Origin of the sequence: Nitrospina sp. P1_D6 (assembly GCF_052156615.1) — a bacterium.
Classification (GTDB): Bacteria; Nitrospinota; Nitrospinia; order Nitrospinales; family Nitrospinaceae; genus Nitrospina.
This window is the reverse complement of the sequence record NZ_JBQKUN010000006.1, coordinates 114207-171385: the sequence shown is the minus strand read 5'-3', so window position 1 is coordinate 171385 and position 57179 is coordinate 114207. Positions and strand designations below refer to the sequence as shown.

Genomic DNA, 57179 nt, shown 5'->3' with positions numbered 1-57179 from the left:
GATGTGCACCACCTCGTGCATGCCGTTGACGTCCCCTACGGCGAATATGTTGTGTTTGCTGGTGCGCATGGTAGCGTCCACGGCGATGCCCCAGTCTCCCATCTTCACGCCTGCCGCTTCGAGGTTCAACCCGGCCACATTGGGCGTTCGGCCCAGCGCGTTTAAAATGGTGGAAGCCGACACGGTGGTTTCTTTCCCCTCATGCAGAAAGTGGGCACAACGTTTTCCACCCTGTACGCTGATATTCAGATCGCGCGTGCCGGTGTACACCGTCATGCCTTCTTCCCGAAAGCGCGCTTCCACCGGGCGTGCCATATCCTCATCCTGCGACGAAAGAATATGACCGCTTCGCTGCACCAGGGTCACCTGGGTTCCGATGCGCTGGAAAAACTGGGCGAGTTCCACGCCGACGAATCCCGCACCCAGCACGATCATCGAATCCGGTTGCTCGCGTAGTTCGAGTACGTCGTCGCTCGTCAGGAACCCGGCCTCATTCAAACCGGGTACGGGAATGTCGGCGATAACGGATCCGGTGGCGATGATGAAAGAACGTGCACTGTAGCGTTTCCCCCCGGCTTCAACGGAGCTATACGAGATAAACCGTGCGGGTTGTTCGATCAGCGTGAACCGCGGACTCTTCAACTGCTTGATGCGGTAACGGGTGAAGTCGTCGATCAGTTTCGTTTTGCGGTCGATGATGGCGGTGAGACTGGCGCGCGGGCTGTCGGCGGCGAGGCCGAACTCCCCGGCCCGGAGCATCAGCGCCATCACGTCCGAGGAACGCAGGATGGTTTTGGTCGGCATGCAACCGCGCAGGATGCAGAGTCCGCCCAGGGGTCCCGGATCGAAGATGGCGACCTTGGCTCCGGCGCGTTCGGCGGCGCTTGCCGCGGCGTATCCCGCGGAGCCGCCGCCGATCACGATGATGTCAAAGTCCATGACGGATGCGAATCGGTTTGGAAGAGTCGGAAAGGGACGTCACTCGAAGTCTTCCGGCGACATCTTGAACTCGTGGTAGCATTCACGCAGGAGGTCCTCCGCCGTTTCCGTCATCACCGTGTCGCCCTGTTCCTTGAACAGGTCCTTGGCGATGCGCAGGTGGTGGATGGCCTCGCGTCCGCGTTTGACCGAGTAATGCACGGTCGCCAGGTTGCTGTGGGCGCGTGCGAAGTTGGGATTGATCTTGAGCGCCTCTTCATAATGCTTGACCGATTCGTCGATCATGCCCAGCAGGTTGAGGATGAGGCCCAGGCTGTAATGCGCCATCACATCGTCCGGCTTCAGCTCCACGGCTTTCTGAAAGCATTCCATTGCCTTCACGTTCTTGGGGATCTTGCCGTAGCGGATACCCTTGTTGAACCAGGCTTTGAAGTGGGCCGGGTCCTGTTCGGTACATTTATCGTACGCTTCAATCGCGCCATCGTTGTCCCCGGCACGACCGCGCTCAAGGCCAATTTGAAACCATTGCTCCGCAGACCGCGGAGTTTCACTTTCCGTCGTCATTCGAATTCCCTTATTAGTGGATCGGGATTGCAGGATTGCAAGTCGTTGATATTCTGAGGACCCTATGCTAACTTATTACCCAACCAATTTTCAACACCCGTACCCGCAATTCCCCCACGGGGTTTCCGGTCGTTTCTTTTCAAATCATTACGCCCTTATTTTATCCGATAAACCGTAAGAATAGAGGAAGTTAGGAAAAACATGAGTATTGAACCCGGTTCCGAAGAAGAACGTCTGTTGCTGGGTCGCTGGATCCGCAAAGGACAGGACCTGATCGTCGCCTCCTCCGCCTTGGGGGACTCCTACCTGGACCCCAACGTGAAGCGCGCGGACGATGTCCAATCTCTTTCAGAAGAATATGTGCAATTTGACCACGATGTGGCTGAGAAACTGCCGCACCTCAAAGGCCGGTTCCGCTGGGACCTGGAAAAATACTTCCGCGACCATTTCGGTCCCTATCTGCCCAAGGAATAACCGAATCCATGTCCGACGTCAAAATCTCCGGGCTGGACGACACCCCGGCCGAAAACGAAGGCCGCATCATCCAGTTCAACCATCCATTCACGGAATACCCATATACCCTTGCCCTTTTCCAGAGTGCAGGCCGCTTTTTTGTCATCACCGATGCCTGCAAAATGTGCGGATCGAGCCTGGGACGGGGCTCCCTGAAAGGCATGTACGCTGCTTGCGCGAGAGAAGGTCACCCCTGGCACATCAAAACCGGGTTGTGCAAGTTCGACCGCACACAATCCCAGCCCACCTACCGCGTGCAGGTACGGGACGACGGACTCTACATCGAAATCTGAAACCGAAATCGTTGAGGCGTAAAGAGCGGGTTAACTGCGCCGCCAGGCGTGGAATTTCTGCACCCACTTGAGAAGACCCTGAGGGGCGTGCGCCTGTTTCCAGACACCGGCGGCGAACTTGTTGGCCTCTGCCATGGTGGGGTAGATGTGAATGGTGCCAAGGATTTTGTTGAGGCCGAGGCCGTGCTTCATGGCCAGCACGTATTCGGCGATGAGGTCCCCCGCGTGGAAGCCGACGATCGTCACGCCTAAAATCCTGTCTTTACCGGGCACGGTCAGCACCTTCACGAAACCGTGGTCCTCGCTGTCGGCGATGGCGCGGTCGAGATCGTCGATTCCGTAGGTCGTCACTTCATACGGGATGTTTTTCTCCTTCGCTTCCATTTCGTTCAAGCCGACCCGGGCCACTTCCGGATCGGTGAACGTGCACCACGGGATGACGCGGTAATCGACCTTGAATTTTTTGAACGGGCTGAACAATGCGTTGACCGCGCAGTACCACGCCTGGTGCGCCGCAGTGTGGGTGAACTGGTAAGGTCCCGCCACATCGCCGCAGGCATAGATGTTCTTGTGCGCGGGAGTGCGCAGGTAGTCGTCCACTTCCACCGTGCCGCGCGGACCGAGTTTCACACCGATCTCCTCCAGCCCGAATCCTTTCGCATTTGCGGCCCGCCCCACGGCGACGAGGACACGGTCGAACTCGATGTCTTCCGTACCGTTCCGGGTTTCAACCCGCATGAACGTGCGCCCGCCTTCTTTGACCACTTCCTTGCACCGGGTATTGACCCGCACATCGATGCCTTCCGCCATGAACTTTTCGCGAACAATTCGGCTGACTTCCTCGTCCTCCCGACTCAGGATGTCCGGCAGCATTTCCACCTGCGTCACCCGGCTGCCGACGCGGGCGAAGGCCTGCGCCAGCTCCGAACCGATGGGCCCGCCGCCCGCGACCAGCAGGCGTTTCGGCAATTCACGCAGATTCCACAGGGTGTCGGAGGTGAGCGGTTCCACCTGGTCGAGGCCGGGGATGGGCGGCACGGCCGGGCGCGCCCCGGTGGCGATGATGATGTTCTTTGTCGTCAGGATCTTGCCGTTCACTTCCACTTCGTGGGGGGACCGGATTCGTGCTTCTCCGGTAAAGCAGTCGACTCCCAGACGCGTGTAACGTTCGATGCTGTCGTGCGGCTCGATTTTGCTGATGACCGCCTGCACGCGCTCCATGATGTCGGCGAAATCGAAATCCGCGGTGGCGGACTTCAAACCGAATTTTTCATGACGCTGGATATACGAAAGGATCTTTCCGCTTCGAATGAGCGCCTTGCTCGGCACACAACCGGTGTTCAAACAGTCGCCACCCATCTTGTGTTTTTCGATGAGTGCCACTTTTGCTTTCAGCACCGATCCGATATACGCCGAAACCAGGCCCGCGGAGCCGCCGCCAATCACAATGAGGTTGTAGTCTTTTTTCGCCATGCAAGTTACCCGATTCATTAAAACATAATTTTCAGTGATTCGCAGGTTATGTCGCAGGAATGACGGAATCCCTTACATGAATGGATGGGGACGGGGTATTCAACGATTGGTGGCGGGGGGCACCGTACGGTGCTGGCTGGTGACGTCCGGGTTGCGTCCCAATGCCCTGATGGTAAGTACTTTTTGCTGAATGGGTGCCTGAACGAGTCCGTAAAACTCCTGGATGTTTCGGGTGACCCGGCTTCTTTCTTCCTGCGATTCATTTCCGAAATGGTGATCGACATAGAGCATGATGGATCGATTCAGGGTCCGGTCATCGATGCCGAGTTCCTGGCGGATGTCATCATCCCACAGGGCTTTCTTCCAGTTTTCCGCTCTGGAGATGGTGGGCTGCAAATTGCCTCCGGCGTCCCTCAGGTTGCGGCCGTTGCGGAAGTCGGCGAACTTGAGGTTGGCTCCGGTGAATTCGACCGAATCGAGGTCTGAATTCTGAAAACGGGAGCCGGTCAGGTTGGCCCGGTAAAACAGCGTTCCGGAAAGATCGGCACCGCTGAAATCGGTATCCAGGGCGGTGCTCTCCGTAAGATCCGCCAGATTGAGGAGAGCATAGGCCATGCTGGTGTTTTCAAATGTGACACCGTAAAAATTGTTTCCGGAAAGATCCGTCCCTTCCAGTATGGCGTGGCTGAAGTCCACATTTTCAAAATCGGTTTCCGCAAAACTGGAATGGCTGAGGTCGGCCCCTTTGAACTGCACATCGGTGAGATAGGCATTTTGAAATACAGTCTGGGCGAGATGTGCATCGTTGAAATGGATATTCTTCATTTCCGTTCGAACAAACTGGGTCGAATCCATCCGGGCTTTTTGGAAAATCGAGTCGCTGATCATGGATTCGGAAAAATCGGCACGAAGCAGGGAGGCGTTGGAAAAGATGGAGCCTTCGATTTTTGAAATATTGAACCGCGTCCCTTCCAGATCCGCGGAGCTGAAGTTGACCTGGTTCAACTGTGCCTTGGTGAAATCCGCATTCTTCAACAAGGTGCGATGAGAAACGCCTGATTGGGATGCGAGCTTTTCCGATTGGTTGCTGGTGGTGTCCGGTTGTTTGGGTGCGCCCTTTTCATTTTCAGCGTCCGGGGAAGAAGAGGAGGGTGCTGTGAGACCGTATTGAAGGCCGGATGCCACCTCTCCGCGGGCTTTCGATTTGCGGGAGTCGCTGCGGAACAGGTTGATAAAGGAAAAACCCCCGTGTTCGATTTCCGCCGGAACTGTGAATGGAGAGAAATCGCTTCCCGTCAATTTCGCTTCCTGAAACACGGAGTCGTTGAGATTGGCTCCGCGAAAGCGGGTTCCGGTGAGATCGCATTTGCGAAAACTGGATTGGGACAGGTTGGCTCCGGAAAATTGGGCGTTGGTTAGAAACGCATTGTTGAACAGGGCGTGCTTCACGTTCTGGTTGCGTGTGAAATCGGAATGCTCCAGGTGCGCAAAATCGGCGTTCATCCGGTCCAGCATGAAATTCCGGAAATTGGTGTTTTTCAGGTCGCTTTTTACCAGCTTGATGGGACCGACAAACGTGAGATTCCCGGGAACCGCCGAAACAATGAACACCGCAACCAGGACCATCAGCGGAAAAGGTTGACGGCGGAGCGATCCCCCTTGCACCTGCGTGGCGCAATGAAACAGCCACACCAGGGCCAGGCACACTCCCAGCGCCACCAGCGACCACAAGGTCACGTGCTCCGAAGCGCGGATCGACCAGATGAAGGAAAGGAAAACCAGGGGTGTCAGGAAATAAAAAACGAAAAACGTGATGGCTTTGGCGAACCAGTTGTCGAGGTTGAAAACAAATGGCAGTTTGCGCGAGGCTTCCAGCTCACAACGTTGGAGCTCGTGAATGAAGATGTGCAGGTAAAAGGTGAGGACGATCAGGATGATCGGGCCCACAATGAAAAACGTGCTGAAGTTGACGACGATGCCGCCGGAGAACGGGATCTGGATCTGGCCGGTTTCCTTGAACACGATGTTGTCCGACTGGCCGAGCGTGAGGAAACAGAACAGCGCGTAGGACATGAGTGCCAGCGCCACCGAACGGATGTTGCGCGAGATTTCGTCGTGCCGCGCCTTGATGGCCTCGAATGTGTCCTCCAGCCCCTTCGGAACTTCAGCCGGAACAGGGTCTGAATGGCTTTCGGAATCGTTTTGCGAAATCTTCGGGGAGGACATGGCGATCGCCTCATATCTTTGGCTTACCGATATCGGATTCTAGCAGATTCCGGCCGGGAATGGGAAATAGTTGGGTCTTTGCGAGAGCGTTTCTACCGGGAGAGGGCTGGAGGCATTTATGGTTTGAAAAACTGTTTGCGCAGGAACCGGCGGGCGGGGACCTCGAACCCCCGGTATACCAGCCATGCGATGCCCACGGTTCCACCGACGTACAACAGGAAGGTGGCAGGGGAGGTGAAATCGATCGCCACTTTTTGAGCAGCGAAGAAGAACAGAAGCTGAACCGGAAAATGCAACAGGTACACGGCGTATGAGATATCGCCCAGAAACGCAAGTTTGCGAAACACGGCCTCGGCTCGTTTCGAATTGTCCACCAGTCCCAGGAACAGCACGGTCACCGGAAACCCCAGGACCACCGTCCAGAAAAACCAGTTGCCGAGGGAAGCCGCCCACGGTCCGGGATGGTAGGTGAGGAAATAAACGATCCCCCAGAATGCCAGCATGCCGGCGGCCGAAAGAGCCAGCGCGGCGGGGATGCGCGGGCCGTTCTCCCGCGTGATGCGGTTGTAAACTTTGTACGCCAATCCCCCCATGAAAAACGACACCAGTCCCTCGCCGATGGTTGCTTTCAATAAAATCCAGTCGTAATAGTTGGCGTACAGGAACCAGCCGAGCGCCGCCAGCAACACCGCCGCCAGCGCGTTGCGCCGCCCGAAGGCAAACACCACGCCGAAGAACGCGATGTAGAGAAACATCTCCACGGAAATCGACCACGCCGGACCGTTGAAAGACAGTCCTTCTTCCAGCCCCCATTGCGAGACCATGAACAGGTTCAGCACGAAGTGCCGCACGTCGTTGAACTGGTACACGAAGGTGGTGTTGTGGGTGGAATGGATGAAGTACTGTGCGATGGCGACGAACAACAGTGTGGCGAGATGGAGGGGATACAGCCGAGTCCACCGCAGGTAAAGAAATTTTCGGAACCCGATTTCGCGTTTCTGGATGCTCTCCGCATACTTCCAGAAAAAGATGAACCCGGAAAGGCAGAAGAACAGGTCGACCATCACAAAGCCGGAATTGTAAAAGAACAAGAGAGGAGCATTGAAAGGACGTTCGGTTTCGAGCGACGGTGCGAACGGCGTGAAATGACGGTAATGCCACACCACCACGCCCAGGGCGGCGAGGCCGCGTAATACATCCAATGCCCAGAAACGGGCGACGGCGGGTTCCATCGCGGCAGGCGGGCGGGCCGGGGATGGGGCCACAGGGACTGGGGTCTCGGATGCGGTCGGCACGCGTCGGCAATCCTTTCGTTGATGGAAAACGGCGTTTCCATCCAGTGTAAGGGCCGGGGTGCCGCTTGTCATGTTTAATGAGGCGAATGAAAGGATGCCTGCTGTTCGGCCGCGAAAATCAGTAATCGAAAATCTCGCCGCCGGGGATGCGCCGCGGCTGTTTGCCGAACTCGAGCGGGTGATCCGTGCCGGGCAGGATGGTGCCGTCGGGGGAGTAGGGACCGATCTTGCTCCACGTGCCGTAGGTCACGCGGTCCACGTACTCCATGCGCAGGATGGCCTTGGGGTTCTTGTAGCCGTACTTGAACGGGCAGATAACGCGCAGGGGAAAACCGTGCTCGTCGGTGAGCGGCGCGTCGTTCATGTGCGTGACCATCAACGTGCGTGCGTGGCGCAGGGCGTCGAGGGAAAGGTATTCTTTATATTCGTCGGCGCAGTGGAAGAGCACGCCGACCGCCTCCGGTTTCGGTGGTGCGAGCTTCTCGATCCCGGAAAACGGGAAGCCTGTCCACACGGCGCGCGCCGACCAGCACTCGACGCACTTGAGGCGCGAGTCCATGGATTGGGCGGGGAAGGTTTTGAGGTCGTCGAAGCACAGGGTGGTCGGTCGTTCCGTCAGGCCGTCGATGTTGAGCGACCATGTGGCCGGGTCGATGCGGCGCATCGGCTGCCAGTAGTTGATGTAGAAATCGCGGTAGCGTCCGGCGCGCGTCTTGCCGACGAAGTTGGTGCCGTCGAAATAGTTGGGTTCGCTGGCGAGGGTTTTGGTTGGACGCAGCGCCGCCGCTGCCAGGGTGGCGAGGCCGCCTGTGATCCGAAAAAAACGTCTGCGTGTCAGTCGGCCGAGCGCGCGCATCGGAATCCTAAAAAGATGAACCGCGAGTCCGCCGGCAGGCGGTTGCGGTCGAAGGTTTTACTGTATTCGAAATCGAGGTGCAGGTTCCACAAACCGCCGCGCGTTTCGCGCAGAGCGCCGTCGCCCGCATCCGTCCATTCCCACACCGATCCCGCCATGTCGCGCACGCCGTAAGGCGAGACGTCCCGGCGGTTCGATCCCGCGGACTTTTTGACCACGCCGGAGTAGAACGGGTGCGGTTTGCGCCGCCCCAGCGTGTTGCCCCACGGGTAGATACGGCCGTCGGTGCCGCGCGCCGCCTTTTCCCATTCGTCGCCCGTCGGCAGGCGCGCCTTACGTTTATTGCAGTAGGCTTTCGCCTCGTGGAAAGTAACGTGCGTCACCGGATGCCCCGCCGCCCCCTCGCGGTATTCGTGCGTCGCCACCACCTCCGCATACTCCGCATTCGTCACCTCATGCTTGTCGATGAAGAAGGTCTCGACCATCACCGTGCGCGGACCATCATCATCGGTATCATCAACAGCACCCCGCACAAACTCCCCGGCGGGAATTTCGATCAGGGGGGAGGCGAATGTGGAGCGAGCGAGTGCTAATATAAGGAATTGAAAGCAGAAGAGAGCGAGTGCGGGAATTTTATTCCCACTCAATCGTACCGGGGGGTTTGGAGCTGATGTCGTAGACAACACGGTTGACGCCCTGGACTTCGTTGATAATCCTGTTTGATATTTTACCAAGAAGTTCGTAAGGCAGGTGAACCCAGTCGGCGGTCATGCCGTCGGTGCTGGTCACGGCCCGCAGGGCCACCACGTTCTCGTACGTGCGGGCGTCGCCCATCACGCCCACCGTCTTCACCGGCAACAGCACGCCGAACGACTGCCAGATTTCGTTGTACAGCCCCGCGCCCTTGATCTCTTCCAGGATGATCTTGTCCGCTTCCTGCACCATGCGGATGCGGTCGCGCGTGATCTCGTCGATGATGCGGATGGCGAGACCCGGTCCGGGGAACGGCTGGCGGTTGATGATCTCGTCGGGAAGACCCAGTTCGCGCCCGAGTTTGCGCACTTCGTCCTTGAACAGTTCGCGCAGCGGTTCGACCAGTTCCATCTTCATGTTCTCCGGCAGGCCGCCCACGTTGTGGTGCGACTTGATCACCGCCGATGGGCCGCCCTTGAACGACACCGACTCGATGACGTCCGGGTACAGCGTGCCCTGTGCGAGGTAGGTGAAGTCGCCCGCCTTCTGCGCCTCCTCCTCGAACACCTCGATGAACGTGTTGCCGATGATCTTGCGTTTCTGTTCCGGATCGGTGACGCCCTTCAGCTTGTCGAGAAACGTTTTCGACGCGTCCACCACGTACAGGTTCATCTTGAAATGCTCGCGGAACGTGTCCACCACGCGCGCGCGTTCGTTCATGCGCAGCAGTCCGTTGTCGATGAAGATGCAGATCAGCCGTTCCCCCACGGCCTTGTGCAGCAACGCCGCCACGACCGACGAGTCCACGCCGCCGCTCAGCGCGCACAACACTTTTCCGCCCTGCACCTGTTGGTTGATTTTTTCGATGGCGTAATCGGCGAACGATTCGACTTTCCAGATGGGATCGCACCCGCAAATCTTGTACAGGAAGTTTTCGAAAATCTTTTTGCCTTCCTGCGTGTGTACGACTTCCGGATGAAACTGCAGTCCGTAGATTTTGCGGACGGGGTCTTCCATCGCCGCCACCGGCGAGTTGCTGGTAAACGCGGTGACCTTGAATCCGTTGGGCAGGCGGGTGATCCGGTCGCCGTGACTCATCCACGCGATGGAGTTGTTGTTGACGTTGCTGAACAGGTGCGAAAAGGTTTTGAGAACCAGCTCAGCACGGCCGAACTCGCGTTCCTTCGCCGGGTTCACCTCGCCGTCGTTAAGGTAGGTGATCAACTGCATGCCGTAGCAGATGCCGAGCACGGGAATTTTGAAATCGAACAGGACGGGATCGAGCACCGGCGCGTCTTCCGCCAGCACGCTGCCGGGTCCGCCGGAGAGGATGATGCCCTTCGGCTTGAACTCGCGGATTTTCTGGATGCCGATGGTGCACGGATGGATTTCGCAGTACACCTGGCATTCGCGCACCTTGCGCGCGATGTTCTGCGTGTATTGCGACCCGAAATCGAGGATCAGGATCCGCTGGGAATGAATGTCTTCGCCGATGGTCATTGCGTGTGTTCGGTGATGGGTTGATGAAAGCGCGGCCGCGTCAGCCGGTGATGGCGCGGCGTCCGCGGGGCGTTCATTCGATGTGGTAGTTGGGCGATTCCTTGGTGACGATGACGTCGTGCACATGGCTTTCCTTCAGGCCCGCCATGGTGATCTTGATGAACTGCGAATCGTTGCGCAGCGCGTCGATGGTCTTGCATCCGCAGTACCCCATGCCGGCGCGCAGGCCGCCCATCAGCTGGTGCACGCTGTACGCCAGCAGGCCGCGATACGGGATGCGCGCTTCCACGCCCTCTGGCACCAGCTTGCTTTCGTTGAGGCCCAGTTCCTGGAAGTAGCGGTCGCTCGATCCCTTCTGCATGGCGCCGATCGACCCCATCCCGCGGTATTCCTTGTAGCTTCGTCCCTGGTACAGGATTTTTTCGCCGGGGCTTTCCTCCGTACCGGCGAACAGGGAACCGATCATCACCGAGTGCGCGCCCGCGGCGATGGCCTTGGTGATGTCACCGGAATGACGGATGCCGCCGTCGGAGATGATGGGGATGTTCTTCTTCGCCGCGACCGCCGAGCACTTGCGCACGGCGGTGATCTGCGGCACACCGACGCCGGTGACCACGCGCGTGGTGCAGATGGAGCCCGGCCCGATGCCGACCTTCACCGCGTCCACCCCGGCCTTGATGAGCGCCTCCGTGCCTTCCACCGTCGCCACGTTGCCGCCGATGACCTGCAAATTGGGGAACGACTTTTTGATCTCGCGGATGGTGCGGAGCACTTTTTCCGAATGACCGTGGGCGCTGTCGATGGTGAGCACATCCAGTCCCACCTTCACCATGTCGGCGATGTGGTCCATGTAATCGGTGGACGCGCCCAGTGCCGCGCCGACCAGCAGCCGGCCTTTTCTGTCCTTCGCCGCGTTGGGGAACTCGGTGACCTTCAAAATGTCCTTGAGCGTGAGCAGGCCCTTGAGGTTGCCCTTCTTGTCCACGACGGGCAGCTTTTCGATGCGGTTGTCGTGCAGGAGTTTTTTCGATTTGTCGAGGGGTGTCTTCTCCTGGATGGTGACCAGGTTGTCCTTCGTCATCAACTCCGAGATGGCCTTGTCCGTCTTGGTTTCGAAGCGGATGTCGCGGTTGGTCAGCATGCCGACCAGCTTTTTGTTTTTGACGATGGGGATGCCGGTGATGCGGAACTTTTCCATCACCTCAAGCGCCTCGTGCAGTTTCTGCTCCGGCTCCATGGTGATGGGGTCCGGGATGATGTAGCTGACCGAACGCTTGACCTTATCCACCATCTTGCGTTGCAACTCCGGCGGCAGGTTGCGGTGGATGATGCCGATGCCGCCCTCCTGCGCCAGCGCGATGGCGAGGTCGGCCTCCGTCACCGTGTCCATCGGCGCGCTCACCAGCGGGCAGTTGAGGGTGATGGTCTGCGTCAACTGCGTCTTCAGGCTCACCTCGGAAGGCATCACCTTCGAGTAAGCGGGCAGGAGCAGGACGTCGTCAAAAGTGAGATAGGTTTCGATGTCTTTCTGTTTTCTGGCCATGAAATCGGGGGGAGAGTGTGGTTGCCGAACAGTCCAAAACGGGCGGCACGATGCCGGGCGCCGTGTGTAAAGAGGTTATCTTAGCACGGCCCGAATCGGGTTTTCACAGGAAAAATGGAATGCTTTGAGAAGCGGGCGGTCAACCCGGCCATGCCTGTGATTTTGTGCCGGGTTCGGATTGCCTGTGTTACTCTGGGCGCATGTTGAAACGATTCACATTTTTTGTGGTTTGGGTTGTGGCGTTGCTGGTGGCCGGGGCCGTGGCAGCCGCGCCCATCGTGGAGCGCGACGACTGGTCCGGCACCTACTTCAACGGCCAGAAACTGGGCTTCAACCGCGCCGTGGTCGAGGTGGAAGACGACGAGATCCGCGTCCACACGCAGATGTTCCTGCGGCTGGAGGCCGGCGGCATCGAGCAGGTGACCTCGGTGTCGCAGGACACGCGCCTCACCCCGGACCTCAAGCTCAAAACCTTCAGCCTGCTGCAGGAAATCATGGGGAGCCGCCAGCGCATCGAGGCGCGGGTGGAGGACGGCAAACTCCTCTATCACATCACCACGCAGGGCTACAGCAAGGACAAGGAAATGGACCTGCCCGCCGATGCCGTGCCCGCGTCCACCGCGTGGCTGAACCTCGTCCATGCCGGGCTGGAAGTGGGCAGAAAGGGCACGATGACGCTGTTGATCGAGCCGTTCCAGATGACCGCCCCCCTCAAATACGAAGTGCTGCGGCAGGAGACCATCGACCACCGCGGCAAGCCGGTGGAGACCTACGTCATCAAGCAGGAGTACTCCGGCATCAAGACGTTCACCTGGGCCACGGTGGACGGCACGGTCCTGCGCGAGCGCACGGTGCAGGGGTTTGAGTCGGTCAAGGAACCCGCCTCGGTGGCGCGCGAACTGCCGCCGGAGGCCATGTCGGTGAGCAACTTCATCACGTTGAGCCTGGTCAAGGCCAACAGGCCTATCGAAAAGCCGCGCACGGTGAAAGCGCTCAAGCTGACGCTCCGCAACCTCACCGGACCCGACTCCCTGCCCAGCGACCACCGGCAGAAGGTGCTGAACACCGCCCCGATGAAAGGCGGCGACTACCAGGCGACCCTGTCGATCGAGCAGGAGGCCCCGGCTCCGGCGAAACCGGTGTCGTTTCCCTTCAATGATGAGGCAACGCGGCCTTACCTCGAAGACACATCGCAAATCCAGTCCGAGCACCCCATGATCCGCGCCCTGGCCCGTGAACTGAAAGGGCAGAGTACCGATCCCTGGCGCGTGGCGCTGGCTATCAATAAATGGGTGTATTCCAACCTTGAGAAGGTGCTGGTGGACGCGTTCACCGCCGTGGACGCACTCCACTCACGGCGCGGCGAATGCCAGTCCCACACCAACCTCTACACCGCCCTGGCCCGTGCCGCGGGCATCCCGACCCGCGTCGTGAACGGCATCGTGTACTCGGAGGACTTCCAGGGCTTCGTCTATCACGCCTGGCCGGAGGTGTATGTCGGCGAGTGGCGGGCGCTCGACCCGACCCTCGGGCAGGAAGGGGTGGACGCGACGCACATCAAGCTGTCCGAGGGCAACACCGACGGTTCCTTGAAGCTGATGGAGTTCGTCGGCCGCCTCGACATCGACGTTCTCGAAAATTAGCCCCTGTGGAGAACCCGGCCTCTTCCGGAACCCCGCTATGGGAGGCGGGTTGCCGACCCCATGCAGCCGGTTTCCCAATATTCATGCTGTGATTTAGCCTTTCAATTCCGCAAACCCAAGCCCCGCCTGCGTGAGGTCCCGGTACAGGACGCAAAGGCGCGGTTTTCCGCGTTGGTAATGGCCTCAACCCGGATGGGTAAAGCCTCCCTATCTATCAGATTTTAAAAACCTTGTTTCGCTAAATCCTGATTTCTTGGGCAGTTCGGAAAACTCCGACAAGGGCATTCCAATTTTCCGTTGACATCACAATATATAGTGCTAAGTTATAGCCTCCACTACTAAATATAGTGGAAACTGGGTCAAAGCCATTGAAACTTGGTCCATTGGAATTACATTGAGAATTGGGGAAGACAGTCACCCACCTACATTGAGTCTGGAGAGAAGCTTATGGATATCCCCCGCATATTTACCAAGAGCCGCAAGGACCCGTACGAAGGCCTGAATTTTGTCGAGCGGTCTTCTAAAATCACCAACGCAAATGGGTCAGTAGTCTCTGAAATAACGGGGGTTATGGTTCCGGACTCGTGGTCGCAGGTGGCCGCGGACATCATTGCGCAGAAATACTTCCGCAAGGCGGGCATTCCGGCCGTCACCAAAAAACGCTACGAGCACGACGTCCCCGAATGGCTGTGCCCGTCGGAACCCGACCTCGAAGCCCTCGAAAACCTGCCCGAAGACGAGCGTTTCGGGCGCGAGACCGATGCGCGGCAGGTGTTCAACCGTCTGGCGGGATGCTGGACCTACTGGGGCTGGAAGAGCGGTTACTTCAGCAACGAGGAAGCGGCGCTCAATTATTACGACGAGATGTGCTGCATGCTGGCGCGGCAGAGCGGCGCGCCGAACTCGCCGCAGTGGTTCAACACCGGCCTCAACTGGGCCTACGGCATCGAAGGCCCGCCGCAGGGGCATTACTTTTTCAACGAAAAGACCGGCCAGACCGAAAAATCGCAGAGCGCCTACGAGCGCCCGCAGCCGCACGCCTGCTTTATCCTCTCCATAAATGACGACCTGGTGAACGAGGGCGGCATCATGGACCTGTGGCAGCAGGAAGCGCGGTTGTTCAAGTACGGTTCCGGCACCGGCACCAACTTCTCCAAACTGCGGAGCGGCGGTGAGTCGCTTTCCGGCGGCGGCCAGTCCTCCGGCCTGATGAGCTTTCTGAAGATCGGCGACCGCGCCGCGGGCGCGATCAAGTCCGGCGGCACCACGCGCCGCGCAGCGAAGATGGTGACACTCGACGTCGATCATCCGGACATCGAGGAATACATCCAGTGGAAGGTGAAGGAAGAGCGCAAGGTGGCGGCGCTGGCGGCGGGGAGCAAGCTGTGCCGCAAGCACCTGAAGGCCGTACTCGATGCCTGCTGGGACTGGGACCACGCCAGCACCCGCTTCGACGTCAAACAGAACAAGAAACTGAAAAAAGCCGTGCGCGATGCGCTGGCGGTGTTCGTCCCGCAGAACTACATCTACCGTGTCATCCAGCTCGCCGAGCAGGGCGTCCAAGACGTCGAGTTCGAGGAGTACGACACCAACTGGACGTCGGAGGCCTACCAGACCGTCTCCGGCCAGAACTCGAACAACTCGGTGCGCCTGACCAACGAATTCCTGCACGCGGTGGAATGCGACGGTGACTGGAACCTGGTGGCCCGCACGACGGGCAAGGTGGTCAAGACGGTGAAAGCGCGCGATATCTGGCGGCTGGTCAACGAATCGACGTGGGCGTCCGCCGACCCCGGCGTGCAGTTCGACACCACCATCAACGAATGGCACACCTGCCCGCAGGGCGGCCGCATCAACGCCTCCAATCCGTGCTCGGAATACATGTTCCTCGACGACACGGCGTGCAACCTGGCGTCGATCAACCTGATGAAGTTCCACGACGCGGAGACGGGCCAGTTCGATGTCGAGAAATTCATTGCCGCCTGCCGGCTGTGGACGCTGACGCTGGAGATTTCCGTGACCATGGCGCAGTTCCCGAACAAGGCGATCGCGCAGAAAAGTTACGAGTACCGCACGCTGGGTCTCGGGTACGCCAACCTCGGCACGCTGCTCATGGTGTCCGGCATTCCGTACGACTCCAAGCAGGCGCAGGCCATCACCGGCGCCATCACCGCCATCATGACGGGCACCAGCTACGCCATGTCGGCGGAGATCGCGGGAGAGGTCGGGCCGTTCCCGCAATACAAGGAGAATGCCGAAGACATGCTGCGCGTCATGCGCAACCACCAGCGTGCCGCGCACAACGCAGACGCGCGCGAGTACGAAGGCCTCACCGTGTACCCGCAGGGGATCGATCCCATGAACTGCCCGGTGTACCTGCACGAGGCGGCGCTCGATGCGTGGAAGCAGGCGCTGGAGCTGGGCCAGAAGCACGGGTACCGCAACGCCCAGACCACCTGCATCGCGCCTACCGGCACCATCGGGCTGGTCATGGACTGCGACACGACGGGCATCGAACCCGACTACGCGCTGGTCAAGTACAAGAAGCTTGCCGGTGGCGGGTATTTCAAGATCATCAACCGCGCGGTGCCCCTGGCGCTCAAGAACCTCGGTTATCCGCAGGAACAGATCCAGGCCATCGTCGACCACTGCGTCGGTGCGGCCAGTTTGAAAGGCGCCCCGTACATCAACTACGAAGCGTTGAAAGCGAAGGGCTTCACCGACCACGTGCTGGGTGCGGTGGAAAAAGAACTGCCGCGCGTGTTCGATATCACCTTCGCCTTCAACAAGTACGTGCTGGGCGAGAACTTCTGCACGGAAGTGCTGGGCATCGACGGCGATCAACTGGACGCGCCCGACTTCAACCTGCTCAAACACATCGGCTTCACCGACGAGCAGATCACGAAGGCGAACGACCACATCTGCGGCACCATGACCATCGAAGGCGCTCCGCATCTCAAAGAAGAACACTATCCGGTGTTCGACTGCGCCAACCAGTGCGGCAAGTACGGCAAACGCTACATCCGCCACGAAGCGCACATCCGCAAGATGGCGGCGGCGCAGCCGTTCATCTCCGGCGCGATCTCCAAGACCATCAACATGCCCAACAACTCCACCATCGAAGACGTGGACAAGGCGCACATGCTGTCGTGGAAACTGATGGTGAAGGGCACCGCCGTGTACCGCGACGGATCGAAACTGAGCCAGCCGCTCAACAGCGTCGTCGCCGCGGAGTTCAACCTCGAAGACTTGGAAGATGAAACCGAACGCGACACCCTGAAGGTGGCGGAGAAACTGACGCGCGTCTTCGTCGATCAGCAGAAAAAACGCATGCCGCTTCCCTTCCGCAGAAAAGGCTACACGCAGAAGGCGGTGGTCGGCGGACACAAGGTGTACCTGCGCACCGGCGAGTACGAGGACGGTTCGCTGGGCGAAATCTTCATCGACATGCACAAGGAAGGCGCTGCCTACCGGAGCCTGATGAACTGCTTCGCCATCTCCATTTCACTCGGTCTCCAGCACGGTGTGCCGCTGGAAGAGTTCGTCGATGCCTTCGTGTTCACGCGGTTCGAGCCGAACGGCATGGTGACCGGCAACGACACCATCACCATGGCGACGTCCACCATCGACTACATCTTCCGCGAACTGGCGATCAGTTACCTCGACCGCTACGACCTGGCGCACGTGACCCCGGAAGACCTGCGTTCCGATGCTTTGCAGAAAGAAACGGAAGTCTCTCCGGAGGCGGAAGGTGAGGAAGGGGAAACGAAACCGGCCGCCGAATCGAAAGTCCCCCGCACGGAAGAGCCAGGTGAGGCAGGAGACACGCCCCTCACTCACGGTAACGGCGGGAACGGAGGCAACGGCCACAGCACACCGCAAAAAACCGGAACCACGACAAAGGAACTGGGTACGGTGGTGCTCCAACTTAGCAAGGAAGCAAAAAACTCTGCCGCCATCGCCAAGATGAAAGGGTATGAGGGCGATCCCTGCGGTGAATGCGGTCAGTTGACCCTGGTCCGAAACGGGACCTGTCTGAAATGTATTTCCTGCGGTGCCACTTCGGGGTGTTCCTAATCCTCGCCCGCCAAAACGCCCCGGGTCACCGTATTGCGTAAGGCCGGAGTTCTCATCCACCCTGCCAGGATGAGGGCTCCGGCCTTTCTTTTTTATTCTGGAAACTATTTAGTGGATCAATTCGCCGATTTGGCGCAACGGAAGCCGAAGGTGGAGTTGACGGTGGTGCCATCGACGGGATTGCGGATGGAGATGGCGCCGAGCAGGGGCTGACTGCTCCAGCTTCCACCTTTCAACAGAAACGATTGCGACGGTGCGGATGAAGGCCGGGTCGGGTCCGGTTCTTCCGGATTCGATACCGGTTTGGGGATGCCGGTGGGATTCGGCACGGGCGTCGCCACCCATTCCCACACGTTGCCCGCCATGTCCAAAGCCCCCGTGGGGCTTGCTCCCAATGGAAACGATCCGGCCGGGGCCACGCCGAGAAACCCGTCTATTTCACCCAGCAGGTTGGCACGTTTGGGACCGGATTTGCCCTCCCACGGCACGAGTCGTTGGGTTTGCCCGCGTGCCGCCGCTTCCCATTCCTCTTCCGTCGGGAGACGTTTTCCCGCCCACATGCAGTAATTGCGTGCGCTCGTCCAGTCGATGCCCATCGCCGGGCACTCCGGGCAATCATCGCCGCCCGTGTGCACGGTCTCGTCGTACTGGGGTTTGAAGAGCTTGAACTGTTTCACCTTCACTTCTGTCAGGTCCATGTAAAAACCGGGGAGCAATTTTTTTGCGAGGCCGCGCGAGTTGTCGGTGAGGCGGTGCTGCCCTGGGGGATCGAGAGGCACCAGGTACTCCCCCGCAGGGACATGCACCATGATAGATCCGTCCTTGCGGTTGATACGGGTTGGAGGAAGCAGTTTCGTTTCCAAAACCGGTGCGGGTTTCAATTCCTTCACGCTTTTCTTTATCGGTTCGAGTTGCGGCTTGGGAGGTTGGGTGTTTGCCTTGGTGGTTGTCGGGGCGACAGGTTTGGAGTTGCCGTTTGCGGGCAGAACCGGTGTGTTGTTTTTCTTTTTGGTATGCGGGTTGTGCGCCGGTTGCAGGTCTGCGGAGGCACAGCCGCCCATCAGGAACACGATCAGGACTCTGGATATAAGGGACTTCAACGTTTTGCCTGCTCGTCTTTCATGAATTGGTCGTACCGCTTTTTGAGCCGTTTGTAGGTGGTGAATTCCTTTTGCGCCTTGTCTAGGTCTCCCATCTGTTCATAGGTGTATCCCAGGCTGTAGTGCGCGTCCATGTGTGCCGGATCGTAGCGCAGTGCGAGTTGAAAGGATTCTTTGGCTTCCTCGTACCGGCCCTGAAAATTGTATACACCCCCCAGACCATAATGCGCTTCGGCGTTTTTTGGATTTTTTTCGAGTGCCTGTTTGAAGGACAACTCCGCACGTCCGAAGTCCTGGGCCTCAATGTGGTTGAGGCCTTCCTTCACGTATTCATTGCTTTTTTTGTCCGTGCATTGGGGTAGAATCGCAAGCAGAAGGAGCAATGCCAAAAGCTGGCAGATCCGGGTCACGGTACGCATCGTGCTCTCCTTTTGAAAGAGAGGATAAGAAGAATCCGGCCCCTGCGTCCGCACCGGTTTCTCAACCGAAAGGTTCGATTTAATCATAACATTGTCCGATGGGAACCGCCATACCCGCCGGGTCCAAACGGCCCGGTTTCAGGCGGTTTGCGAGAGGGTGCGGGGCGGAGGAAACACGATGGCGGACTGGGTGACAGGGCTGGGCGTGGGCGGCGCGGCGCTCCTGCTTGTTCTGCTGGCCGTGCTGACGTTGAAAGGGTATGGCGTGGTCCGCGTCGGGTGGTTGAACCTGTCGCGCCTGAAACGTTTGCGCGAGCGTTTGGAAGCCAGTACGGATACGGCGGAAAAGGCGGCGTTGGAAGCGGTGGTGACTCGCTGTGACACGCTTCGCGCGCGCTGGGTGCTGGATGAATCCGAGTTGAAGGTGTGGGACCATACCCGTGCGCTGCTGGAGTCGGTCGCCGCGCCGTTTCATCCCAAATCGCATCACCCCTTGCGCGAAGCGCGGCTTGGCAGACTGCTGGACGCGTTTCTGGAAATCCGGGATCAGGCGGAAGCGCTTTCCCGCCAGCGGGGAGTGCGTCCTTTAACCCGGTTCCGTCTGCACCACCTGCGCTCCTTCCTTCGTGTGTGGAAACAGAAAACCCGGTGGGATGAATCCAAGGTGGGCCGCGCCGCCCGCCGTTTCAGGTTTTTTTCGATCACCCGCTGGGCGGTCATGGCGGCACGGCTTCTCGACCTCACGTTCTGGTCGATGAAGATGGCGTTTTATTTCGTGTACGACATTGCTTTCCGCGTCCTGCTTCTGCGCTGGTACCTGTCGGTGGGCGAGCTCGCCGTCCAGGTGTACCGCGATCGCGACCCCGACGCGACGGCGCCGGATGAAGACGCGCTGAAGGATCTGGACGACCTGCCGGAACCCGAACCGGTGGCGGAAAGCGTCCTGCCTCCGGATGTGAAGGAACTGGTGCGCGCCTCGCGCAAACAGATTTTATTTCACACGCGGCCCCTCAAGTGGAGCGAGACCCGCGCCGTGTATCAGCAAATGGCAGCGGACATTGCGCGGCACCATCACCCGCACTCCGACGATCCCCTTTTGGAAGCCCGCCCGTACGATCTGCTGCTGGCCCTGGCCCGGTTCGCCGAGCAGGTGGCCGCCTTGCGGGAACAGCCGGTGCTGAGCAAACTCCTGGACCTTCGCCTGTCGCACATGCTGAGAATGAAAGACACCACCGACTGGATTCTGGAAAGCCAGATCTTCAATCTTCTGCGTAAATACAAGGTGGGCACGGCGGTGAAATATTCGACCCTCATCTATAAGGCGTTCCGGCGCGGGCACCCGGGCATCCTGTTCCGTGATTTTGCTTTCACGATTGCGCAGGAAGGGTTGAAACGGTGGCTCATGGTCTATCTGCACGGCAAGCTGGCTGTGCAGGCGCATTGGATTTACCGCACCCCCTCCGGGGCCGTACCCGAAACCTCCTCCTCATCCGCCAGGGAACCGGCTCACGCCACATCCAGCCGGTAAGCCGCGCGCACCCCAGCCGAATACACATCCGCCCAGTGCGACGCCTTCTTCTGCTCCGGCGTCCACAACTCTTTCCAGTGACACGGCCTTTCGATGTAGGCCGACCAGTCCATTGCCGTCGCTTTCAGGTTCAATGACTGGAACCACGTTTCGAGAAGCGGAATGCTGGGAAAGGTGGTGAGGCTCAGGTTGCGGTCCTTGTGCAGAAACGATTCGGGCAACGTGTAATCCTTTTTCTCCGCCTGGGTGAGCGTGGTGAACAGGATGGGGAGATTCAGCACTTCATCGGTCACATGAGGGTGGATACTCAACGCATCCTTGCCCTGCAGAGCCGCATACGCGGCGGTGAAGGTGTCAAGCAGGATCGTGCGACGCGCGGCGCGTTTCATCAGGGTGAGCAGACGGTACGGCTCCGCCGTGTAGTAGAGCATGCCGAAACAGAAAATCGTATCGTACGCATCTACGCCGCAGGTCTCCAGCAGGTCGAAGGCATCCCGCACTTCAAACCGGAATCGTTCCGTGGGCACCTCGTGACGGGCAAACAGGGTCTCCGCGCGGCGGATCGTGTCTGCTTCAGTATCCACGCCGTGCACGGAGGCCGCATCCATCTGGAGCGCCGCATACGAAAACGTGCCGATGTGCGAAGCGAGGTCGAGCACTCGCGCACCTGTCACGTTAACCCGGTTCCGGTTCAAAAGGACATCCACACGCCCGTTGAGACAGGCGTGGTGGTAGGGAATGGCCCAGCGGGTGGCGCGGGTGTCGGTGGTCAGGAATTCGGAGTCGGGTGCGAAGAGCTGGAAGGATGCGGCCACGGCTGAAAATTCAAAAAGGGTTGAGGGCAACGGCCTTTCATCATAGTCGTAACGGCGAAATTTGCAAGCCGGACGGGTGCTGGGGAGGAATGCCGTTTCAGGATCTGTCCGTATTCAAAAAAACGCGTAAGGTAGCACCCCTGTCCTGCGACGAAAAAACCGATTGCCCCGTATATATAAATATATGAATATACAGATATACTGGCAGGAGGCGGGTCATTCAATCTGAAGGGCGAGCCAAAAGGGAGGTCTCATTGATTTTTCGTGTGCTTGCGGGTGCGCTGGCGATCCTGTTCATGAATGCGGTCCCTTCACCGGCGCAGGACAACACACTCATCCGTGTCGGGGGGTCGACCACGGTGCTGCCTGTCCTCACGGTTGCCGCCGAGCGTTTTCAACGGCTGCATGAGGGTGTTCGCATCACCGTCAACGCCGGCGGCAGTGGCGTCGGAATCCATGGCGTCGGGACCGGACGGCTGGACATCGGCCTCGCCTCACGCCAGGTGTCGCCGGAAGAAACCGCGCATTATGGCGACGCGGGTTTGCAGGTGCATGTGGTGGGACGCGACGCTGTGGCCTGCGTTATCTCGTCGGAAGTTTACCAGGCCGGGGTGACATCGCTCAGCCGCGATGAGATCCGCGCCATTTACCAGGGTCGCATCACCAACTGGAAAGAGGTTGGGGGACCCGACCGCCGCATCATCGTTATTGACAAGGAACCGCATCGCGGTACGCGGCATGTGTTCATGCGGTTCGTGTTCGGCGACGAAAAGGCGCGGGCTCCGGGGGCGCGGCTGGTGACCGGATCGAATAACGAAGAGCAGGCCAAGATCGCGCAGAGCGATGCCGCGATCGGCATGTTGTCCCTGGCGTGGATCAATGCTGACGTTTCCGGTGTGGGCATTCGCACCGAAGGCCGGGTTATCGAACCCACGCTGGAAAATGTAAGAAACGGGTCGTTTCCCATCGCGCGCAACCTGAACCTGGTCACTGCCGGGCGGCCCCGGGGTGAGGTGAAAACGTTCATCGATTACCTGCTGGGGCCGGAGGGACAGGCCATCGTGCAGGAATCCGGCTACATTCCGGTCAACGGCCCTGTGCCCGTCAACTGATTATCCATCCGCAGGAGGTCCTCTGCATGCAACTCCGCACCCCGTCCATCGTCGTTTCTTCATACCGGGGCCCGGCGTTCTGGGTGACCGGGGCGATGGCGCTAATGGCGGTGTTGGTGGTGGCGGTGTTGTTCTCCTTCCTTTTATGGGAAAGCCTTCCCATTTTTTCGCAACAGGGCGTTTCTTTCCTGACCGGTACCGAATGGTTTCCCGGTGAGGTGTATGGTGCACTGCCGATGATCACCGGCACTTTGTGGGTGACGGCGATCGCTTTGGCGTTCACGTTGCCCGTGGCTCTGGGTGCGGCGGTGTTCACGTCTGAATTCCTGCCGTCTCGCGCGCGCCTCATGGTGAAGGCGGTGATGGAGCTGCTCGCCGGGGTGCCGGGCATCGTGTATGGCCTGATGGGCGTCACGCTGGTTGCGGTCTGGGTGGGTGATGTCTTCGGATTGATCGACGGCAACACGCTGTTCACGGCGGGACTGTTGCTGGCGGTGATGATCCTGCCGACGGTGATGACGCTTTCCGAAGACGCCCTGCAGGCGGTGCCGGGTGAGGTGCGTGACACGGCACTGGGCCTGGGCCTCACGCGGTGGGAGACGGTTCTGCGTGCGGTCCTGCCGCAGGCTGTACCCGGCATCGCGGGTGCGGTGTTCCTCGGCATGGGGCGCGCCATGGGCGAAACCATCGCGGTGATGCTGGTGATCGGCGGACTCGACCGCATCCCCGACCCCTTGTTCGACGTGTTTCTTCCGGGCCAGAGCATCCCGTCCAAGATCGGCCGCGAAGCGGCGGAGTCGTTGGGATTCGGTCTGCAATGGCACGCACTCATCGGACTGGGCTTGATCCTGTTCGTCATGGTCATGATGCTGTCGTGGCTTGGAAACCGGCTTCTCAAAAGGGTGAAAGCATGAACCGGCGCGCATTTGAAAAGCTGGGCATCGCCTTCTCCGGTGCGCTTGCTGTTTTCGGCTGTCTCATTCTTGGATTCATTCTGGTGACGGTGTGGATGCGCGGCGCTCCGGTTCTGGATTTGGATTTTCTCACGGAACCGGCGTCCGGGTTTGGCCAGGCCGGTGGCGTGCGGTATCAGATTCTGGGTACGGTGCTGTTGATGACAGGCGCGGCCCTGGTGTGCCTGCCGGTGGCGTTGGGGTCGGTGTTGTTCACAACAGAGTTCGTGCGCTCCCCGCGTTTAAAGAAAAATTTTCGTTCGCTCATCTTTTCGCTGAACGCCATGCCGACGGTGTTGTTTGGCCTCATGGGTTATATCGTGTTCGGGGTTTTATTGGACACGGGGGTGTCGTGGCTCACAGGCACGTTGATCCTCGCCATCATGATCCTGCCCACACTGCATATCAGCCTGCTCGAGACGGTCGAGTCGATTCCCACGCACTATCGCGAGGCGGGACTGGCGTTGGGGTTGACGCCGGGGCAATTGATCCGGTCCGTCATTCTTCCGCACAGCGTGTCCGGGTTGGTTACGGGGACCCTGTTGGGTCTTGCCCGCGCGGCGGGCGAAACGGCGGCAATCATGTTCACCGCGACGGTGTTCTCCGGTGTCACCGTACCGCGCTCGTTCACCGAACCTGTCACCACCCTGCAGACACACATTCTGGTGCTGGCGCAGGAGGCGCTCGACCCCCAAGCCGTGTCTCAGGCATGGAGTGCGGCGTTTGTCCTGTTAATGGGGGTGATGGGGCTGATCGCACTTGCGTTGTTCTGGCGTACGCGAATTCAAATGGAGGCCCAACGATGAGCGATGAACCGGTGCTGTCGCTGGAAGCGGTCACTCTGCGCTACGGGGACCGGGTGGTGCTCGAAAACGTGTACGGGGCGTTCCCACGGAATTCGGTCTGTGCCCTGACCGGTGCTTCGGGCAGCGGCAAATCCACGCTGCTTCGCGCGTTTTGCCGAATGAACGACGCGTTGCCCGGTTTTGTCGTGGAAGGAACCGTCTCGGTCCTGGGACAGGATATTTACAACGATCCCGTGGATGAGTACGCCTTGCGCCGCCGTGTGGGCCTGATTTTCCAGAAACCTTGTATGTTCCCAAAAAGTATTTACCACAACGTGGTGTTTGGGCTGCGTCACCATCTTCCGGAAAAAAAGATCGAGTTTCCCGAGCGAGCCGAGCAGGCGCTCAAAAAAGCATTTCTCTGGAATGAAGTGAAGGATCGATTGGACGATCCGGCACCGACGTTGTCGCAGGGACAACAGCAACGCCTCGCCATCGCGCGAACCCTGGCGGTCGACCCGGAAATACTTTTGATGGACGAGCCCACCTCGGCGCTCGATCCGAAATCCGCCCGGGCCATTGAGGAATTGATCCTGTCCCTCAAGTCACGGCACACGATCGTGTGGGTGACTCACCAGGTAGAGCAGGCCCGGCGCACCGCCGACTGCATTCTGCGCGTGGAAAACGGGACGCTCCGGGTGGACAACGGGCAACCTCTTTAACCCGCCAAATATCCCCTGAATTTACGCTTTGACCCGGCTTTTTCGCGTTGTGCTTTTAAAGCTCTGCACTTCCTTTTATAATCGGGGAGATTGACAATCTGACCGGAATCTTACGTCCATCATGAAAAAGCCGCGCACTGAACGCAAATCCAGTTTCTCCCTTACGTCGGGAGACGAAGCCCTTTCCACACTGGGCGAGGAATTGCTCAAGAAGTACCCCGACATGCTGGAAAAAGTCGAACGGTTTCACCGGACCGACAAGGCCGTGCGGCGCAAGGCGGAACCGGTAATGGAGCTGTTTCCTTACGACTGGCAGGACCCGGAGTATTTTCTGGACGGGGTGATGCACTGTGTGCGCGGCAACTACCTGGGGGCGCTCGGCGTGTTCTCCGATGTAATGGAAAAAGAGCCGGAGGCCTACCCCGTCTATCACATGCTGGGTTACGTGTGTGGAAGCATGGGCAAGCACAAACTGGAAGCGGATTACTACCGCAAGGCGCTCAAGCTGAAACCCGATGCCGTGCAGGTTTATTACGATCTGGCTATTGCCTGCTGGTTGATGGGGAAGGACCAGAAAGCCTATTCCGCCATGAAGGACAGCGTTCAGCGAGTGCAGGATTTCAACGTGGCCGATCACTGGCTGACCTACGCCTCGGACAACCTGGGGCGGTACATCGATCCCGATACGCTGGCTGAGAAAGAAGAAGGCGAGAAAGTGCGATGCCTGGCACAGGCATATTACATGCTGGGGCACGCATTCATCGAATACGAACTGAACGCCGCGGCGCGCACGGCGTTCAAGAATGCGGTGCGCATTCAGCCGAAGTTCGCGGACGCCTATTACGAACTGGGTGCGCTGCATATCAAAAAACTGCGCAACAAGGAACGGCGCAAAAAGTACCTGGAGGAAGCCGAACACCTTTATGTTCAAAAAGGCGATTTGTTGCGTGCGTCGATGGCGCAGCAGTTGAACCAGTCGCGCGAAGAAGCGCCGGAAGAAGACTCCGCAGAGGAATGGATGAAAGAAGGCCTTCGGTTGCAAACGCTGGGACTCTACCAGCGGGCCATCGACGCATACAAGATGGCCATCGCGTTCGAACCGAACTTTCTCGACGCCTATTACAATATGGGCGTTGCCTACGGCAGCCTGGAAGAACAGGGGATGGACACGCTGGTCAGCGCCATTGGCGCGTTCAAGCAGTCGATCCGCCTCAAGCCCGATTTCATCCATGCGCACATCGCCCTGGCTGCCGCCTACCTGCGGCGGGGGGAATACCACGATGTGATCTATGTGCTGGAGAAGGCAAGAGAAGTCGATCCGGACAATTACAACGTGTACTATTACCTGGGTACGGCGTATCGCTTTGAGGACCAGCTGGAAACCGCGCTCGACATGTTCGAGCGGGCCGCACGGTTGGCGCCGGATTCCCTGCAGGTCCGGTTTTCTCTGGGACTCGCCTGCATGGACTGCGGAAACCATGATGCGGCGCGCGACGCGTTCGTCGAAGTCCTGCGCATCAAGCCGGATTTTCCCGACGCACATTATCTTCTGGGATACCTTTACCGCGAAGTATTTCACGTGGAAGAACCGGCGGTGGCGCATCTGAAAAAAGCCGAAAAGTTGTACCTCAAGTTGAAGGACCACGATCGCGTGGCGAAGATCCGTCAACTGCTTGTTGCCGCCCCCGAATGACTCTGCTTTTATGAAAACTTCCCAGACCCCTATGTTGCAATCAGCAAGACAACCCATAATCCCCTGGTTGATGATCCTGCTCGCGGTTGTCCTTACCGGGATTCCGGTTTCGGTGAGTGGGAAGGAATCGCCCTCTCAGCCAATGTCTGCATACGAGATGGCGGAGAAGGCGGTGATCGACACGCTGTATTACCGTTTTGATCCGTGGTTCGACCGGTTCGCACACCGCATCCGCGAACTGGAATCGGAACCGCAAAGCATTCCCCATCAACTGGAACTCATGAAGTTGTATTTTTATTCCGCCGCTCTGCATGCAGAGCTCACGCACACCCTGTCCTTCACCGAAAGTTACCAGATAGAATCCATCCGGAAATCCTTTCAATCCAATTCGCAGAAGACCATCGATATCGCCAACAAACTACTGGAACGCGAAAACCTGAAGCAGTCAGACCGAGCCGATGCGTTTTTCTTTCTCGGGGTGGCGGAAGGGTACGTGGCCCTTCTCGAGTATGGTGAAGGACACATCCTTTCGGCCCTGATCGACGGCCTGCGCGCCGACAATCATCTTGAAGACGCCCTCAGCCTCGATCCGCATCACGCCGACGCGCATGTGGGGCTAGGCGTATACCGCTACGGCAACACGCGGCTGGGGGGATTGGGCAACTTCATTCTGCAGGGGGGGCAGGACCTGCGACTGACGGGACTCAAGCACATCGAGCGTGCGCTGGAAAAGAAAATTCTGTCCCGGCCGCTGGCGCTCAAAACGCTCATCTGGTTTTACATTTCCGAGCAGATCAATCCGGCCAACGCAGGGCTTGCCGACAGCGATTCTTTATCACCCAAAACCGCACGCCGCCGGGCGCTGGAGTTGATGAACGAATATGAAACGCGTTATTTCACCGATGTCCCCATTGAAGACTTTCCCGGCAACAAGGGATTCGAAATGATGCTCGCCATCCAGGCGGTGCTGGACGGCGACTATCTTTCGGCGAAGAAGCATTTCACCATGGCGCTTGAAATCAGCCGGCACCTCATTGATCACCGTGGGCTCAAGGTCAATCCCAAGTATCTGGACACGGTGAAGGCGGGCATCGAGTTCTGCGACCTCATGTTGCTGGAGAACAAAGTCAACCTCGCCCGGAAACCCAATCCCCTGTGCACCGGGGTCATTCAGCAGATCCGGTTCATTGAAAAAGGCGGAAGCATGGTGGAATACCAGTCGGCGAAGATACGTCGGGAAATCCAGGATGTGTTTTACAACCGCCTGAAACGGATGTCCAAAGAACACGGTTGCTGAGCCAGCCTTCGCCGGGTCCCGTCTCCCAAATGTCTCCCATTTGTAAGGAAAAGCCTTACCTGACGACTCAACCGCACGATCCATATCCATTGCCGGCGTCTGGTATACTGAAGCGGTTTCAACACTTTTTTGAGAGCAGAGGGTGAAAAGCCAGGTATGAAAAAAAAGATCACACTGCTGCTGGTGTTTGCGTTGGCCATCGTCGCGTTTTATGTTTTCGATCTAGGCCGGTTTCTGTCGCTGGAAAGCCTGAAAACGCATCGCGACCAGTTGGATGCATTTTATAAAGCCAACACGTGGTCGATGATCCTGGGTTTCATCGCCGTATATATCGTGACCGTGGCTTTGAGTCTGCCCGGTGCGACCATCCTCACGCTCACTGCGGGGGCGATCTTCGGTGCCTGGACGGGGACTCTCATCGTCAACGTCGGGGCGACCGTTGGGGCGACGCTGGCGTTCCTGGTGGCGCGGTTTCTGCTTCAGGAATGGGTGGAAAAGAAATTCGGCGACCGCATCAAGACCTTCAATGACGGTTTTTCCAGCAACGCACTGGGATACATCCTGTTTTTGCGGCTGGTTCCGCTCTTTCCGTTTTTCCTCATCAACCTGGTCTCCGGACTGACGCGCGTTCGGCTCGGCACGTATTTCATCGGCACCATGTTCGGAATCATGCCAGGTTCCTTCGTCTACGCAAACGCCGGGGCGAACCTCGCTTCCATCGACAAGCTGGGCGACATCGCCTCGCCGGAAGTGCTGGGGTCGTTCGCCCTGCTCGGCCTGTTCGCCCTCATTCCAACACTCTACAAACAATTTAAAGGTAAAAAGAATCTGCCGCCGGAAGTGAAGGAAGCGGGAAGCGCCAACGACCCGTAAGGGGAGAGGTTTTTCTTCGTGACTGTTGTTTTAGCCTGAATGATTGTTCAGGTGCTCGCGGAAGGTAGCGAAGATGCTCTGGATGGGTGGGATGAGTTTCGTCTGGAGCTCATCGGGAACGAAATTGATCTTGCCCACCGGCCAGTGTTCCATTGCACGCACATCGAGGCGGTAGGGCTGATAATGCATCTCCAGGGTCTGCTCGTATCCATAAATGAGCAGATACTGGTGCACCTTGTGGTACCAGTTCAGAATTTCGTCCGGTTCGGACAGGCCCTGGAGGAAGGCTTGAGTCATGTCTTTTATTAATCCCTCCGCGTGCTCGATGAAATCCGGATCGTGCGCCTGCTCCAGCGTTTTGTAAAGAATGATGATGTCCTGGAGCAGGTATTTGATCTGTTGAGGATCCTTGAGCGGCGGTTCGCGGTCGCGGTGCAGGTTTTGCTTCAATTCCTTCACCAGACGCAGGGTGTCGTAAATGATGGACTGCTCCCATGTCGCCGTGTTCCACACGAATATGGGCCTCACCCAGCGCACGGTTTCGGTGGCGTCTTCCATGTGCATGGTGATGTTGGGTTTGACCTTGTTGGTGTAGGGCAGGCGGCCGCCCCACATCTTGAGTTTGAGGTCCAGACCCTCCGGCATGAATGCCTGGCGAAGGGTGGTGGAATACACACCGACCAGTTTTTCCAGGTTTTCGTGTTCCTCCAGCGGACCGCCGGATGGCAGGTTGACGATGCAGTAATACCTCCAGATGCGCCGCTTGGATTTGCCGTTGGGTTCGGCGATGAGGTACGTACCGCCCCAGATCCCGGACGAAATGGGGATGTCCATTCCGTAACGGCTTTGCATGACGGCGGAAACCGTTTGGGCGACGTTGCCGTACAGTTCATTCAAATGATAGAGGTTGGTGTGCTGGTCCTCAGTGAAGACCGGGCCGGATGTTGGGGGAAGTTCCATGGGTACCTGTCAACTTGCGGATGAATCTGGAAAATGAAAACGAACTCGAAAATGGCAGAACGATTTCAGGTGCCGAAATTGTATTCTGATTCCGGAAAAAATTCAAAGCCTGCTTTTCCGATGTAGACCGTGCAGGGTATATAATGAACACATGCAGGCACAGAACCCGGACCACCCGAAAGGAGGGGATATGAAGATCGGATTTGTGGGATTGGGAAAGATGGGCGCGAACATGGTCCAGCGGCTGGTTTCCGCGGGACACGAGGTGGTGGCGCATGACCGTTCCGAGGAAAGGATGGCGTTTGCGGTTCGGCAGGGGGCGCAGGCCGCCGACTCCCTCAACACGCTGGTACAGCGATTGCCGGAGAGAAAGGCGGTGTGGATCATGGTGCCCGCCGGGACCCCGGTTTGGGAGACGGTGGACGTCCTGATGGAATTGCTCAATCCCAATGACATCATCATCGACGGCGGCAATTCCAACTGGCGGGATACGGGAAAGGTGGCGGAAAAAGTACATGACCGCGGCCTGCATTACATCGACTGCGGCACCAGCGGGGGTGTGTGGGGATTGAAGGAAGGCTACTGCCTGATGTACGGCGGCCATGATGAACCGTGCCGTTATATGGAACCCGTCTTCGAAGCGCTGGCTCCGGAGAACGGCCACCTGCACGTGGGCGCCAGCGGTTCCGGGCATTTTGTCAAGATGGTGCACAACGGCATCGAGTACGGCATGATGCAGGCGTATGCCGAAGGCTTCGAGATCATGAACAACTCTCCCTTCGACATCGACCTCCATGCGGTGAGTGGGGTGTGGCAGAAGGGAAGTGTGGTGCGGTCCTGGTTGCTGGATCTGGCGGAGCGGGCATTGAGGGACGACCCGAACCTGTCGAATCTGGAGCCGTACGTGGAAGACAGCGGAGAAGGACGCTGGGCGGTGCAGGCGGCCATCGATTTCGATACCCCGGCACCTGTGATCACGCAGAGCCTGTTCGCGCGGTTTCAGTCGCGTCAGCAGAACTCGTTCGCCATGAAGCTCCTTGCCGCTCTTCGCAACCAGTTCGGCGGTCATGCGGTGAAAAACAAATAGGGGGTGAAGGATTGTTTCAGGCCGGGGTTTCCGTTTTATAATGAAACGGATTCCAGTCATCCCACAAACTTCAGTTCACACCTTTTCGCGGGCAGGGGGGTATGGTCAAACTCGATAACTGCATCCTCGTCATCTTCGGCGCCTCCGGCGATCTGACCCGGCGTAAACTTGTCCCGGGATTGTTCAATCTTTACCAGAAGGACATGCTTCCGGAAAAATTCGCCGTTCTGGGTGTCAGCCGCACCAAAATGACCGACGCCGCCTTCCGCAAATCCCTCGCGGAGGGCGTCGAGGACGCCGAAGAAAAACCCCATCCCGAAGACTTCCGTAAGTTCGCCAAGGCCCTGTATTACCAGTCCATCGATCCGGGAGAGTCCCGCGATTACGACAAGCTGGCAAAACGTCTGAAGAAACTGGACGAGAGCCTGGGTACCAACGGCAATTTCATCTACTACCTGTCCATTGCCCCGTCGATGTATGAAATCATCATCGAGAACCTGGGCGCGGCGGGTCTGCAAAAAGAGAAGAAACCCGATCAGGCCTACAAACGCATCATTGTGGAAAAGCCGTTCGGCTACGACCTGGCCTCCGGACAGGTGCTCAACAAGAAACTGCTCAAGGTGTTCCGCGAGCCGCAGATTTTTCGCATCGACCATTACCTCGGCAAGGAAACCGTGCAGAACCTCCTTGTGTTCCGCTTTTCCAACGGCATCTTCGAGCCGCTGTGGAACCGGAACTTCGTCGACCATGTGGAGATCACCGCCGCGGAAACCGTGGGCATAGGCACGCGCGGCCGGTATTACGACGCCTCCGGTGCCCTTCGCGACATGGTGCAGAACCACCTCCTGCAGATTCTCGGCATCATCGCCATGGAACCGCCGCCTTCGTTCGATTCGTTTTCCGTGCGCAACGAAACGGTGAAGGTGTTTCAATCCCTGAAACCCATTACAGAAAGCAATGTGGAGGCGTCGGTTGTGCGGGGCCAGTACACGAAGTCGCAGATCAACGGACAGATCATTCCCGGGTACCGGGAAGAGGAGCACGTCGATCCCTTTTCGCGAACCGAAACATTCGTGGCGATGAAGGTGTTCATCGAAAACTGGCGGTGGGGTGGGGTTCCGTTTTTCATCCGTACCGGAAAACGCCTGCCCACGCGGGTGACGGAGGTGGTGATCCATTTCAAGAGCACGCCGCACATCCTGTTCCAGCACAAGGGCGAGCATGTCTCCGTACCCAACCAGCTCATCATCCGCATTCAGCCGGACGAGGGCATTCTGCTCAACTTCGGGATGAAACGTCCGGGTGCCGGCTTTCACGTGGAGAAAGTCAACATGGACTTTCATTACTCCGACCTGGGTGATACGAGCCTGGCGGATGCCTACGAACGCCTGTTGCTGGACTGCATCCAGGGCGATCCCACGCTGTTTGCGCGTGGCGACGCGGTGGAATCCTGCTGGCGGTTCGTCGATCCCATTCTGAAACACTGGGCCTCCAAGCCGGACGAAGCCATCTACGGCTATCCCGCCGGAACATGGGGACCCCGGCATGCCAACGCCCTCTTCTCCGTGGCGGGCATGGACTGGCATTACCCCTGCCGGAACCTGGTCGAAGACGGCCTGTTCTGCGAGCTGTAACCTTCCTCATGAAAGATTCACAAATCCACTGGGTCGTACAAAAGGATGCGGAGACCACCGCTCACGCATTGGCCAAGGAGTGGGTGCGGCGCGCCGGCGTGGCGGCGTCCAACGGGTTGCCGTTTCGTATTGCGCTTCCCGGCGGTTCGACTCCGCGACGCCTGCTGGAGATCGTCGCGCATCCGGACAATGCGAAGGCCATCGACTGGTCCTGCGTGCACCTGTTCTGGGGGGATGAACGGTGCGTGCCGCCGGATCATGCGGAAAGCAACTACCGCATGGCGGACGAGACATTGATCCGGCACGTTCCTCTTCCCGAGACCAACATCCACCGCATGCGCGGCGAGCAGGACCCTCAAAATGAAGCCCGGCGTTATGCGGAGGAACTCCGCCGCGCATTTGGAATTTCTGCGGATGCCGTGCCGCGTTTCGACTGGGTCCTGCTCGGCATGGGGACGGACGGACACACGGCGTCGCTTTTTCCCGGTCAAACAGAAGTTCTGGAATGCCGCGAGCTGTGCGCCGTGGCCAGGCAACCGGAGAGCGGCCAGGCGCGCATCACGTTGACGCTTCCCGTATTGAATGCGGCCGCGTGCGTGTCGTTTCTGGTGACGGGAGAAAGTAAAGCGGAACGACTGGCGTCGGTGCACCACGCTCCCGACCGAAAGGAACGTTACCCCGCCGCGCTTGTGGACGCGGAGCGGGTGGAGTGGTGGGTGGATTCCGCTGCCGCCAGGGAGCTGGGATAGGACTCCGTTGGGGCGGAACCCGCCGCACCCGATCACATCACGTTGACATCGACCCGGTGAATGCCCGAAACGCCGGCGGGAAACGGGTTGCGGTGATCGTCGCGTTGGATGCCGCTGTACTGGTCCGCCGCGCGTACGGCGATGCGGTAGCGTCCGGAGCGCGGAAAGGTGACGGGATACGACCAGAACACCCACGAGTAAGGCGACAGCGGTTTTTCCAGCTTCGCCAGCGACCAGCTTTTTTCTCCGTCCAGCGACACCTGCACGTACTGGATACCCCGGTCGCCCGCAAACGCCACGCCACGCAGAGTTGTTCGCCGGGCCTCCAGCCACTGCCCCTGTTGCGGGTGGTCGATGCGGCTGAAAATCTTTACCTTGCCGCTTTGGGTCCAGTTGAGTTTCTGCCAGTATCCCGTGTGCGCTCCGTTCTGGATGCGGATTTCCTTCAGCCACTTCACCTGCTTGATCCCGTAATACCCCGGAACCAGCACGCGCAGCGGGAACCCGTGGTCGCGTGTCAGCGGTTTTCCGTTCATGCCGTGGACAAGAAGCGCACCGGGATGTCTGGCCGCACGCAGGGGCAGGCTGTCGTGGTAACCGTCCGCGCCTTTCAACACCATCGTGTCAGCGAGGAAATCCGGGTCGGCTTCTTCGATCAGTTGCGCGAGTGGCAAACCGGTCCATTTCGCATTCCCTATCGCGTAACCGCCAATGGGGTTGCCGATGCAGTTGAGTGTGATGATGCGTGTGACGGACGGGCGTTTCACGATATCGTCATAATCCAGGGACTGCGGTCTGGCAATGTCACCCTCGATGCACAGGGTCCAATCAGACGCATCGCGCGGGAGCGATTCCGGTGGGCCGGAGATGTCTTCTACGTAAAACCGTTTGACGGGTGTGATGGGAGGCAGCTTGCCCGTGGGGCGGGCGATGTCCGGCGTCATTCCGGAGACATGCAGGACCGATCCTCGGCGCGCTTGAGAGTGCATTGTACGCCACGGACGCGCCAGCGCGCGAAAGGGCGCAATCAGGCACAGCGCCATTGACACCAGAACGAATCGTAAAAAAGCACTGCGGGTCATGGCGCGAATGTCATCCCGGCGGGTTACTGGTAGTACTGCGCTTTCTTTTCGCCGAAGGGCACCAGCTTGAGCGAAGGCGTGCCTTCGTGGTCAAGGAAAACCTTGTACGTGTAACGTTCGGTGGCTCCGCTTTCCCAGTAAATGAACAACTGGCCGTTGGCGGCGGAGTAGCGTCCGGTCGTTACATTCGGGCTTCCTTCCGAATGCGCGTTCACGCCGAGCCCCGTGGTGTTGCCGTCCACACGTGTTTTTGATGAATACAGCACCGTGCCGTCCTGTTGAAACGTCCACGTGACCGTCGAATTGGCGAATACGGAGGCTCCAATGCCTACACTGCCTTCGGTGGTGCTTTTCGACCATCTGCGGAGCAGCGCGGAGTCGATCGAAGGCGGTGTGGACGCCAGGCTGGCGAACACCTTGCGGGCCGTGTTTTCGAGGCCGCGTTTGCTGTTTTGGGGAGCAAGGTGAATCATGTAGATTCCCTGGTCCTGGTGGATGGTGAGGAACACCACATGCCTGTGCGTCACGCCGGCAGGGAGCTTGCCCTCGAAAGTCATCACCGTTGCCGCACCGAGTTTGGTGGTGAACGCCTTCGGCTGGTTGGAGCGTTTCATGCCGGGGAAATTGGTGGTCCAGATCTGGTCGAAGAACTGCGCCACGCGCGGGTCCCTGGGGTCGGTGATGCCTTCCGCGGCAACGCTCTGGAACAGCAGGAACTCTTCCGGGATGCCCTGCGGGTTGAACTGCACCGGCTGGGGGATGACGTAGATACCGGATTCGTCCTCTTTCAGCAGCCAGTCTCCGGGATAGTCGAACTGGATTCCGGCGGGATGCTTGAAGGTTTTCCAGCTTTCCGCCCGCGCGGAAACCGCGAAAGAGGTCAGGATAAACAGGGTCGCTGCCAGCGACCAGATACAAAACGGGGTGGGCCGGATTGGATTCCGCATGATCTCTCCTTGGAGAAAAACTCCTGCGCCCCTTTGCAAACCGGACCGGGGCGGGAAGCGTCCTTGCGGGACGGTGGGTAATCGATTTGGGTCAACCGCAACAGGAATCGTCGCCGCTGTCCTCCACCTGTTCGGTTTCCGGGTCGATGATGTTGAACAGGCCGCGGTAGGGCCCGTGACTCAATACCTCTCCCAGTTCTTCCTTGATTTCCACCGCGCGGCCAACCGGAAACGTGATGCCCTCGCAGGTGACCTCGTTGAACGGTCCGGCGTAAATGGCCAGTACGTTGCCGCTGCAACAGGACTCCTCGATGTTCAATGGCTTGTAACCGGCGAGCAGGTATGAATAAAACCGGATGCCTTCAACCTCTTTCCACAGGTAATCTTTGGTGACCTGGAATCCGTGGAACCCTGCCTGGCGGGCATAGTCGAGAAACTCGTCGAGGGTGAGCGCTCCGGAAACGCACTCGCCCCACAGCTCGCGGTTCTCGCGCATGGCGGCCGGGACGGGCTGGTCGGAGACAATGTCGGCGATGACGAAGCGCCCTCCCGGTTTCAGGATGCGGCGGATTTCCTGAAACACGTCACCCTTGCTGGGTGACAGGTTGACCACGCAGTTGGAAGTGATCACGTCGGCGCGGTTGTCCTCCACGGGTATCGCTTCCAGAAAGCCGTGGTGGAATTCCAGGTTGTTGTAGCCCAGGTTTTCCGCCACGCGGCCGGCGTTCTTGCGGGCGACGTTCAGCATCTCTTCGGTCATGTCGACGCCGATGACGCGGCCCGTTTCGCCGACGCCCCGGGCGGCGATGAAGCAGTCGATGCCGCCGCCGCAACCGAGGTCCACCATGGTTTCACCGGGCTGGATGTCGGCGCGGCTCACCGGGCTGCCGCATCCGTAGGAAATGCCCAGCACCTCCTCGGGAATGTGGGAGAGGTCGCCGGGGTCGTACTTGACCGGGCAACACAGGTTTTCCTGGGTGGTCGCCGCGGCTTTGGAGTAAAACTCGCGCACATCGTCGTGGGAGACTTTCGCTTCCGTGTCCATTTCCGATCGCCGTTCGTTCATTCGCATCATCCTTTCCAAATTGAGCCGGGGTTTTCGCCTTCGCTCACAGTCCCTGGTGTTTTTTTAATGCAGCCTTGAGGCTTTCCCGGCAGTCTTCGGACATTGTGAACTGCGGGCCCAATGGTGTGTCCTCCCGTCCCAACCCCCGCGCCAGCACCCGTACCGTGTTCAGTTGGCGCTGGTACGCGCGGCACATCCTGCAAAGAGACAGGTGCAAGGCCACACGCAGCCGCTTGGACAGGGGCAGGGTGTGATCCATCATCTCCGAAATGAGCGGAGAGGTGTCTTCACACCGCAATTTCATGAATCGCATCAAGGTACTCATTCAATGGCATTCCAAAAAAAGGCAGTCATCCTGCTGCCGGGTTCACCGCCTAAAGTGGGTTTCCAGGCACTTTTTCAACTGGTTCCGGGCCCGGTGCAGAATCACCCACAGGTTGGTCGGCTTGATCCCCATTTCCTTGCAGATATCCTCTGACGACATTCCCTCAATTTCTTTCATAACAAAGATGTCACGGAACTTGTCGGACAGCCCGCCCATGCAGTGGTTGAGTGCTTCCAGAAGCTGGGTGTTCTCCACCGCTTTTTCCGGATTGATTTCCCAGTTTCGCGGCGGCGAAATCCAATGCCCGGTTTCATTATAGGCGTTTTCATACGGATCGGCATCGTCATCAGGGGTCAACTCGTAAGTCCGTTGACTTTTCTGACTGCGGAAGTGGTCCATGATCTTGTGCTTGAGAATGCCGAACAGCCAGCTTTTTTCCGACGATTTTCCGGCAAAAGTGTGTTGTGCCTGCAGGGCCGCAAGCAGGGTGGTCTGGATGATGTCGTGGGCGATCATCGGGTCTTTTACCCGGACAAGGGTAAAGCGGTACATGGTATCGCCGTACCTGTCCACCCATTGTTCGCTGTCGATATTCGGTTTGCTATCCACGCCACCTCATGCTGCCGTTCACGCTCCAAGTTGACTTCGATCCGCCGGATTTCCTATACTGCCGGTATGGACAAGACCTTCGACACAGCCGAATGCGCCCGCATTCTGAAATCCCTGGGCGAAGAATCCCGCCTCAAAATCGTCCAGTTGTTATTGCAGGGAGAATGCAATGTTTCGAAGGTGGTGCAGTCGCTCAACATGGCCCAACCCCAGGTCTCGCATCACCTTGCCATCCTGCGCGGGTGCGGCCTGGTGAGCACCCGCAGGGAAGGCAACCGCATCATCAATTTCATCGATCCCGAAGTCCGTTCCATGTTGAAAAAAAATGAACTGGGGCTGGACCTGGGATGCTGTTCGATCACCTTCGAATAGGATTCCCTTGCCGTTTTCACAGCAGGAATACGCATTATACCCGCCTACATGCTCATGAACCAAACCTAAAAGGTCTTGTTGCTTTCCGTTTCGGTCTGGGTCGCTCCCGCATACAGCCGTTTGTACAGATCGTGGTTTCGCGACACAAGCTTGACGTACTTGCGTGTTTCGGGGTAGGGAATGGATTCGATGAATGCGTCGTGATCGTCCAAATCGCCAAACCGTTTCCTCCAGGCATCCAGCACGTGAGGCCCGGCATTGTATGCGATGAGGATGTGAATGCGGTTCCCGGCGTGTTCCTGCATGAGGTGGCTCAAGTAACGCACGCCGAGGCGAATGTTCAGGTTGGGATCGAACAGCTCCTCGATGTCCAGGTCTTCGGCATTTCCCGCCTGCCGGTGCATGCGTGAGGCCGTCTTCGGCATCAATTGCATGAGCCCCCGTGCTCCGGCCGGGGAAACCGACCACCGGTCGTACAGGCTTTCCTGCCGCATGAGGCTGATGACCAGCAACGGATCCACTTCAAAGGACTGGGCCCAGTTGCGCACTTTCTGAAAGTAGGCGGGAGGATAATAATTCTTCCAGAACGCCTCCGGCAGTTCCTTTTCCCCGTGGCGCGATTTGAAGCTGCGGTACAAACCGAGCACGCGCTGCGAATCGGAAAACGCGTGCGCGCGGTTGAACCAGTGCGACAGCCACATCACTCCCTCGAAGTTCTTGCGCACCGAACCCGCGACCTCGCGTAATTCCTCGCGGGCCCGGCGGTGAAAGCCGAGCTCGATCAATTCCAGTGCGCGGGAAAAATGCAACCATTCGCCGTCGTCCAGCGGCCGGCCGGGATTGCCCTGAGAATCGGTTTCCGGGGCCAGGCCGGTCTGCACTACCGGAGTCACGGCAACCTGGGTCAAGGTATGGGGATCGGTCCCTGCGTCCAGTTTGTTTTGTGCCTGCAGGCCGTAATAGGTGTAGGGGTACTGGCGTGCCAGGTCCTCGTAAACCTGCCGGACCTCGTCCGTTTTGTTCTGTTTCTCCAAAGACTTCGCCAGCCAGAAGGCATTCTTGTCGGCAAAGTCCCCTTCCGGAAGCCGCTGGAGGTTGGTGCGAAACTGGTCTGCCGCCGCTTCCCAGCGTTCGGCGCGGTAATGAACCCAGCCGATCTGCCACGCCGCCTGCTGGCCGAACTCGGTTTTCTCATGGCTCTTTACAAGCGTACGGTAGGCCGTCAACGCGGCATCCTCGTTTTTCGCTTCTTCATGAATTTTCCCGACGATGAATGCCGCCTCGGTTTTCAGGTCCCGCCGCCCGGCGGTTTTCACCACTTTTTGAAAATGCTCCAGCGCCGCATCCCGGTTGCCCAGGTTCCACAGGTTGCGCCCGACGATGAACGCCGCCTTCGGTACCTTGTCGTGCAGGGGGTAACGACGCATGAACTCGTTCAGCACCTCGTTTGCCGCGGCGCGGTCGCGCAGTCCCTGGTGGGCATCGGCCAGAATGAAATAAAAACGGCCGGGCAGGATGCGACTGGAAGCGTCCATCAGGGACCGCACTTCATGAATCACGGTTTCGAACCGCGCCTGACCGAGCAGTTTGCGCAGCCGGCGCGAACGTTCGCGTAGAGACAGCGGTTTTGGCGTGACGCTTTCGTTTGCAGTAAGGCGGGCCAGTGCGGCTTCGGCATCCTCCGCTTTGGGGTGATCGGGATAGACTGCGTACAACGTACGCCAGGCATCGTATTCCCCTTGCAGGTCGCCGGTTTTTTCGTACAAGGTGATCTGTTGAGTCACGATGTCTGGCAGGGTTTCCATGTAATCTTCCATGCTGACGCGGGAGCGGATCAGCCGATAGGCTTCCTTCAGGTGGCGCAGAGCGGGTTCGGGATGGTTCTGCAGGCGATGAATGTCCGCTTTCAACAGGTGCACGCGCGGCAGCAAGAGTGAGGAGGGAATACGCACCGCCAGGCGGTCCAGTTCCGCCAGCGCTTCCGCGTATTGGCCCAGCGCGGTCTGGGAGCGGGCACGCTGATAGCGGATGTCGTCTTCCACCTCCGGGTACAGGGTGAGGCTTTTATCAAAAAACTTGAGCGCCTGTTTGTGGTCCAGGCGGTTTGAATGAACGCGGGCGAGGAGGTAGGTGACGCGTTTGCGGGTGATGGTATCCAGTGTTTGCTGTTCGAGCGGCTGGAGGATTTGGAGCGCCTGGTCCCACTTTCCGGATTGCACCATTTCCACCGCCTGGCGGTATTCCTCCTGCACCTCGCCGGCCTTCACGTTCCCGGGCAACAGGGTCAAGCAGAAAGCCAGGAGCAGTGCCACGGTGCTGGGCAGGAGGCGCAGAACTTTTTCCGCCAGGGTCGAACCCGTGTCCGCAGCGTGGACCGGGACGGGGCGGGTGGCCTCCATTTTTTTGAACCAGGTGATCTGCCGTTTGGCGAAATGGCGCGTCTCCCGCTGGATTTCATAGCACGCCCGATCGAGGGAAATGGCGCCTTCAAGGTGACGCACCATTTGCGCGTAGCCAATGGATGAAAACGGTTTCCATTCCTTTTTGTAACCCCGTTCCATGAGCCGTTCGACCTCCTCTTTCAATCCGTCGTCGATCATTCTTTCGACCCGGCGATTGATGTGGGTGTACAGGTCCTGCCTCTCCCGTTCCAGAAGAAACAGGTGGATGTCGAAATTGTATCCGGGTTCTTTATTGTCCATGTCGGTCTGGTGAAAGGAGGACAGGCGCCGCCCGCTTTGGCGGAAAACGGTGAGCGCGCGTTCGATTCGGATGGGGTCGTTGGGTTCGATCTGGGCCGCGTATTCGGGATCGACCTTTTTTAATTCATCGTGCAGGGCGGCCGGGCCGCGCTGTTCGATTTCGCGTTGGACCTGTCTGCGGACTTCGGGATCCGGCTGCACGGCGCACTCGTAGTTTTCGATGAAAGTTTTCAGGTACAACCCGGTGCCGCCCACCATGACGGGGATCCTGTTGCGCGCGAGGATATCCCGCACCACTTCCTGCGCCCGCTGTTTGAAGTCAAATGCGGTGAATGGCTCGTGCGGGTCGAGAATGTCGATCAGGTGATGAGGAACACGCGCGCGGACTTCATGAGACGGCTTGGCGGTGCCGATGTCGAAGTGGCGGTATACCTGCATGGAGTCGGCACTGACGATTTCCACATCCATGTGACCGGCCAGAGCGAGCGCCGTATCACTTTTCCCGGAGGCGGTGGGACCGGCCAGAATAATCAAAGCGTTCATAAATGGCCTGCATCGGCCCGGTGTACGAGCCGTCGGGGTTGTACATGACCAGCGTCTGGTCTTCGCACCGGCCGCAGAGTTCCGCTTGCGTCGCCTCCATGATCAGGATGCGCGGCTCGGTGTCGTGATGTCCATGAACGGTGAGGCGTCGCCGGGGGACGAGTCCGTTGCGTTTCAGTTCGGTCACCCATTCATCCCGCCGAAGCGGCGGGTAGGCCAGCACCAGTTTGCCATGCGGTTTCAATAGCGGCGCGGCGGCGGCGATGAGAGCGGGCAAAGAGAGTTTCAGTTCATGGCGGGCAATGGCTTTTTCCGGATCCGGATTGATACGGCCGCTGTTGCGCTTGCGGTAGGGCGGGTTGCTGACGATCCAGTCGAACGACGACGGAGGATGATCCCTCGCCATTTCCAGAAAATCCGCGTGTTGAATGCGAATGCCTGCCCGTCCACTCTGCGCCACGTTGCGAATGGCTATGCGAACCAGTGATTCCTGGATCTCAACACCGGTGATATCTATTTTCGGTTCGCGTGTGGTGAGGAGCAGAGGCAGGATGCCGCATCCGGTTCCCACTTCCAGCACGCGCTGAGCCGGTTCAGGATCTACGAAATGCGCCAGCAGAAACGGTTCCACCGAATAACGGTAACCTGTTGGATTTTGCTCGATTGATAGGGAATGGGGCATCGGACTGTGGCACCAGGGTCGTTTTTAAACGGCTCCAGTCTATCCCAAAGCGACCTTTCCGGCAAGGTTCCGTGCCTCTGATTGAGATCGATCTTATTGTTTTTTAACGTGCATTCTGTTATACTTTATTTACACACTTGTTGTAAATCAAATAAACGGATTCTCTTAATATATAGGAGGGGGACCCTTGGACGGCATCATTACTGAACAGTCGATCATGGGCGCGGTCATCATGCTTCTGGGAATCGGCCTTTTGAACTTGTGCAACCGGATTGAACACAAGGAATACATGGCCCGCACCGATCCCCGCGAAAAATGGGGGTTCCTGGATGGTCAAAAGAAAGATGAGATGAAAAAGCGCTCGATCCGCGGCACACTCATGGCCCTGGCGGGAGCGGGTTTTTCACTTTGGGGATTCGTCATTCTGGTCATCCATTTCTCCTCGTTGGAGTGACCTTGATTTAGAAAGGCCAGAACCACTTGGAATGGCCCCCGGTGAGAAGGATCGCCACCGCCTCTTTTTCATGGGCCAATGGGTGAACACGCTGGCTTACGAGAAGCCCCCCCTGCGGGGCGACCACCGTTTCCAGCAACTGTCCCCCATACAGTTCGAACACCTCTCCCAGTTTCTGGCCGGCCGCCACCGTTTCTCCCACTCTGCCACAGGGTAGATACAATCCTGCCACTTGGGTATTCACCCACACTTCATTTTTGGATTTGTAGAACATCGCCTCCGTCCCGACCGTTTCCCCGTCCGGTTCATCACAGGAAAGGAATTCCATCTCGCGCAGGAAATGCATCATCGCTCCGAATAAGGCGTCGATGGCAAAGGAATCGCATACCTGCGGGCGCCCGGCGGACAGGGTGAAGGTCTGGATGTCCATTTCGTGCCATTGGCGGCTGAGTTGCAGGTTGACCGATGGAATATCGGGAACCTCACGGATCACCGACAGGTTGAACTGGCGGCTGGCCTTGCGCATGGCGAGGCTCGGACGGTAGACCCTCACATGCGGTGCATCCTCGAAGTGGGCCGATCCGGTTTGAAGAATGATTCCGTAGTCCGACCCGGCGGTCTCGTGAAGCAGACGGTTGCACAACGTTTCGGTGAGGTCGCCTTCCTCGCTGCCGGGGAAGGCGAGGTCGGCGTCCAGGTTGTCGTACCACCATGTAGCGGTTCCGGATTCCAGAGCGCGGTGGTTGACGACCGGGAATACCTGCACGGTGCCGGAAAGTTTCAGGCCGGGCTCGTTGCCGTCGGCGACGCTTTGCAGAAAGTGCGCGATCCGGCCCGCGGCGAGCAGGCCGTTCAACCGGTCGCCCTGGATACCCGCAACGATGGACAGCTTCTGTCCGCCCTCCGGTCCCTCCCACATGTTTTTGTAGAGGGCGAGCGTATCGCCGAGCGGCGTGGTGGTGGAATAGATTTCCTGCTTCACGATTCCGGATCCAGCGCAATGCGCGCCAGCAGAGCGCCGGAATGGACCAGCGGATGCTCGCGCAGGGTGAACAGCAGTCCCGCGGCGGGTGCGGTGACGTCTTCCAGCACTTCTCCTTCCACCACGTCCAACACCTGTCCCAGGGGCTGACCCTGGCGGACCGTCTCCCCCGGCTGAACCGAACTGACAAACAGGCCGGAGTGCTTTGCTGTCGCCTGCATGACCTGCTTCGGGTAGAGCACGCGTGGTGACCGGACGCTCTCCGGTGACAGGTAGTTGGCGTCGAGAATACCCAGGTGAAGCAGGTAGTGCATCATGCCCTCGAACAGGGGATCGATGAGATGGGTGTGGATTCGCTGGCAGATGCCGGTCTCAATGACGAGGGTCGGAATTTTTTCCTGGTTGAGGTTGTAACCCAGTGTTGATTCGAACAATCCCGCCATCGGGTGGACCCAGACAAGGTCGGCGTTCGCCTCGCTTGCCAGCGGTAAAAGGTCGACTGCGAATTCCTCGATGACCCGGATCTGCGGCAGCTCCAGAAGGTGCAGGTTGCTGGCGTGAATATCCACCGCATACTCGCTGTGGTTCAGGATGTCCTTGTAAAGCAGGGAGGCGGCACGGGTTCCCACGGTATGACCGTTTTCCTGGCCAATGACCCGGTTCATGTCCAGTCCGTAATACGGCCAAAGACGGTTGGAACTGTGTATGCCCGCCGGGTTGGCCGCGGGATAAAAATTGATCTGGCCGAGAAACACCTCCGGCTGTGTGTCCTGCAATTCCCGTAGCGCGCGAATGATACGGTGACACAGGTAGAGCCCCGCCAGTTCGTCCCCATGCAGTCCCGCGACAAACGAAATACGCCGGGTGGGTTTGCCGTTGTGCGCCGGGAAGGTTTGACGGACGATTTCCAGACGACCACCCATTGCATTTTTGATGGATACGATGGCTTCCGTCTTCACAGTGCGGACTTTCTAGTGCGAGAGTGGGTTGGAGTCGTTGTTTTTCTTTTTGGGCTCGATGCCCATGGCGTCGATCTTGCGCTTGAGGGTATTGCGGTTGATGCCCAGCGATTTCGACGTGGCCACCTGGTTGCCGCGTTTGCTCTCCAGCAGTTGTTCGAACAGGTGCTTTTCCACGGCCTGGATGAGCAGGTCGTAAAGCTGGCCATCTGCGTTTTCCTGGTTTCCGGCGAGGAAGTCGCGCACCACGTTGTCTAAATGTGTCTCCCAGGACTTACTGGTCTTCGGTGTTTTGCGTGCTTCCGTGAGGAGCGGGTCGGGCAGATGTTCCGGCAACACCGGGCCCCGGGTCACCAGCACCAGGCAGCGCTTTATGATGTTTTCCAACTCACGGATGTTACCCGGCCAGGGGTACTGCATGAGGAGTTCCGCCGTTTCCGGGGCGAGGTAAATGCGGTCCTGCGTCGATAACTTCCCGTACTTTTTAAGGAAAAATTCCGCAAGAAGGGGAATGTCTTCCGCGCGGTCGCGCAACGGGGGCAGGTGGATGTTGATGACGTTCAGGCGGTGGTACAGGTCCTCGCGGAACCGGTCGGCTTTCATGAGGTCGGGAAGGCGCTGGTTGGTGGCGGCGATGATGCGCACATCCACGCGGATCGAGTCCTTGCCGCCGACACGGTAAAATTCGTTGTTTTGCAGGACCCGCAGGATCTTGGCCTGGAGCGGAAGTTCCATGTCGCCGATTTCGTCGAGCATCAGGGTGCCGCCATCGGCGAGCTCGAACTTGCCTTTTTTGGTTTCCACCGCCCCGGTGAACGATCCTTTTTCATGACCGAACAGCTCGCTTTCCAGCAATTCGCGGGAGATGGCGGCGCAGTTGATGAAAATGAACGGCTTGTGTGAACGGTCGGAATAGTGATGCAGGGCGCGCGCGACAAGTTCCTTCCCGGTGCCGCTCTCGCCGGTGATGAGCACCGGAAACTGTGTGGAGGCGGCCTTGCCGATGACCTTGAAGATGTCCTGCATGCGCCGGTTCTTGCCGATGATGGCTTCCAGCGAAAAGTCATCCTGCTTTTGCTCTGCCTTCGGTTCCGGAGCTTGGACCCCGCGGCTTTTTTCCACCCGGTCGATGAGTTTGAAAATTTCGTCGAAGTCGAACGGTTTGCTTATGTAATCGTACGCTCCGTGGCGCATGGCCTCGATGGTGTTGTTCATCGTGTCCTGCGCGGTCATGACGACGATATGCGGGCGGTGATCCGTGTCACGCACCTTCTGCAGAAGCTCAAGGCCGCTGATGCCTTCCATGAAGATGTCGGTGAACACCATGAAGTAGGACTGGCTTCGGATCTTTTGCAGGGCTTCCTCGCCACTGCAGGCCGTATCCACATTGTAGGGCGAATCCTCCAGCGCCTGGGTGAACAGCCAGCGGATGTTCTCCTCGTCGTCCACGATCAGGATGTCTATCGAACCGTTCATGCATTCTCCTGTTTGACCGGCAGGTACACCTGCACCCGGGTGCCGGAACCGGGTTCGGAAATGACTTTTATCTTACCGTGGTGGTTTTCGACAATCTTAAGTGAAAGCGGAAGCCCCAACCCGTTTCCCTGGCTCTTGGTGGTGTGGAAGGGGGTGAACAGGTGCTTCATGTTTTCGGGCGTGATCCCCAGCCCCGTGTCCACGATCTCGACCAGGATGGTCTTCCGCCGGTCGGGGCGAATCTGGGAGCGCACGGCATAATCCGTGTGATAGCGCGTCAGGACCTTCAAGGTGCCGCCGTCCGGCATGGCTTCGACCGCGTTCTGGATGAGGTTCAGGAACACCTGCTTCAGCCGGTCGCCGTCGCCTTCTATCGGTGGCAGGCTGGGATCGTAGACGGACTCGAACCGGATGGCCGCTTCGTGCGACTGTTTTTCCAGCAGGAGGATTTCCTCCAGAATCTGGTGGATGTTGATGGTCTCGAGGTCGAGGTCCAGGGGCCGCGCGAAATTGAGCATGCGGTCGATCATGCGGTTGATGCGCTCCGATTCCTTGATGACCACGTCGAGAAATTTGTGATGTTCCTCCGGCAGTTTTCTGCGGAGCAACTGTGCAGATCCGGAAATGGACACGAGCGGGTTCTTGATCTCGTGCGCCATGCCCAGCGACAACGTGCCCAGGTGGGAGATGGCGTCGAAAGGGCGGCTGATCTCCTCCAGTTCCTGCGCCAGCGTGCAGTCGCGAACGTACAGCACCGCCCCTTCCGGCTGGTTCTGGTCGTTGATGTAAGGCGATACGGTGATGCTCACGGGAAACGTCGTGGAATGGGCGCGTCGGTGACCCTGTCCTTCAATCTGGTGATAGGCCACCCCGTTTTGCAGGGTGTCTTCGATCTTGTTCTGCAACTCCGGCTGGCCGGGAAACAGGTCGCCCGCCGGGCGGTTCAAAAAATGATCCCGGGATTGCTGGAACATCTCCTCCGTGGCCAGGTTGGCGTGGAGGATGGTTCCCTCCCGGGATATCAGGATGATGCCATCGACGATGGACGCAATGATGTTTTTGAAAACAGGGTTTGCTTCCCCCATATAAACGCGGGACCTCAGTTTTTGGATTTGGCCCCGGACTTTTTGGCTTTTTTCTTGCCCCCGGAGTACGGGTTTTTGCTGGCCTCCGCAATCGGGTTGGACTTCAGCTTGGGCGCGGTGGTGGTGGCCGGGTTGGCGCACCCGGGGCTCGAACAGCTCTCGCCCGAAGGAGCCGGAGCACTGTTGCCATTGTCCTGCTTGCTTTCCGCCTCCCAACCTTTTTTGCGGGATTCGGACGGGTAGTCCGTTGCATACCAGCCGCTGCCCTTCAGGATGAAGCCCGAAGCGGATATTTTGCGCCGGGGCTTGCCTTTGCATGCAGCCGTCTCGCATTGCTTGGGTGCCTTGGCGTTTATGGACTGCATCAACTCAAACGTGGTGCCGCAGGATTCACATTCGTATTCGTAAATGGGCATTTATTCTAACTCCTTGAATTGTATGGGACCTATCGCCTGGCCGGGTGAGGAGGCCGTCTCCCCGCCGCTGTGGCGGCAAAACCTGTTCAGGAATAAGATGCCCGTTTGCGCTTGGCAAGTTGTATGCCGCATTTTAATGCATTTTTTCCGGTAAATCCAATTTGTTTAACGGGTTTTCGTCCGTGATTTTTTCGTCGATTTCGGGCCGGACTGCGTCCGGGGGCAATAGAGTGGATTCAGGATCGGGCCCACGGACCATCGATCGCCAGAAGAGCAGTACCCGGTTTCCTTCCCCTCGTGGAGGGGCGGACTGCGTCCGGGGGCAAAAGAGTGGATTCAGGATCGGGCTCACGGACCCTCGATCGCCAGGCGAGCAGTACCCGGTTTCCTTCCCCTCGTGGAGGGGCGGACTGCGCCCGGAGGCAAAAGAGTGGATTCAGGATTGGGCTCACAGACCATCGATCGCCAGGAGAGCAGTACCCGGTTTCCTTCCCCTCGTGGAGGGGCGGACTGCGCCCGGAGGCAAAAGAGTGGATTCAGGATCGGGCCCACGGACTCTCGTTTCGCCGGGAGGGCAGTACCCCGTTCTCAGTCCACTTGGTGGACTAGACTTCGGTGAGCCAGTGTTGGAACTTGGCCTGCTTGCCAGCGACGGTCTGGAAGAACATATCCTGGATTTGTTTGGTGATCTTGCCGCGTTTGCCGTCGCCGATGGTGCGGTTGTCCACCTCGCGCACCGGGGTGATCTCCGCCGCGGTGCCGGTGAGGAATATCTCGTCGGCGATGTACAACTCGTCGCGGGTGAGAACGGCCTCTTCCAGCGGAATCTTGAGGTGCTTGGCGATCTGCACCACCGCGTTGCGCGTGATGCCGTCGAGGATGCCCGTCGATAGCGGCGGAGTCATCAACGTACCCTTGTGGTAGAGGAAGATGTTCTCGCCCGAACCTTCGGTGACGTAACCGTTGGTGTCCAGCATGATGGCCTCGTCGTAACCGTCGCGTACCGCCTCCGCCTTGGCAAAGATCGAATTGATGTAGTAGCCGCAGGCCTTGGCCTTGGTCATGGTGACGTTGACGTGGTGACGGTTGAAGGACGAGACGCGGACGCGGATGCCTTTCTCCAGTCCGTCGTCGCCCAGATACGTGCCCCACGGCCAGGCGGCGATGGCGACGCGAACGTGAACGCCGGTCGGGTTCAACCCCATCTTGTTGTCGCCCAGGAAGACGATGGGGCGGATGTAACATTCCTCGAGCTTGTTGGCCTGCACCGTCTGGATGATGGCCTGCGTGATCTGTTTCTCACTGTAGGGGATTTCGATGCCGAGGATTTTCGCGCCGTCAAACAGCCGTTTGACGTGTTCCGGCAGGCGAAAGATGGCGGATTTTTTTTTGCCCGAACGGTAACAGCGGATGCCTTCGAAGACCCCGTATCCGTAATGGAGTGTGTGCGTGAGGACGTGAACATTGGCCTCCGCCCACGGGACCAGCCTGCCGTCCATCCAGATTTGTTCCGATTTTTCCACGTCTTGCCTGCCTGATAAAGGGGGATGAATAAAGGAAGTAATTGTATGTAGGGCCCCGGGCAAAATCAAGCCTAATAAAATCAATTGACATGATACAATGCATTTGATACATCTTAACGCTTTGTGAACGGGAGCCGCTAGCTCAGTTGGTAGAGCAACGGCCTTTTAAGCCGTGGGTCGAAGGTTCGAGCCCTTCGCGGCTCACTTTTTGTCCACAAAGAACAAACAGGGCGTCCCCATCGTCTAGCCAGGCCCAGGACACCGGCCTTTCACGCCGGCGACGGGGGTTCGAATCCCCCTGGGGACGCCAAGTTTTCTCCTTCCTTGCGGTTTTCTCCACCCCCGTACTAATCCTGAATCAGGAAAAGTTATCCGTATCATTGGGATTACAAAAAAAAAATTTCTGAATTGGTACGCCTTGAAAACCCCTCCCAGTTCTTCACTTATGCGCAATGCCCGATTTTTATGCGCCTGAAAATGAATCGATTCCGCTTCTCTCCTGTCTCAATATAAAGAACGAATTTTAATACCGAAGGGGACTTCTTTTGAATCGAGGGTTCCACCTTGAGCATTCCGGAACCCGTAAAAGAGAAAGGAGCAATTCATGTCCAAACCGTTTGCAACCCGCATCTCCTATATAGCCATTTTTTCTGTTCTGTTCCTCGCGCTGGGTGTCGCCGCGCCTTCGCTTGCAGAATCCAAAGCGAAGGACAAAACCACTACCGGGGACATCGGTAAAAGGTTCGACGCGCTGACCGAGTCGATCAAAAACTATTCGGTGCAGGAAAAAGAAGAAGCCGTCGCCGAGGTCGAGAACAATCTCGAGTATCTCGACCGCCGCATCGACGCGTTGCAGAACAAGGCCGACCGCAAGATGGAGTCGATGAGCGCCGAGGCGAAAAAGGATTTGAATGAAAAACTGAAGGCGCTGAAACGCGAACGCGACGAGGTCCAGAAATGGCTGGGCGAGATGAAACGCAGTTCCAAAGACGCGTGGGGGGACATCACCGACGGTTTCTCCGACGCCACCTCGCGGCTGGGCAAAGCGTTCGGCCGGGCTGCGGATGCGTTTTCCGAAAAACGCTGAGTATTGGAAGCTGATTCAGTTGTGAAAGAGGGTGGGGCGTTTCGCCCCGCCCTTTTTTATTTTGTGTGCGTCCGGTTTCCTCAACCCGGGTTGCCGGACAGGCAGGAGGGTGATCACTCGTCGCGGTGCACGGTGTCCGGGGAAAACGCCGGCAGGCACACGGCAACATACTGGGCTCCACCGGAGCGCGGTGTGCTGTAGCGCACCCATTCGCCTTTGGGGGTGATGACCGCCTGGCCTGCGCTCACCTCAAACGTCTCCTCCTTCGTCTCCACTTTCAGCATGCCCTGCAGGACGAGGGTGTATTCGTCGAACTCCGGCGTCTGCCCCGGCTCTTGCCAGCCTTCGGGACTGGTCATATAGGCGATGCTGACGTCCGATGTTTTCGAATTGACCTTGCCGATGTATTCCTTGATGACCTTGGGCTTGGTGCCGGCGGCTTCCACCAGGGTGGGTTTGTCGATGAGTCGGGCCATGCGCGCGTTTCCTCCGGTTGAAGGAGCCCTTCCACCGGGGCCTGTAAAAGCCTGCGGACTGGGGCTCAAGTATTGAAAAAAGCTAACGATAAAGACTTACACTCAAGAGGTCAAGAAAGGCGTTTCCCACCGGGCTTCCGGGCGCTGAGGAGCGTCCCGGAAAAGACCTTTAAATATTGGGATTTGCGCAGGATTTTCACGCAGCACCGCAAACGGGGTTTGTGTTTGACGGTATGGGGGATTTTGGTTATGATTGAGTATCCGTTTGAGAAAAATTTGAGGGCAAACAGTGCCCGCATGTCCCCCGGACCCCGGAAGGCAGAGGGTCTGCAGAGGTCGTCCATGGAAAGGACCCTGGAATTCGTGAGAGCCGTTCGGTTTCATCTGGGAAGGTGGGTGTTTCCGGTGGTGGAGCCGATCTGCATCCTGATGGAAAACCTGCGTCCGCAGGTTCGCCGGCACTTCGAGCAGGCCATCAAGAACCTGGAGCGACACAACCTGGCCGGGGGCCTGATGAACCTGAACATGGTCCTCAGCCTGAAACCGGACCATTTTCTGGCACGGGTGTATCGCGGACGGATTTACCTGCGCGAAAAACAGTTCCGCCTCGCTTCGGAAGACTTCGTGCAGGCCGGGGAAATCAGCGCCTACCGGTTTTCACACTACAACGTACGCCGGGAATACCTGGACGCCCTGCACGAAGGAGCGCGCCACCGAAAAGAGGAAATGGAATCGGTCAACCACGAAACCCTCTCGCAGGAGGAATTCGAATCGCTTCTGGAAATGGACGACGCCGATGAAATGCTGCAGGAGGAGGATGTGGCGTTGTTCGAGGAGGACCTGGAGTTGACCGGTGATGAGCGGGAGAAATTTCAGGACATGGGTCCCATTACCGGAACAGAGGCCGACAATACGGATTGGGACAAAGTCATCAAGCAGTTGACATCCCGCTTCAAGTGACCTCCAACCCCTTCAGCAGCAATTCTTCAGCCCGGTGGGCTTCCAGCGGTTTGCTGAACAGGTAACCCTGCCCTTCATCGCAGTCGATCGTCTGCAGAAAACTTTTTTGCTCCTTCGTTTCCACGCCTTCCGCAATGGTTCTCATTCCCAGGCTCCGTGCCAGCGCGACCACCGCACGCGTGATGGCCTCGTTTGTAGGATCGGTCAGGTCGCGGATGAAGGATTGGTCGACCTTGAGGTAATCGATCGGCATGCTCTTGAGGTAGCTCAATGAGGAGTAGCCGGTGCCAAAATCGTCGATGCAGATTTTAATACCCAGATCGTTGAGGTTCTGCAGGATGTTGATGGCCAGCGTGCTGTCCTGAATCAGGATCGACTCCGTCACTTCTACCTGGAGTTTTTGCGGATCGATGCCCGTGTTCTGAATGATGCCTTTGATTTCGGAGACGAGGTCCGGCGAATTGAACTGAATGACCGACAGGTTGACGGCGATACTGATATCCGGATTGATCTTCTCCAGCCGCTTGATCTGCTGGCACGCGCTTTCGATGATCCAGTGCCCGATCTGGATGATGAGCCGTGTCTCTTCGGCGATGGGGATGCTTTTTTGCGGATTGACAAATCCCAACTCCGGGTTTTCCCAGCGAAGGAGCGCCTCCATGCCCACCACCTTGCCGGAGCGCAGACAGATTTTCGGCTGGTAATACAGTTGGAACTCGGTGCCGCCCACCGCCTTGCGCATGTTTTTCTCGATAACCATGCGTTCCACTGCGAGCGTGTTCATGGACTGCGCGAAAAATTGGAAGGTGTTGCGGCCGCGTTCCTTGGCCCGGTACATGGCAAGGTCGGAGTGTTTGAGCAGAGTTTCGATCTCCTGTCCGTCGTCGGGGAACACGGAAATGCCAATACTGCATGTGATGTACAATTCGTGATTCTGGATACGGTAAATAGGCGAGAGGACTTCAAGCACCTTCTGCGCGCGGTCCACGATTTCATCTTCTTTGGTGAGGTTGGGCACGACGATGACGAACTCGTCTCCTCCCATGCGGGCCACCGTGTCCTCCTGCCGCACCACCTTTTTCAACCGGTCCGCCACCTGCTTGAGAAGCAGGTCCCCCAGGTCGTGACCCAGCGTGTCGTTGATGGTTTTGAAATGATCCAGGTCGAGAAACAGGATGCCGACTTTTTCCTTCGCGACAGAGGCGGCGGTCAGGGCGACTTCCAGCCGGTCATTCAGCAGGTTCCGGTTCAACAGGCCTGTTAGAGGGTCGTAGTACGCCATCTGCCGGATCTGTTCCTCCAACTGCTTGCGCTCGGTGATGTCCTGCGACCACACCATCACCTGCGGATGGGTACCGAGATTCTTCACCAACTGGCAACGGCACTCCACCGGATAAGTGGACCCGTTTTTCCTGCGGTACACGGCTTCGAAGACCGTCATCGGGCGGATGTTCTGGATGAGGGGCTCGAACAGACGGTCGATGTCTTCCTGGTCCAGGCTGATGGCCAGGTCGAGGAAATGCATTTTGAAAAGGTCTTCAGGCGAGTATCCCACTTCACGGCAGACGGGAGCATTGGCCTGGGTGAATTTGAATGTTTCCAGATCGAACAGCAGCACGTCGAGATAAGTGTCGTTCATGAACGCGATGGGATCCACCCCGGACTCCTCGTCCATCGACGGCAATGAAGCCGCCAGGTCCGAGGAAATCTTTCGCGAGCGGGCGGACAGGTTCCGCATCATCGCCATCAGCGCGCGAGGCTGGTTGGCGAAGTAGCTTTCGAACAATTCTTCGTTGATCTCGATCAAAGTGGAGGGCATGAGCGTTTTGGCGCTGGCAGTGCGCGGCTGGGATTCGATCATCGACATCTCGCCGAAATACGCTCCGGGTTTCAGCGTGGCGAGGTTTTTCTTCTCGATATAGATCAACACCTCGCCTTCGAGCAGGATGTACATGGACTTTCCCGTGTCGCCCTTTTCAAACAGGACGGTGTTGGCGTCCAGCACAATCTCACTGCAATCAGAGGCCAGCGCATCGAGGGTGTCCTCTGAAAAGAAAGTCATCAGGTCGATGCGCTTGAGGAAAAGTTTCTTTTCCTCTGCGGCCCGGAACGCAGGCACACTGGGGGTCATGGGGTTCCCATTCGTTAGAATTGTTATGTGTTGTTAAAGTCTAACAGATTTTAGTATGAAGCCAACCAAAAAAGGGAGCAATTCCTTGTTTTTAATGGCCTTTTGATTAAAACCATCTCAAAAGGATTGATTAAAAAGAGTTGAATTTGGCGTCATAAAGAAAGCACCATCAATTCGGATTAAGACCTGTTCCTGTAGTGGGATTTGAGTTAAATTGGGCAATGGGAAGGGGTGACACCATAATCCCTCAGCTCCGGGCCACGGTGGGCCGGTTGGCCCGATATGCTTTCCGGGCTCCACTTCATTCAATTTGCTTGAGGTTTCCGTTTCATGGAACCGTTGCAACGATCGCGCCTTTGGTGGGGACTGGGCTATCTGCAAATCGGCCTGATCGTGATCGTATCGTTGATGCCCGCGCCGGAGCTGCCGGACCTCGGTATCGACCGGCTTGATAAGATCCTTCACTTCGCCGCTTATTTTATCCTGATGCTGTGGTTCGTGCAGATCAATCCGCCGGACCGCTACGGTTTCTGGATGCGCATGTTTATCAAGCTGGGGCTGGCTCTTGAGGTGGTTCAGGCGATGATCGGCTACCGTATGTTTGATCTCTGGGACATGGGCGCGAACTTATTGGGTGTGGTTGCCGGGTGGGGACTGGGCCGCGCCGGGGTCAATCGTATTCTGGTGAAAGTGGAACGGGCCTGGCTGGGGTGATGCGGATCACGCCCTGGTGGGGCTGAGAATGTCCCGCCGCTTCAAACCGTAGTGAGCGAGATCGCTTTCCACCATATCCCGCACCAACTGCTCGAACGGAATTCTTGGTTTCCAACCCAGCCGGGTTTGCGCCTTGGTGGCGTCGCCGATCAGGGAGTGCACTTCCGCCGGGCGGTAAAACCTGGGATCGATTTTTACTTTTACCCGGCCGCTCGCCTTGTCGCGCCCGACTTCTTCCGTTCCCTCTCCCTCCCATTCCAATTCCATGCCGCAGTGCGCGAACGCCGTTTCCACGAAATCGCGAACGCTGTGTTGTTGCCCGGTGGCGAGGATGTAGTCGTCCGGCTTGTCCTGCTGGAGCATCAACCACATCCCTTCCACGTAATCGCCGGCGAACCCCCAGTCGCGTTTCGCGTCCAGGTTGCCGAGTGACAACACGTCCAGCTTGCCCGCCAGCATCTGCGCCAGGGACAACGTGATCTTGCGTGTCACGAAGTTTTCGCCGCGGCGCGGGGACTCGTGATTGAACAGGATGCCGCAACACGCGAACATGCCGTACGCTTCGCGGTAGTTGACGGTGATCCAGTGCGCGTACAGCTTGGCGCATCCGTAGGGACTGCGCGGGTAAAAAGGGGTGGCTTCGGTCTGCGGTGTTTCCAGCGCGTGGCCGTAAAGTTCGCTCGTCGAGGCCTGGTAAAAGCGGACGCGGTCGGTCTGTCCGGTGCCGTGCAGGGCGTCGAGCAGACGCATGGCGCCGATGCCCACCACTTCGCTTGTGTATTCCGGCATCTGGAAACTGATACCGACGTGGCTTTGCGCCGCCAGGTTGTATACTTCGTCCGGGCGAATCTGCACCACCAGCTTGTTCAGGCTGGAGGAGTCGGTCAGGTCCGCGTAATGCAATGACAGTTTGCCTGCCCCGATTCGCCCCTCCCGCAGGTGTTCGATGCGCCCGCGGTTGAACGTGCTGGAGCGGCGCACGATGCCGTGAACGTGGTAACCCTTTTCAAGCAGGAACTCTGCCAGGTAACTGCCATCCTGTCCCGTGATGCCGGTGATGAGGGCCTGTTTCATGGTCGCGTCCCAAAACGTTTTGTCGAGAAGTTCAGTATAAAGGCAAAAATTATTTTTCGGAGAGTTTTCCGCCTGCCGCCAGCTTCTGAAAGTAGTCCATGTCCGCCCACACCATCTGCCGCACCCAGTCCTCGAACGGCATCTTCGGTTCCCAGCCCAGCCGCTTGCGCGCACGGGCGGCATTCCCCACCAGCGGAACGTTCTCCGTGGGGCGGAAAAACTCTTCATCCTGCACGACGTATGGTTCGACTTCCAGTTCCAGCTCTGCAAACACGCGTTTGAGGAAATCGCGGATGCGGTGCGTCTCCCCGGTCGCGATGACATAATCGTCCGGCGCATCCACATTGAGTGCGGCGTGCATGGCGACAACATAGTCGCCGGCGTAGCCCCAGTCGCGGACGCTGTCGAGATTACCCAGCCGCAGCTCCTTTTGCAAACCGAGCTTGATGCGCGCCGCGGAAGCGGTGATCTTGCGGGTCACAAACTCGAAACTGCGACGCGGCGATTCGTGGTTATACAGCAAACCGGTGCTGACGAAGAGGTTGTGATGCCGCATGTAATACTTCACCAGGTCGTACGCCGCGACTTTGGAGACGCCGTAAAGATTGACGGGGCGAAACGGGGTCTCCTCCGTCTGCGGCGAGTGCGGCGCATCGCCGAACATCTGCGCCGACCCAGCGAAAAATACGCGGCAACGGGGCGCGGCATTGCGGATGGCGAGCAATACGCTGTGGGTGCCGTCCACATTGGTCTGGATGGTTTCCATTTCCGAATGCGGTGAGTCTCCGGCGAAACTTTGTGCGGCGAGGTGATAGCATTCGTCCGGATTCACGTCTTTCAGTATCCCGGTCAGCGCCTGCGTGTTGAGAAGCGGAGCGGCGTGCAGGGTAATGCGGTTCCGCACCGCGTGCAGACGCCACAGCGATGGCTCCACCTGCTCCGCCGGACCCGGCCGGATCAATCCATGCACGACGTAGTTTTGTTCAAGAAGACACTCCGCCAGGTAACTGCCGTCCTGCCCTGAAATTCCGGTGATGAACGCGGTCTTCATGCCGTCTCCAATTCCATATCGAACAGGTATCCACAGTGCAGGCATTTCCTCCGGGTAAGAATTTCATTTCGCGCCAGTTCCATGGAGTGGGGGGATCGACAGTGCTTGCACTCGGCAATGGCAAGGGGATGCGTAGCCTGAAGGTATTTGCCCGTCCACGGCAGAACGAAGCACCGGCGGAACGCCACGCGCAACAGGTTGAGCATGGCTTTGAGGATTTCGCGCTTGGAGATTTTCGACTGCCCCGCGCGCCGGTCCTCGAAATGAATCGGAAACTCCGCCATTTTTTTGGTTGCACGGTGAACGAGGAAAATCGATTCCATGAAAAACGAATAGCCTTCCGACCGCAGTGAATTGAGATTCATGCGCTTCAGCAGGCTCACATGAAAACCGCGGTAGGAGGTGGTGGTTTCATGCGTCGGGATGTGAAGGAGCAGGCGTACCAGCGTGTTGGCCGTACGGCTGACGAAGGTTCGGACAAACCCGTAATCGCACTGCCCCCCTGGCATGTAACGTGAACCGATGACGAAGTCGTTTTCCTCCAAAAGCTTTAACAGTGTGGGCATGTATTGCGGATTATGTGAGAAGTCGGCGTCCATCGTGATGAGGATGTCGTAATTATGCTGGATCGCAAACTGCATGGCGAACAGGTGCGCCGTACCGAGACCGAGCTTTCCCGGACGGTGCACGATGTGCAGGCCTTGCTTGCGCTCGGCGATCCGGTCCAGCAGGTCGCCGGTGCCGTCGGGCGAGGCGTCGTCCACCACCAGGATGTCGGCATCGGCGACGTAGCGGCGAATGCTCTCGATCAACTCTTCAATGTTGTCCGCCTCGTTGTACGTGGCGGTGAACACCAGGATGCGCGCCATGATTCTTTATAGGATTGCGGGTGAATGGGCTCGATATTCCATAAAAACAGGTTAACGGGCGATTCGCAATCTGACAAATGAATCTTGAAGGATGGAATCAGGCGGCGGGGTCGGACGCCGTCTGGTTGTTCAGGCAAAATGTCAGCGCGCCTTGCCAGTCGGGCAGGATGATGCCGAACTGCTGGCGCAGTTTTTCGATGGACAATACCGAATTGGCCGGGCGCGGTGCGGGTGTGGGGTAGTCGCCGGTCG

The 57179-nt window shown here is 58.2% G+C and carries 52 protein-coding genes and 2 tRNA genes (2 of these 54 cut by a window edge); 22 read left to right on the top strand and 32 right to left on the bottom strand.

Annotated features, from left to right (window positions below; translation table 11 throughout):
* A protein-coding gene (locus ACTRXA_RS11855) for a dihydrolipoyl dehydrogenase family protein (protein ID WP_442427401.1) crosses the window boundary here: on the bottom strand, positions 1-939 show its 5' portion. 435 nt of this gene lie to the left of the window's left edge; the window shows 939 of its 1374 coding nt (coding positions 1-939); its start codon is at positions 937-939; the stop codon falls past the left edge of the window.
* Between the two features lie 39 nt (positions 940-978).
* The gene (locus ACTRXA_RS11850) at positions 979-1503 is read right to left on the bottom strand and encodes a tetratricopeptide repeat protein (protein ID WP_442427400.1); all 525 of its coding nucleotides are present in this window, start codon (positions 1501-1503) and stop codon (positions 979-981) included.
* Positions 1504-1704: 201 nt separating this feature from the next.
* Here ACTRXA_RS11850 and ACTRXA_RS11845 point away from each other — a divergent pair, with 201 nt between their 5' ends.
* Entirely contained in the window at positions 1705-1977 is a 273-nt protein-coding gene (locus tag ACTRXA_RS11845) for a hypothetical protein (RefSeq protein WP_442427399.1), read from the top strand.
* Positions 1978-1985: 8 nt separating this feature from the next.
* Positions 1986-2309: a Rieske (2Fe-2S) protein gene (locus ACTRXA_RS11840; RefSeq protein ID WP_442427398.1), complete on the top strand. Its 324-nt coding sequence runs from the start codon at positions 1986-1988 to the stop codon at positions 2307-2309.
* A gap of 30 nt (positions 2310-2339) precedes the next feature.
* On the opposite strand, the gene lpdA is transcribed toward ACTRXA_RS11840, so the two are convergent.
* From lpdA to guaB, 7 genes are all read right to left on the bottom strand, one after another.
* Positions 2340-3782 carry a dihydrolipoyl dehydrogenase gene (gene lpdA, locus ACTRXA_RS11835; RefSeq protein ID WP_442427397.1) on the bottom strand — a complete coding sequence of 481 codons (1443 nt, stop codon included), beginning with the start codon at positions 3780-3782 and terminating at the stop codon, positions 2340-2342.
* 99 nt (positions 3783-3881) lie between these two features.
* Entirely contained in the window at positions 3882-6008 is a 2127-nt protein-coding gene (locus ACTRXA_RS11830; protein WP_442427396.1) for a pentapeptide repeat-containing protein, read from the bottom strand.
* A gap of 116 nt (positions 6009-6124) precedes the next feature.
* The gene (locus tag ACTRXA_RS11825; protein ID WP_442427395.1) at positions 6125-7273 is read right to left on the bottom strand and encodes an acyltransferase family protein; all 1149 of its coding nucleotides are present in this window, start codon (positions 7271-7273) and stop codon (positions 6125-6127) included.
* 148 nt (positions 7274-7421) lie between these two features.
* On the bottom strand, positions 7422-8159 hold the full coding sequence (locus ACTRXA_RS11820) for a molybdopterin-dependent oxidoreductase (RefSeq protein WP_442427394.1): 738 nt from the start codon (positions 8157-8159) through the stop codon (positions 7422-7424).
* Positions 8138-8692, bottom strand: coding sequence for a formylglycine-generating enzyme family protein (locus tag ACTRXA_RS11815; RefSeq protein ID WP_442427393.1), 555 nt, complete (start codon positions 8690-8692; stop codon positions 8138-8140). Before ACTRXA_RS11815 ends, ACTRXA_RS11820 begins: the two co-directional genes overlap by 22 nt.
* Before the next feature lie 100 nt (positions 8693-8792).
* Complete coding sequence (gene guaA / locus ACTRXA_RS11810) at positions 8793-10352, bottom strand: glutamine-hydrolyzing GMP synthase (RefSeq protein WP_442427392.1); 1560 nt, start codon at positions 10350-10352, stop codon at positions 8793-8795.
* A gap of 73 nt (positions 10353-10425) precedes the next feature.
* Positions 10426-11895 carry an IMP dehydrogenase gene (gene guaB / locus ACTRXA_RS11805; RefSeq protein WP_442427391.1) on the bottom strand — a complete coding sequence of 490 codons (1470 nt, stop codon included), beginning with the start codon at positions 11893-11895 and terminating at the stop codon, positions 10426-10428.
* A gap of 200 nt (positions 11896-12095) precedes the next feature.
* Here guaB and ACTRXA_RS11800 point away from each other — a divergent pair, with 200 nt between their 5' ends.
* Together ACTRXA_RS11800 and ACTRXA_RS11795 are read left to right on the top strand one after the other, a co-directional pair.
* The gene (locus tag ACTRXA_RS11800; RefSeq protein WP_442427390.1) at positions 12096-13538 is read left to right on the top strand and encodes a transglutaminase-like domain-containing protein; all 1443 of its coding nucleotides are present in this window, start codon (positions 12096-12098) and stop codon (positions 13536-13538) included.
* A 447-nt stretch (positions 13539-13985) separates the two neighbouring features.
* Positions 13986-17615, top strand: coding sequence for a vitamin B12-dependent ribonucleotide reductase (locus tag ACTRXA_RS11795; protein WP_442427389.1), 3630 nt, complete (start codon positions 13986-13988; stop codon positions 17613-17615).
* A 116-nt stretch (positions 17616-17731) separates the two neighbouring features.
* On the opposite strand, the gene ACTRXA_RS11790 is transcribed toward ACTRXA_RS11795, so the two are convergent.
* Together ACTRXA_RS11790 and ACTRXA_RS11785 are read right to left on the bottom strand one after the other, a co-directional pair.
* Positions 17732-18715, bottom strand: a complete 984-nt coding sequence (locus tag ACTRXA_RS11790; protein WP_442427388.1) for a formylglycine-generating enzyme family protein — start codon at positions 18713-18715, stop codon at positions 17732-17734.
* Entirely contained in the window at positions 18712-19134 is a 423-nt protein-coding gene (locus ACTRXA_RS11785; RefSeq protein WP_442427387.1) for a tetratricopeptide repeat protein, read from the bottom strand. The genes ACTRXA_RS11790 and ACTRXA_RS11785 overlap by 4 nt, the downstream gene beginning before the upstream one ends.
* A 178-nt stretch (positions 19135-19312) precedes the next feature.
* Between ACTRXA_RS11785 and ACTRXA_RS11780 the strand changes: the two genes are divergently transcribed.
* A complete protein-coding gene (locus ACTRXA_RS11780; RefSeq protein WP_442427386.1) occupies positions 19313-20662 on the top strand; it encodes a hypothetical protein in 1350 nt (449 codons plus the stop codon).
* Here the strand turns inward: ACTRXA_RS11780 and ACTRXA_RS11775 are convergent.
* Positions 20641-21477, bottom strand: a complete 837-nt coding sequence (locus ACTRXA_RS11775; protein WP_442427385.1) for a methyltransferase domain-containing protein — start codon at positions 21475-21477, stop codon at positions 20641-20643. The genes ACTRXA_RS11780 and ACTRXA_RS11775 overlap by 22 nt on opposite strands.
* A 254-nt stretch (positions 21478-21731) precedes the next feature.
* Between ACTRXA_RS11775 and ACTRXA_RS11770 the strand changes: the two genes are divergently transcribed.
* The 7 genes from ACTRXA_RS11770 (at position 21732) to ACTRXA_RS11740 (ending at position 28912) form a co-directional block, all read left to right on the top strand.
* On the top strand, positions 21732-22589 hold the full coding sequence (locus tag ACTRXA_RS11770; protein ID WP_442427384.1) for a phosphate ABC transporter substrate-binding protein: 858 nt from the start codon (positions 21732-21734) through the stop codon (positions 22587-22589).
* 26 nt (positions 22590-22615) lie between these two features.
* Positions 22616-23503, top strand: a complete 888-nt coding sequence (gene pstC / locus ACTRXA_RS11765) for a phosphate ABC transporter permease subunit PstC (protein WP_442427383.1) — start codon at positions 22616-22618, stop codon at positions 23501-23503.
* Positions 23500-24348 carry a PstA family ABC transporter permease gene (locus tag ACTRXA_RS11760; protein WP_442427382.1) on the top strand — a complete coding sequence of 283 codons (849 nt, stop codon included), beginning with the start codon at positions 23500-23502 and terminating at the stop codon, positions 24346-24348. Before pstC ends, ACTRXA_RS11760 begins: the two co-directional genes overlap by 4 nt.
* The gene (locus ACTRXA_RS11755) at positions 24345-25049 is read left to right on the top strand and encodes a phosphate ABC transporter ATP-binding protein (protein ID WP_442427381.1); all 705 of its coding nucleotides are present in this window, start codon (positions 24345-24347) and stop codon (positions 25047-25049) included. Before ACTRXA_RS11760 ends, ACTRXA_RS11755 begins: the two co-directional genes overlap by 4 nt.
* A 121-nt stretch (positions 25050-25170) precedes the next feature.
* The gene (locus ACTRXA_RS11750) at positions 25171-26742 is read left to right on the top strand and encodes a tetratricopeptide repeat protein (RefSeq protein ID WP_442427380.1); all 1572 of its coding nucleotides are present in this window, start codon (positions 25171-25173) and stop codon (positions 26740-26742) included.
* Positions 26743-26884: 142 nt separating this feature from the next.
* Positions 26885-28039, top strand: a complete 1155-nt coding sequence (locus ACTRXA_RS11745) for a hypothetical protein (RefSeq protein ID WP_442427379.1) — start codon at positions 26885-26887, stop codon at positions 28037-28039.
* 156 nt (positions 28040-28195) lie between these two features.
* Positions 28196-28912, top strand: coding sequence for a TVP38/TMEM64 family protein (locus tag ACTRXA_RS11740; RefSeq protein ID WP_442427378.1), 717 nt, complete (start codon positions 28196-28198; stop codon positions 28910-28912).
* A gap of 30 nt (positions 28913-28942) precedes the next feature.
* Here ACTRXA_RS11740 and ACTRXA_RS11735 read toward each other — a convergent pair whose 3' ends face one another.
* Positions 28943-29872 carry a hypothetical protein gene (locus tag ACTRXA_RS11735; protein WP_442427377.1) on the bottom strand — a complete coding sequence of 310 codons (930 nt, stop codon included), beginning with the start codon at positions 29870-29872 and terminating at the stop codon, positions 28943-28945.
* A 190-nt stretch (positions 29873-30062) separates the two neighbouring features.
* Between ACTRXA_RS11735 and gnd the strand changes: the two genes are divergently transcribed.
* The 3 genes from gnd (at position 30063) to pgl (ending at position 33342) form a co-directional block, all read left to right on the top strand.
* On the top strand, positions 30063-30959 hold the full coding sequence (gnd, locus tag ACTRXA_RS11730; RefSeq protein WP_442427376.1) for a phosphogluconate dehydrogenase (NAD(+)-dependent, decarboxylating): 897 nt from the start codon (positions 30063-30065) through the stop codon (positions 30957-30959).
* A 101-nt stretch (positions 30960-31060) separates the two neighbouring features.
* Positions 31061-32593 carry a glucose-6-phosphate dehydrogenase gene (gene zwf / locus ACTRXA_RS11725; RefSeq protein ID WP_442427375.1) on the top strand — a complete coding sequence of 511 codons (1533 nt, stop codon included), beginning with the start codon at positions 31061-31063 and terminating at the stop codon, positions 32591-32593.
* An 8-nt stretch (positions 32594-32601) separates the two neighbouring features.
* On the top strand, positions 32602-33342 hold the full coding sequence (gene pgl / locus ACTRXA_RS11720) for a 6-phosphogluconolactonase (RefSeq protein ID WP_442427374.1): 741 nt from the start codon (positions 32602-32604) through the stop codon (positions 33340-33342).
* A 32-nt stretch (positions 33343-33374) separates the two neighbouring features.
* Here the strand turns inward: pgl and ACTRXA_RS11715 are convergent, their stop codons facing one another.
* From ACTRXA_RS11715 to ACTRXA_RS11695, 5 genes are all read right to left on the bottom strand, one after another.
* The gene (locus ACTRXA_RS11715) at positions 33375-34424 is read right to left on the bottom strand and encodes a molybdopterin-dependent oxidoreductase (RefSeq protein WP_442427373.1); all 1050 of its coding nucleotides are present in this window, start codon (positions 34422-34424) and stop codon (positions 33375-33377) included.
* 23 nt (positions 34425-34447) lie between these two features.
* Positions 34448-35371, bottom strand: coding sequence for a hypothetical protein (locus tag ACTRXA_RS11710; protein ID WP_442427372.1), 924 nt, complete (start codon positions 35369-35371; stop codon positions 34448-34450).
* Between the two features lie 91 nt (positions 35372-35462).
* Positions 35463-36437 (bottom strand): methyltransferase domain-containing protein, encoded by a 975-nt coding sequence (locus tag ACTRXA_RS11705; protein WP_442427371.1) that lies wholly within the window; start codon positions 36435-36437, stop codon positions 35463-35465.
* Positions 36438-36480: 43 nt separating this feature from the next.
* A complete protein-coding gene (locus tag ACTRXA_RS11700) occupies positions 36481-36750 on the bottom strand; it encodes a hypothetical protein (RefSeq protein WP_442427370.1) in 270 nt (89 codons plus the stop codon).
* Between the two features lie 54 nt (positions 36751-36804).
* Positions 36805-37371: a sigma-70 family RNA polymerase sigma factor gene (locus ACTRXA_RS11695; RefSeq protein WP_442427369.1), complete on the bottom strand. Its 567-nt coding sequence runs from the start codon at positions 37369-37371 to the stop codon at positions 36805-36807.
* A gap of 66 nt (positions 37372-37437) precedes the next feature.
* Between ACTRXA_RS11695 and ACTRXA_RS11690 the strand changes: the two genes are divergently transcribed.
* A complete protein-coding gene (locus ACTRXA_RS11690; RefSeq protein WP_442427368.1) occupies positions 37438-37743 on the top strand; it encodes an ArsR/SmtB family transcription factor in 306 nt (101 codons plus the stop codon).
* Positions 37744-37808: 65 nt separating this feature from the next.
* Here the strand turns inward: ACTRXA_RS11690 and miaA are convergent, their stop codons facing one another.
* Both miaA and ACTRXA_RS11680 read right to left on the bottom strand, forming a co-directional pair.
* Positions 37809-40988, bottom strand: coding sequence for a tRNA (adenosine(37)-N6)-dimethylallyltransferase MiaA (gene miaA, locus ACTRXA_RS11685; protein WP_442427367.1), 3180 nt, complete (start codon positions 40986-40988; stop codon positions 37809-37811).
* Positions 40939-41619, bottom strand: coding sequence for a tRNA1(Val) (adenine(37)-N6)-methyltransferase (locus tag ACTRXA_RS11680; RefSeq protein WP_442427366.1), 681 nt, complete (start codon positions 41617-41619; stop codon positions 40939-40941). The genes miaA and ACTRXA_RS11680 overlap by 50 nt, the downstream gene beginning before the upstream one ends.
* Before the next feature lie 238 nt (positions 41620-41857).
* On the opposite strand from ACTRXA_RS11680, the gene ACTRXA_RS11675 reads away from it, so the two are divergent.
* Complete coding sequence (locus tag ACTRXA_RS11675) at positions 41858-42124, top strand: hypothetical protein (RefSeq protein WP_005005332.1); 267 nt, start codon at positions 41858-41860, stop codon at positions 42122-42124.
* Between the two features lie 7 nt (positions 42125-42131).
* On the opposite strand, the gene ACTRXA_RS11670 is transcribed toward ACTRXA_RS11675, so the two are convergent.
* The 6 genes from ACTRXA_RS11670 to ACTRXA_RS11645 all read right to left on the bottom strand — a co-directional run bounded on the left by ACTRXA_RS11670 (position 42132) and on the right by ACTRXA_RS11645 (position 48565).
* Positions 42132-43106 carry a succinylglutamate desuccinylase/aspartoacylase family protein gene (locus ACTRXA_RS11670; protein ID WP_442427365.1) on the bottom strand — a complete coding sequence of 325 codons (975 nt, stop codon included), beginning with the start codon at positions 43104-43106 and terminating at the stop codon, positions 42132-42134.
* Complete coding sequence (locus tag ACTRXA_RS11665) at positions 43103-44065, bottom strand: succinylglutamate desuccinylase (protein ID WP_442427364.1); 963 nt, start codon at positions 44063-44065, stop codon at positions 43103-43105. The genes ACTRXA_RS11670 and ACTRXA_RS11665 overlap by 4 nt, the downstream gene beginning before the upstream one ends.
* A gap of 12 nt (positions 44066-44077) precedes the next feature.
* Positions 44078-45541, bottom strand: coding sequence for a sigma-54-dependent transcriptional regulator (locus ACTRXA_RS11660; RefSeq protein WP_442427363.1), 1464 nt, complete (start codon positions 45539-45541; stop codon positions 44078-44080).
* Complete coding sequence (locus ACTRXA_RS11655; protein ID WP_442427362.1) at positions 45538-46626, bottom strand: two-component system sensor histidine kinase NtrB; 1089 nt, start codon at positions 46624-46626, stop codon at positions 45538-45540. The genes ACTRXA_RS11660 and ACTRXA_RS11655 overlap by 4 nt, the downstream gene beginning before the upstream one ends.
* 14 nt (positions 46627-46640) lie before the next feature.
* Positions 46641-47042 (bottom strand): FmdB family zinc ribbon protein, encoded by a 402-nt coding sequence (locus ACTRXA_RS11650; RefSeq protein WP_442427361.1) that lies wholly within the window; start codon positions 47040-47042, stop codon positions 46641-46643.
* A 605-nt stretch (positions 47043-47647) separates the two neighbouring features.
* Complete coding sequence (locus tag ACTRXA_RS11645) at positions 47648-48565, bottom strand: branched-chain amino acid transaminase (protein ID WP_442427360.1); 918 nt, start codon at positions 48563-48565, stop codon at positions 47648-47650.
* 131 nt (positions 48566-48696) lie between these two features.
* On the opposite strand from ACTRXA_RS11645, the gene ACTRXA_RS11640 reads away from it, so the two are divergent.
* The 3 genes from ACTRXA_RS11640 (at position 48697) to ACTRXA_RS11630 (ending at position 49652) form a co-directional block, all read left to right on the top strand.
* Positions 48697-48769: transfer RNA gene (locus tag ACTRXA_RS11640), tRNA-Lys, on the top strand.
* 28 nt (positions 48770-48797) lie between these two features.
* Positions 48798-48875 (top strand) — tRNA-Glu (locus ACTRXA_RS11635).
* Positions 48876-49169: 294 nt separating this feature from the next.
* Positions 49170-49652 carry a hypothetical protein gene (locus tag ACTRXA_RS11630; RefSeq protein ID WP_442427359.1) on the top strand — a complete coding sequence of 161 codons (483 nt, stop codon included), beginning with the start codon at positions 49170-49172 and terminating at the stop codon, positions 49650-49652.
* Positions 49653-49765: 113 nt separating this feature from the next.
* Here ACTRXA_RS11630 and ACTRXA_RS11625 read toward each other — a convergent pair whose 3' ends face one another.
* Positions 49766-50128, bottom strand: coding sequence for a cupin domain-containing protein (locus tag ACTRXA_RS11625; protein ID WP_442427358.1), 363 nt, complete (start codon positions 50126-50128; stop codon positions 49766-49768).
* Positions 50129-50470: 342 nt separating this feature from the next.
* Here ACTRXA_RS11625 and ACTRXA_RS11620 point away from each other — a divergent pair, with 342 nt between their 5' ends.
* Complete coding sequence (locus ACTRXA_RS11620; RefSeq protein ID WP_442427357.1) at positions 50471-51088, top strand: hypothetical protein; 618 nt, start codon at positions 50471-50473, stop codon at positions 51086-51088.
* Here the strand turns inward: ACTRXA_RS11620 and ACTRXA_RS11615 are convergent.
* Positions 51081-53219: an EAL domain-containing protein gene (locus tag ACTRXA_RS11615; protein WP_442427356.1), complete on the bottom strand. Its 2139-nt coding sequence runs from the start codon at positions 53217-53219 to the stop codon at positions 51081-51083. The genes ACTRXA_RS11620 and ACTRXA_RS11615 overlap by 8 nt on opposite strands.
* Positions 53220-53549: 330 nt before the next feature.
* On the opposite strand from ACTRXA_RS11615, the gene ACTRXA_RS11610 reads away from it, so the two are divergent.
* Positions 53550-53933 (top strand): VanZ family protein, encoded by a 384-nt coding sequence (locus ACTRXA_RS11610; protein WP_442427355.1) that lies wholly within the window; start codon positions 53550-53552, stop codon positions 53931-53933.
* A 6-nt stretch (positions 53934-53939) separates the two neighbouring features.
* On the opposite strand, the gene gmd is transcribed toward ACTRXA_RS11610, so the two are convergent.
* From gmd to rfbD, 4 genes are all read right to left on the bottom strand, one after another.
* Complete coding sequence (gmd, locus tag ACTRXA_RS11605) at positions 53940-55007, bottom strand: GDP-mannose 4,6-dehydratase (protein ID WP_442427354.1); 1068 nt, start codon at positions 55005-55007, stop codon at positions 53940-53942.
* A gap of 49 nt (positions 55008-55056) precedes the next feature.
* A complete protein-coding gene (locus ACTRXA_RS11600) occupies positions 55057-56058 on the bottom strand; it encodes a GDP-mannose 4,6-dehydratase (RefSeq protein ID WP_442427353.1) in 1002 nt (333 codons plus the stop codon).
* Positions 56055-56927, bottom strand: coding sequence for a polyprenol monophosphomannose synthase (locus ACTRXA_RS11595; RefSeq protein ID WP_442427352.1), 873 nt, complete (start codon positions 56925-56927; stop codon positions 56055-56057). The genes ACTRXA_RS11600 and ACTRXA_RS11595 overlap by 4 nt, the downstream gene beginning before the upstream one ends.
* A gap of 97 nt (positions 56928-57024) precedes the next feature.
* Positions 57025-57179, bottom strand: the end of a protein-coding gene (gene rfbD / locus ACTRXA_RS11590) for a dTDP-4-dehydrorhamnose reductase (RefSeq protein WP_442427351.1). The gene runs 778 nt beyond the window's last position; 155 of the gene's 933 nt are visible here — the last part of the coding sequence; its start codon lies off the right edge, out of view — the gene reads right to left on this strand; it ends in the stop codon at positions 57025-57027.

Coding starts and splice junctions, on each gene's coding strand:
- ACTRXA_RS11710 (WP_442427372.1), bottom strand. CDS start 35,371: ATGCGGAATCCAATCCGGCCCACCCCGTTTTGTATCTGGTCGCTGGCA.
- ACTRXA_RS11630 (WP_442427359.1), top strand. CDS start 49,170: ATGTCCAAACCGTTTGCAACCCGCATCTCCTATATAGCCATTTTTTCT.
- ACTRXA_RS11735 (WP_442427377.1), bottom strand. CDS start 29,872: ATGGAACTTCCCCCAACATCCGGCCCGGTCTTCACTGAGGACCAGCAC.
- ACTRXA_RS11845 (WP_442427399.1), top strand. CDS start 1,705: ATGAGTATTGAACCCGGTTCCGAAGAAGAACGTCTGTTGCTGGGTCGC.
- guaA (WP_442427392.1), bottom strand. CDS start 10,352: ATGACCATCGGCGAAGACATTCATTCCCAGCGGATCCTGATCCTCGAT.
- ACTRXA_RS11750 (WP_442427380.1), top strand. CDS start 25,171: ATGAAAAAGCCGCGCACTGAACGCAAATCCAGTTTCTCCCTTACGTCG.
- ACTRXA_RS11625 (WP_442427358.1), bottom strand. CDS start 50,128: ATGGCCCGACTCATCGACAAACCCACCCTGGTGGAAGCCGCCGGCACC.
- ACTRXA_RS11795 (WP_442427389.1), top strand. CDS start 13,986: ATGGATATCCCCCGCATATTTACCAAGAGCCGCAAGGACCCGTACGAA.
- ACTRXA_RS11820 (WP_442427394.1), bottom strand. CDS start 8,159: ATGCGCGCGCTCGGCCGACTGACACGCAGACGTTTTTTTCGGATCACA.
- ACTRXA_RS11840 (WP_442427398.1), top strand. CDS start 1,986: ATGTCCGACGTCAAAATCTCCGGGCTGGACGACACCCCGGCCGAAAAC.
- ACTRXA_RS11715 (WP_442427373.1), bottom strand. CDS start 34,424: ATGACCCGCAGTGCTTTTTTACGATTCGTTCTGGTGTCAATGGCGCTG.
- pstC (WP_442427383.1), top strand. CDS start 22,616: ATGCAACTCCGCACCCCGTCCATCGTCGTTTCTTCATACCGGGGCCCG.
- guaB (WP_442427391.1), bottom strand. CDS start 11,895: ATGGCCAGAAAACAGAAAGACATCGAAACCTATCTCACTTTTGACGAC.
- ACTRXA_RS11780 (WP_442427386.1), top strand. CDS start 19,313: ATGGCGGACTGGGTGACAGGGCTGGGCGTGGGCGGCGCGGCGCTCCTG.
- ACTRXA_RS11760 (WP_442427382.1), top strand. CDS start 23,500: ATGAACCGGCGCGCATTTGAAAAGCTGGGCATCGCCTTCTCCGGTGCG.
- ACTRXA_RS11740 (WP_442427378.1), top strand. CDS start 28,196: ATGAAAAAAAAGATCACACTGCTGCTGGTGTTTGCGTTGGCCATCGTC.
- ACTRXA_RS11615 (WP_442427356.1), bottom strand. CDS start 53,219: ATGACCCCCAGTGTGCCTGCGTTCCGGGCCGCAGAGGAAAAGAAACTT.
- ACTRXA_RS11610 (WP_442427355.1), top strand. CDS start 53,550: ATGGAACCGTTGCAACGATCGCGCCTTTGGTGGGGACTGGGCTATCTG.
- ACTRXA_RS11690 (WP_442427368.1), top strand. CDS start 37,438: ATGGACAAGACCTTCGACACAGCCGAATGCGCCCGCATTCTGAAATCC.
- zwf (WP_442427375.1), top strand. CDS start 31,061: ATGGTCAAACTCGATAACTGCATCCTCGTCATCTTCGGCGCCTCCGGC.
- ACTRXA_RS11785 (WP_442427387.1), bottom strand. CDS start 19,134: ATGCGTACCGTGACCCGGATCTGCCAGCTTTTGGCATTGCTCCTTCTG.
- ACTRXA_RS11755 (WP_442427381.1), top strand. CDS start 24,345: ATGAGCGATGAACCGGTGCTGTCGCTGGAAGCGGTCACTCTGCGCTAC.
- ACTRXA_RS11660 (WP_442427363.1), bottom strand. CDS start 45,541: ATGAACGGTTCGATAGACATCCTGATCGTGGACGACGAGGAGAACATC.
- ACTRXA_RS11705 (WP_442427371.1), bottom strand. CDS start 36,437: ATGAACGAACGGCGATCGGAAATGGACACGGAAGCGAAAGTCTCCCAC.
- ACTRXA_RS11850 (WP_442427400.1), bottom strand. CDS start 1,503: ATGACGACGGAAAGTGAAACTCCGCGGTCTGCGGAGCAATGGTTTCAA.
- ACTRXA_RS11655 (WP_442427362.1), bottom strand. CDS start 46,626: ATGGGGGAAGCAAACCCTGTTTTCAAAAACATCATTGCGTCCATCGTC.
- ACTRXA_RS11595 (WP_442427352.1), bottom strand. CDS start 56,927: ATGGCGCGCATCCTGGTGTTCACCGCCACGTACAACGAGGCGGACAAC.
- ACTRXA_RS11830 (WP_442427396.1), bottom strand. CDS start 6,008: ATGTCCTCCCCGAAGATTTCGCAAAACGATTCCGAAAGCCATTCAGAC.
- ACTRXA_RS11650 (WP_442427361.1), bottom strand. CDS start 47,042: ATGCCCATTTACGAATACGAATGTGAATCCTGCGGCACCACGTTTGAG.
- gmd (WP_442427354.1), bottom strand. CDS start 55,007: ATGAAACAGGCCCTCATCACCGGCATCACGGGACAGGATGGCAGTTAC.
- lpdA (WP_442427397.1), bottom strand. CDS start 3,782: ATGGCGAAAAAAGACTACAACCTCATTGTGATTGGCGGCGGCTCCGCG.
- ACTRXA_RS11700 (WP_442427370.1), bottom strand. CDS start 36,750: ATGCGATTCATGAAATTGCGGTGTGAAGACACCTCTCCGCTCATTTCG.
- ACTRXA_RS11800 (WP_442427390.1), top strand. CDS start 12,096: ATGTTGAAACGATTCACATTTTTTGTGGTTTGGGTTGTGGCGTTGCTG.
- ACTRXA_RS11620 (WP_442427357.1), top strand. CDS start 50,471: ATGGAAAGGACCCTGGAATTCGTGAGAGCCGTTCGGTTTCATCTGGGA.
- ACTRXA_RS11745 (WP_442427379.1), top strand. CDS start 26,885: ATGTCTGCATACGAGATGGCGGAGAAGGCGGTGATCGACACGCTGTAT.
- miaA (WP_442427367.1), bottom strand. CDS start 40,988: ATGAACGCTTTGATTATTCTGGCCGGTCCCACCGCCTCCGGGAAAAGT.
- ACTRXA_RS11600 (WP_442427353.1), bottom strand. CDS start 56,058: ATGAAGACCGCGTTCATCACCGGAATTTCAGGGCAGGACGGCAGTTAC.
- pgl (WP_442427374.1), top strand. CDS start 32,602: ATGAAAGATTCACAAATCCACTGGGTCGTACAAAAGGATGCGGAGACC.
- gnd (WP_442427376.1), top strand. CDS start 30,063: ATGAAGATCGGATTTGTGGGATTGGGAAAGATGGGCGCGAACATGGTC.